The organism is uncultured Cytophaga sp., assembly GCF_937863595.1.
Taxonomy (GTDB): domain Bacteria; phylum Bacteroidota; class Bacteroidia; order Cytophagales; family Cytophagaceae; genus Cytophaga.
On record NZ_CALMGQ010000024.1, the window covers coordinates 1 to 54,493 of the forward strand.

Sequence of the window (54,493 nt, forward strand, 5' to 3'; positions counted from 1 at the left end):
TTGTCTAAATTATTCGCCTAAACCAGTTGCTCCCCAGAAAATGGATGTGACCCGAAGAATACTAGTTTTTTTAAACAGTCGAAAAATGATTTCTGTTCATTATAGCGTTGAATTAATTCGTATGAAAAATTTTATAGCCAAGCAATGAGATTATTGAAGGTGTGAGATTATTGAAATTTAATGCGTTTGTAAAAATGTAAAAGTACTCCCTCTATTTACACCCTAGCTCTCGAATTGTTATAATACCTAGGGCATTCATTGAAAAATAAACTAGAGCACGTATTTTAATTTTTCTCCTTAAAATAAAAAGAGCGAATCCAATCAAGGATTCACTCTTAGTAATGACGTAGTATTTTAATTTAAGGGAATTTCACACCATCATATTTTGTCGCGTCGATAAGAGGCAATGTTGATCCGTATGTTTTATTAATAGATTTTAGAAATTCGTTCGCTAACAAAGCATTTCCTATTGGCGTTAAGTGGACACCATCTAAAGAAAATGCACCTCCTGTTACAAACGTTGTACTTAAATTTATACCATTGTAAGCAACCCCTTTTTCAGCTCTAGATAAAAATTGATTTACATCTACAAACGCCAATCCATTTGCTGCTGCTAAACTTTTAATTTTGGTATTGTAATTTGAAATTGCTGTTTGAATACTTGTAATCTCCGTGCTTATTAAAACATATTCATTTGGAATGGGTTTAGCTGAACCCCATTGCTTGCATTTCAACGAATCCTGAGGAACAGACAATAGCACATATTCTGTTGAAGCTATTTGTCTCATTCCACCCGGAGCGGCTGCATCTTCAATGATAAATGGATTTTGCCCTAAATGAAATGTAATTCCTAATGGCGCATATACTGCATTCAAAGCTGAAACTTGTGCTTGACTTGTAAGAACCAATCCATTATACGGGACCGTTGTAAAATAGGGCAAAGAAGTAATCTCTGGAAGATTTGCGATTACTCCTTTTGCGCCATTTGAAATCAAGGTTGAAACAATCGCATCCATACTTGCATCAAAACCTACTCCTGGCCCACCTGCACTTGGTGTGATGGCATCGGATGTTCCACCAGATAAAGCATATAATAATACATCATTGCTTCCCAAAAATAAAGAAAAGAATGTTGGGTTTTGAGCCATTACATCTGAAAGAATAGATGCTGTTGCTGGATTAGAAGCCATACGTGTGAAAAACGGATTGTAATTGCCCGGACCATTTGCCGAATTTCCATAACCAGGATATACCGTCGTTGTCGCTTTAGCGCCTGGTACACCCATGTTATTAAACGGGCCTTTACTTGCAAATATGTTGCTTGCAAATATTGTAAAATCTCCTGCTGTCGCTATCGGTACTGGTGATAATGAAGTAGTACCCAAACAATCAGCATGTGGAGATAAAGCCAAACGTGCACCGAGAGAAGCACCAATACCTACGGAGTTTGGATCTATATCTGGTTGTTTAAAAGCACCAGATCCTATTTTAGAAAATTGTTGCGAAATTAAATTCGGATAAGATACTTGCTGGCCATCGTAATACAAGGCATTATCTGCATATCCCGCTGTAATGGAATTACCTACAGAAACATATTTACTTACATCCAAACTTCCTTTATCTACAGCTGGTTCGCTTATGCTTGGTTTACAGGCAACGATGCTTCCGCACAGTGCCAAAGAATATAAAATAGTTTTAGTATTTTTCATGGCTAGTTGAAGTTATACGTTAATGACAAACCAGGAACGAGAATACGTGTTTTATACGTTCCACTTAAATTCGTTTCAATATTTGTATCGGTACGTTTCATAAAATTGATGTAGCTAAAAGATGCATCAATCATAAAGCGCTCTATAGGCTTGTACCCGATACCACCCGTGAAATTCAATCGATCTGCATCGGGAACTTCAGGAGTTACATACCCATTTTTAATGGGCGATTTTTCGTAATTCATACCCGCACGCAGCAAGATTTTTTCACTCAATGTATATTGTCCACCTAAACGTATGGCATACGTATTTTTATAATTACGTGGCGACTCTGTATCTTTTAAAGAAGTAGTATTTTGCGCGTAATCAAATGAAAGTGATTTATAACTTCCCCAGCCGATGTAATTTACATCCGCAGTCACTACTAATTTTTCTGTCGCATTCACCGCAACGCCTAATGTTAATACTTGTGGCAAAGGAAGCGTGGCACTAAAACTTCCAGAAGGGAAATTTGTTTGCAAAGAATTGGGCACATTAAACGTTGCACTACCATTCTTTAATTTCATATTCACTTGCGAGCGGTACGATAAACCAATAGAAATTTTTTCAATTGGTTTATAATAAACCCCTAAGTTGTAACCCATACCACCTGCAGTGCCTGATAAGTTAGCTGTTGATTGTTGACCATTGGCATTTGCAATTGGTAAATCCTTACTTAAATCTATATGACCATAACCATATACAAAGCCCGCTCCAATACCCAACTTATCGTTTACTTTGTAACTAAGCGTTGGCTGAAAAAAGACAGATAGTAATTTCATTTGTGTAAGTGCATAACGGCCAGACCAGCCGTCTTCATATTTAATCGTACTTCCAAAAGGCGTATATACGCCCATACCAAATTTGAATTTGCTTTCCTTTGGACCCCAAACGCCATACCCTGTAAATGGAGTACTTATTGGAGAGTTCGTACGAAATTGTTGTTGGCTGTTTCCATCGCGAAACGCTGTACTCTCAGCCGTTAAACTCACACCAACACTGACGCTGTTTTCCTTTAAATGTGAAACTGATCCTGGATTATAAAACACACTTGCTCCATCTAAATTCGTGGCTACGCCTGCTCCACCCATAGCTTGCTGTTTTTGCCCTTGCAAGTTTACCTGGAAGCCTTGAGCAAACAATAAACTTGGCGATAGCATAGACAGCACAATAAATAATTTTTTCATAGCATGTATTTTACGGTTCTTATAAAAAAGTACTTGTTGTTTACATCGTTAACCTGTAAACATGTTTAATATACTAAACATAGTATTAAAAAGAATTATGCATGCATAGTTTATATAAAAATGTTTTTTTGAAAATTGTAGCATTCAAGTATTCAACCATTAAAAGAATTATTATAGGTGATGATTCAATATCATTTGGTTAAAGGGCATAGTTACTATTGTACCTACAGTTAAACGCCATTGAGTGGTTATAGATTTTTCGGTGTATGACCATCTGTAAGCATATCAAATTTTTCTGATTTAGAATAAACTTTAGTTTTTTTATTTTGCTCAATTATATCTAGATATTTCATTTCTACGAGTGCCAGTAAATCTGCACGAGCTGTTTGATTCGAAACATTAAATCGAACTTCAATTTCTTTCACACTAAATATACTATCAGGCTCATCATAAATCCATTTCAGTATTATTGCCTGACGCTCGTTAACACCTTTTAATTTTTGAAAATTGATGAGTTGCTTTTTTTCATTAATCTTTCTTTGTATATATTTTCTTAGATCCTGAAAAGCGAGATCCATTGTTTTTATTTTATAATCAATAAAGTATGTAATATCATTTCCATCGATTTCGCTATACAAATAAGCTTGAGCATATTGTGTTTTACTTTTTACAATCAACCGTGATATTGACAAATATTCTGTAAGCCAATATCCGTTTCGTAATAAATACCAATAAAAAAGAGCTCTTGCAGTTCTTCCATTACCATCAACAAACGGATGTATAAAACCAATCATAAAATGTATTACTGCTGCTTTTATAATTGGATGGATAAATGTGTCCTTTTCAGTAGTGTTAAAAAAATGAAATAGGTCTTTCATTAAATCAGGAAGTTTATCATGGACTGGAGGTGTATAAATAGTTTCTCCATCCATTACATCTACTACATTGACATCATTATTATCTCTATAGCAACCTTCATCAGTTATATCATCTAATGTATCTTTAGTAATTAATTTATGAATTTCAAATAATCGTCTTTCTGTGAGTGGTTCATTTTTTAAACTAACAATGTGTTTAATGGTTGTATAATTATTTACAATCATTTGCTCAGACTTTGTTTTTGGCTTAGCATTTTTTCTAAGCATTTCTTTTGCCTTTTTACGAGTTGTGACCGCCCCTTCAATCTGACTGGACGCAATTGCTTCCTCCATAATTGAACTCGTTAAATATCGTTTTTTGTCTTCTTCTGGTATAACTCCTTGCGTAACTAATGTTCCTCCAATATTCAAATCAAATTCATGTAATGCCTTTTGTATCTTATTACTGATATTATACTGAAATGTATACTCTCCAAATTTAATTTTTTTGGCATTTACTACTCTACTCAATTTTACAATTGTCCATAATAGCTCTGGTGAAATATCAAATTCGTTTTTTTGGTATTTTACTTTATCCCAATAGTAATATTCTTCATTTATCTTTTGGATGATATCATCTAATTTAAGCTCCTTTCTGAGTTTAATTGCTTCATAATAAAATTCATCGTTATACCAAGCTGGTGCTGACTCTAGTTTTTTCATATCACAATATGTCCAAATTTTTGAATAATTAGGACATTTTTATAAATCTAATCAAACATACAAATATTTCCAAATTTTGATAAAATTTGGAAATATTTGTATGTTTTTAAATTTTAAGTTTGATTGTCAAATAATTGCATCAAGACAAATAAAAAAGGCACTCCACTATAAGTAGAGCACCTTTTACATTAATCTTTTCGCTTTAAGCCTTATTCCGTTTCAGCCATGTTATGAAACACCGCCTGTACATCATCGTCGTCTTCAAATTTTTCCAACAACTTATAAAGTTCTTCTTGTTGTTCTGCAGTCAATGTAGTTGTAGTATTGGGAATACGTTCTGTTTCTGCATTGATAACAGTCATGCCTCTGTTTTCCAACTCCTTTTGCATGGCACCAAAATCAACAAAAGCAGTATAAATGAAAATTTCATTTTCATCTTTTACAATTTCTTCAGCACCAAAATCAATCAACTCTAACTCTAATTCTTCCGGATCTAAACCCGTGCCGTCAATCTTGATAACACCTTTGCGTTCAAATAAAAATTCCAGTGAGCCGGTTTTTCCTAATGCTCCCCCTGATCGTGTAAAATAGGAACGTACATTGGCAACCGTACGCGTATTGTTATCTGTAGCACATTCAACTAAAATTGCTATGCCATATGGACCATATCCTTCAAAAACTACCTCTTCATAATCCGATTCATCTTTACCAGATGCTCTTTTTATCGCCGCGTCGATCCGATCTTTCGGCATATTCAATCCTTTTGCATTGTTTACGGCTGTACGTAAACGTGCATTGGTATCTATGTTGGCACCACCTTGCTTGGCAGCCATCACAATTTCTTTTCCTAAACGCGTAAAGGCTTTCGCCATGCGATCAAAACGTTTTGCTCTTCTTCCTTTTCGAAGTTCGTATGCTCTTCCCATAATAGTTGTATTTGCAATCTTGCGCTAATTTACGCAGATTTCAAGAGGTTATATAGAGAAATGTTGATTTTTTAAATTCCAAACCTCCCTTTTAAGAGCTTCTTAGTATTTTCAATTCGTTGTCAAATTATGTATCCATCAAATTGAAAACTTTATTCGGTTTTATCTTTCACCTTCAAACTAGACCAATCAAACAAAAATTTAATTAGTATAAATGGAGCAATAGTAAACAATGTTGTATACTTTTCTAGTCCAAGTGGCATTTGAAAAAATTTATTTGAAGTTAAAAACCAAGCAAACATACCTAAAATGATAGATATATGAAGGGTAAGTGCTCCTTTAGGAAGTACTGTATCTGGTGTCAATTCGGTAGGATTTTTATGAATCACATAATTAAAAGCCTCTCTTCCAACAAAAGAAATGAGTGAAATGTTAAATATTGTATTTTTAAAAAAGAGTACTTGAATATTTTTAACAAATCCATCATTATTTATTCCTTCAAACATAAAACAAAAACAAACTATGATAAATACGAGATAAATCGCAAGCATAAAAATTCGAGCATATAAGACAACTTTATATTTATCTGCATCTTTAATCTGATTTGGATGGAAGTAATATCGAATCCAATCGAAAAGTGTTTTTATAACCTCATCCCACCAAAATATGTAAATAACAAAAAAAACAGTTATCTCCTTCATAATAATAGCCACAACGGTTAACGCTGTGAAAAACAATAACGAAACCAGATCAACCAACCAACTTTGCTTAGCTATATTCATTTGTACATATTTTCAAGATTAAAAAACACCAAAAAATTGAAAGCTTTCCTAAATTATTCATTTTGCCATTTAAGGTACTGTAAACTTCAATCCTGAACGGGTAAGAGAAAAAAAGGTTTTTAAGTTTTAAAATTTTAAAACCTCTTTGGGCAAGCCCTTTATTTCTACAAATAATAGATGGATGCATTGATTATCTATCTAATGATAGATTTTCTGCATTTTCCTTTTTATTTTTCAAACTAGACCAGTCAAATAAAAATTTGATTAATATAAAAGGCGCAATCGTAAATAAAGTGTTGTACTTTTCAGCACCTTCTGATAAATGAAAAACATTATTTGAGGACAGAAACCAAGCGAACATACCAAAAATGATTGATATGTGAAGCACAAGTGCGCCTTTAGGAAGTATTAAATTAGTTATTGATGCGGTAGGTTTTTTATGGTTTACATAATTAAAAGCTTCTCTAACAATAAACGATAGCAGCGTAATATTAAAGATTACATTTCTAAAAAAAATTACGTCAATATTTTTATCATACCCCACATTATTATGCTCCTCGACCATCACATTAAAACAAACTATAATAAACATCATGTACACGCAAAGCATAAAAAACCGTACGCACCAAATAATGGTAAAAATAGATGGATCCATAATTAAATTTCTGTTGAAGATAAAACGAATGCCATCGAAAAGTGTTTTTATAAGTTCATCCCACCAAAAGATATACATAACATAAAAAATAGTTATCTCTTTCAGTACAAGAGCTGCTACAGATAATATTGTAAAAAACAATAATGAGACGAGATCAATCAGCCAACTTTGCTTGGTTATATTCATTTGTACTTATTTTCAAGATGCCAAAATACAAAAATAATTTAATACCTTAGAAAATTGATTTGCACTAGCTCTGCTGAAATTAAACTAAAACAAACCATGAACATCAACCACGAAATAAAAAGCCTTTTAAACTCCCTTCAGCGAACACCTTTCCCGCGAGTTACTAGGAAAAAAGTATTGCTTGAAATGGTTGCTAATGGTGTTGCGGCTTTATGTGCTTTTATTGTTTATAAAACAGTGCAACATTTTGTAGTGGTTAAAAGTATAAAAAATCTTTGGGGACTTACTGCAAAAAAACAATCTAAAATGATTGTAAGCAAAGATACGTTTGAAACCATTAGTGGCGTATTTATTTTTATTATTGCCATTTTTGTTTTTACGTATGTTGAATCATTAATCGAAAATTATTTGAAGGATCGAGAAGAGAAAAAAATTGATTCTATTTGATTTCGTAATTGGGGTTTTCCCTTTACATAAAAAATGTCGTCTATTTTATAAACGACATTCTAATATTCCTTATATATTCAATCTTTATTTTTATAAAATCGATTTCATTACAAAGTCTACTAATCGATCACAGCGACTGTTCCCAAATTCCAAAATTGAGCTTAGTTGTGAATGATTAAATAATTCTTCTTTGATTAATTTTTTAGCTCTGTGTAAGCGAATTTTTACATTGCTTATGGTAATATCTAACGTTTCTGCAATTTCGGTTTGAGACATATCTTCCACTTCAGCCATAATAAAAACAATCCGATACATTTCTGGAATGCAATCAATACTTTTCGTGATTAGATTATTTAACTCACGGTTTATCATTCCAGTCTCAGGAGTTGTAACGTTTGTGACTAAACTATTCGTATCATGTAATTGTTTGATTGTATCATCTTCCATATGAACTACTCTTTTATTTTTCCGAATCCATTGCAAGGCTTCATTAATTCCAATGCGTATCAGCCAAGTGGAAAACTCAGAATCCAATCGAAAGCTGTCTAATTTATAAAACGCTTTTAAATACGTTTCTTGCATTACATCTAGAATTTCTTCCTCTCTATTTATATAGCCACGTATTATTCTATATAATTTTTGATTATGCCGACGCATCAAAATCTCAAATAATTCTTTCTCGCCAGCAATCACGCGTTTAGCTACTTCTTGATTTGTCAATTTTAACGTAATAGATGAATCAATCCTTGTTGCTCCCATAATTTCTTATTTATTACCTATTAGATGCATCAGATTTTAAAACGTTACAACTTGTAACCTTTTTTTATTTCTAGCATCTAACCTACACATTTTAAAATATACACATATGAACACTCAAAACTTTACAGAAGTTAAAAAATTACAAAACATCCTTAAAATTGTATTTATTGTTGTCCCAATAGTTGCAGGTTTGGATAAATTCACTAATATACTAACGGATTGGACAGGATATCTATCTCCAAGCTTTATCAGCATGTTACCAATCAGTGCATCAGCATGCATGATGATAATCGGTGTTATTGAAATCGCTGCAGGGTTAATTGTCTTATTTAAAACACGTTGGGGTGCTTATATCGTTGCAGCTTGGCTAGCAATCATTGCATTAAGTTTGTTACTTACTTGGCACCATGCAGATGTTGCAGTAAGAGACTTCGTTATGGCAATTACTGCATTTACATTAGCGAAACTGACAGAAATCACTTCGGAACAAAACTAAAACACTACGACTATGGGTACGGAATTATTAAAAACAAAAATCTTACAAAAAGATTGGCTTACTCATAATGTATTAAGACTTCGGTTAGAAAGACCTGCAAACTATATCTTCTCTGCAGGCCAAGCCGTTGAACTAGGTATGGATGGGCCCAAATGGAAAGATGTTACTGCTCCATTTACATTAACTGGCTTAACGAAAGAAAATTATTTAGAATTTATTCTCAAAGTCTATCCAGAACATAATGGTTTCACACAAGCATTATCTGAACTTACCGTTGATTCTGCACTATCCATTACACCTGCATGGGATTCATTTACTTACAAAGAACCCGGAGTATTTATTGCTGGAGGTACAGGTATTACCCCATTTATAGCTATTATCAGAGATCTTGCTCACAAAGGAATTCCTCTAAGCAATCATGGTCTGTTATGGGCAAATAAAACACACGACGATATCTTTTTAAAAGATGAATTCACACACAATTTAGGAGAGCGATTTGTTAACATCTTAAGTAAAGAAAATCATCCCGATTATAAAACAGGTAAACTAGATGCTGCATTTCTAGCCGGACAAAATATAGATATACATCAATATTTTTATATCTGCGGACCAGGAAGTTTTTCTGCTGATATTAAAAAAATATTGATAGGCTTAGGAGCTCTTGAAAAAAATATTATTACAGATTATTAAGACATTGAAAATGAAGTACGACGAGAACATGATAGCACCTGTTGTTGTTCAAAACAAAACAGAAAAGATAGATCTTGAAAAAATTGAAACCATTCGTTTTCATTTTTCTAAAATAATGGAAGCCTTAGGACTTGACCTTGAAAGAGAAAGTTTGAAAGAAACGCCTAATCGGGTTGCAAAAATGTATGTGAAGGAAATTTTCAGCGGACTGAATCCAAAAAATTTTCCAGCCATCACGTTATTTGATAATGAATTGGAATATGAAGAAATGTTACTTGAAAGAGACATCACTTTATACAGTTATTGCGAACATCACTTTGTTCCAATCATTGGCAAGGTACACATTGCATATTTCCCAAATGAAAAAATTATAGGTCTTTCAAAATTAAATCGGATTGTACAATTCTTTGCAAGTAAGCCACAGGTACAAGAGAATCTTACCATGGAAATAGCAAAATGTCTACAAAAGATTTTAATGACAAAAGATGTAGCTGTATATATTAAAGCAAGTCATCTCTGCGTTGCATCCAGAGGAATTAAAGACACCAACAGTTTAACGCATACTTCATTTTACGGTGGTAAGTTTAAAGTAGCAGATACAAAGAAAACATTCTTAGAAGGGATTCAATAAAGAACCTGTTACCTATACATATTTATGGCACTGGTCTTTGACTGGTGCTTTTTTTTGGATAGAATTAATATGCTACAATAATCTCATCCCTATGGGATTAGAAAAAGTTTAAATTATAAGTTGACGGCTATGGTGTCACTCAGACCACGGAGCAATGCTATTATTATATACGCACCTTTCCAATTGAACTTATCTCTTTAATATAGGGTAGTATACATATATCTTATTTACTGAAACCATACCAATGAACGACCTTCTAGCACAAATAAAGAACTGTACGTTATGTTTACCCTATCTCGAATTAGGAGTGAACCCAGTTGTGCAAGCAAGTTCAAAAAGTAAAATCATTATTATAGGTCAAGCTCCTGGTCGTATCGTGCACGAAACCGGCACGCCATGGAACGATAAAAGTGGTGATACGCTTCGGAAATGGCTGGGCGTATATAAAGAACTTTTTTACAACGATGAAGTTTTTGCCTCAATTCCAATGAGCTTTTGTTTTCCGGGTAAAGGCAAATCGGGCGACCTACCTCCACGAAAAGAATGTGCACCACTTTGGCATGAAAAATTACTAACGCATTTAAATGATGCTCAATTAATTTTGTTGATCGGGCAGTATGCACAAAACTATTATTTAAAAGATACAACTAAGCCTACCTTAACAGAAACCGTTCGCGCATTTGAAAATTACTTGCCGCGTTATTTTCCTTTACCCCATCCTTCCCCAAGAAATAACATTTGGCAATCAAAAAATCCATGGTTTCAAGAAGAAGTACTTCCTGTTTTAAAAACTACAGTAAGAGATTTAATATGATTGTTTTTAAAATAACATGAATCCCCCAATTGAAAATATAATTTTGATTGAATCATTTTTTTGACTGAAATCCCGATTTTAAACATTTTACCATTTTTAATTTCTCCTATATTTTAATATAGATTGTTTATTTTTACATTCTCAATAAACTAAACCTTATGTTTAAATCAACTCTACTTTTACTTTTATCTTGCATCGTTTGTTTGATTTTTTCTTCATCTGTTTCTGAAGTACCACCTGACCCAACCGTATATTCAAAAAAATTATTTGAGGTTCTGAAAAAAAACGATCAGGCCTTATACATAAGTTCATTTGAAATTACAGATGCAGATATAGATCTTCTAAATAAATTGGCTCTTGAAGATCCGTACATTTCTAAAAGTGAAATGAAGCGCTTTCAAGATGAACTATCTGACAAATCTTCGCTTAAAAAGAAATTAAACGAACGATTGAATAAAAACTATACAAAGGTTCAAGAATGGATCATAGCAAACGATATTCATATAAACACCATTGAATATCTAACCTTCTACTACACACTTCAAATAGAAAAAGGCTCTCCTTTCTATTCCATTAATTCTGGTGCATTATATATCAAACACGGAACAAAAAAATATTTAATAAAACTGGATAATGCTCTATACATTAATAACCAGTGGAAATATGGCGAAATTGATCAAATTGAAGAAGTAAATGAATATTTAAATTATGTTGATGCATATTCTGATTACGTTGACTATGCAAACGAAGACTCCATTTATGTTGAAACTTACGATGATTACGACACCGCTGTTTATGCCGTAGTCGATACAGCTTATATATCAGGTTCGGAATACAATCGTACATTTTCAGAAAAAGAAACAAAAAAAATATTTAAAATTCAAGAGAAGATTGACGCATTAAATAAAAAACTCGATAAAGTGTATAGAAACTAATGCTTTTGTGCGTTCAATTTAATTGGTAGTAACATTTAAATAAATGGCCTGTAATTTACCATAGCCGTCAACTTAAGTGATTTGCATTTCATACTCTAGTGGTTGGTAGTTTAAGTGTAATAATTATTAGTGGTTAAACATAGAGAACAAACATTTAAATTTACCGAACCACGGCTTATTTTCAGAAGACTCAAAACATGCCGTGGTTCGGTACGTTTACGCAGCAGTATTATAGATAATGCGAAATTGTTCTTTTGCGTAAACTACCAACCACCTGTCATCGGTGTCGACAATTTTCTTAAGTTGACGACTATGGTGATTCACAGGGCATTTTTATTGTAGTCAATATTAATTTTTCCGAAATACCCGTTGCCTTCTATTGATGCTTATAATTGGTTCTATAGCGACAAAAATTCAAATTTCAATCAAATAATTATCACTACTTTTATCGTATTATTTTGAAAATTGCAAACTCGTAATTTATAAGTGCTTAAGTAAATCATTGAAAATAAAGATACTAATAGCTCTAAAAAATGGAATTGTAACAGTATTAATCTTGCTATGCTTCACAATTTCAAAATTTTGCAAACACACTTAATTTTGTAGATTGGGAGAAAAATATTCAACTATGAAAAAATTATACATACTACTTTTGTGTGGAATATCCACACACTCATTCGGTCAACAATTAGCAAACAGTGATTTTGAAAACTGGACGAATCACCCGGGTAATATTGTTTATACATCCTACAAAGAAGTTAACAACTGGGCATCTGGCAATGCCGCGTTAGATGTTGCTCCTGGTGTAAAAGCTCCAACATCCCAGACAACAGATGCACAAAACGGTACCTATGCAGTAAAACTAACAACACAAACTATTTTCGGTCAACTTGCTTCAGGCAATCTTTTTACAGGAAAATTCAAATTAAACTTAACCGACCCAATAAAAAGTGCTCAAATAGGCACTCCCTATTCTTCAAGACCAACAGCATTTAATGTTTACTATAAATATGCTTCCGTTAAAGGTGATTCTTGCTCCATGTATGCTCTTTTAACAAAATACAATACTTCAACTCATAAGCGTGATACAATTGGACTAGGAAGTTTTGTTTCTTCAACCTCTGTTAATACATACACGTTATTAAATATGCCAATTACATATACATCTACAGAAGATCCTGATTCTATTTCAATGGTATTTTCTTCAAGCGCAGATGGTGGAAATTTCCGTGGTCAAGTTGGTAGCACTTTAACGATTGATAATTTCTCTTTAGATGGAGTACCATCATTAAGTACGACAGCTTCCTTGGCAAGTATTTCGGCTGTACTATATCCAAACCCGGCTCAATCTAGAGTAGTACTTTCAAATGCTCCTTCTGAATCTGGAACAGTATATTTTTATAACGTTTCTGGTTCATTGGTTCGTTCTCAAAAATGGATTGGTACACGTACCCCAGAATTTGAACTTGAAAATATGCCAGTAGGATTTTATACGTGTAAATTCATTACTTCTGATGAAACCGTTTTTGCAAGCAAACTATTAATTACTGAATAATTCTCATGCGTAACTATTTTGCATTATCACTTTGTTTACTCATTTCAACTTCTGCTTCCTATGCACAAAATTCTCATTGGAACATATATGCAAAAACAGGAATTCAAGTTGGCGGCCCTTTATACAAAAGTCCAAGCATTGTAAGCAAGTCAGGTTCCCCAGGCTTTAATCCAATTCTTGGAGCGGGCTTCTCTTATGCAATAACAAAAAAATTGTCCATTGCTGCAGAAGCTTTCTATAGTCGTAGAAAAATTAATTATTCGTCCGAAGTCAAAGATCAAAATTACATTGATCACAACACCTTGATTATAAATAATCAGTCCATTACGTTTGATGTTTCTACAACATTTACGGGTACTACAAAAGGAACCTTTGATTCACATTACATAGAAATGCCTATTTTGTTGCAGTATGCTTTTGGAAACAAATGGCAGATTCATGCAGGCATGTATTATGCATGGGCATTTAATAAAACGAATAAAGGAACAGCTACCGGTATTGTTGGAAGAACCGATATTCAAGATCCAAATACAGTAACCGATAAAGAATATAATTACAGCAAAGAAATGACCTCGAGATATTACGGTTTTGTTGCAGGCACACAATATCAACTTTCTTCTGCTTTTGCATTAGAAGTACGAGCTACCTATTCGCTTAAAAGTTTATATAAAGAGGAATGGGAAGGTATTCCATATACATTAAAAGATTTGTACGGTCAGTTAACGGTTAAATATTACTTTATACGACCAAAAGCGTAACTTTAATAACGGATAAGTATCAATCTCTTATCGGCTCTAAACAACTGCATTCTTTTATAAATGGAAACGGAATTTATAATCCGTTTCCATTTTTTTTGATTTAAGGTATGATTCCTATCAATAGGAATTTCCTATTTATGTACTAATTTTGGAGTATGGCAATTCAATTGTACAATCCCTTCGAAAGCATGCATTTTGGCATGCAAACCTGTTTTCTAACGGGTAAACCATTAGATGCGAACACGGAACCAATCCCAATTTTTCCTGAATGGGTTCTGGAGCGTTACAATCTGAGCGATCAAACATTTAAAATGTTGGACGAAAAAACGCGTGTTCCATATAAAAATCTGAAAGTACCCTTTTCAAAAGATGTCATTGAAAATGCCTTGGATCCTTTGGAAACCGAAATTGAAAAAGCGTTTTGTACAGGCTACGACGAAGTCGTAAAAATTCCAGAAGAACGGTTGTTTCAGTGGATGGCAAAATTGATGCTGGGTGTTTTGTTTGAAGACTTACGTATTGCCCAAACGAAACTAGCCGAACAAGATGATACGCTTCGCTTATCTGGATTTTTAAAAGCCCGTTTTCAAAAACTCCATTCCATGTTGCAGTCTTTGGTTGTGCCAATGGAATTTAACGGCTTAAAACCCTGGAGCATTCGTGTATTCAAGGTTAAGTATTCAACTGATTTGTTTAATTATAAAGACGAAACAAACAACCTCAATTTCTCTTTAAGCATGAATGATTTTGGCATTGTCGCTTGTCTGCAAGACAATGGCGAAGTCGGTAAAAAATTCGATGACCTCACAAACCGAATTGGCAATCAAACCTTGCACCCCATTCAGTTTGAAGAGTTGTGTGCAAAGTTTATTTATGCCAATTATTTACTGACCGACTATGCCTCGTATGCTGTTACTTTAGACGAAGACAAAGTAACAATTGAATCACAACCACTAGTCGCAAAACCAGGAACGGACTTGTTTGATTATTGGGACGACAACATGTACGGACAAGTGTTAGCGAACTACTGGAAGCCTTGGGCATTAACGATGAAGGAGATAATTCAATTCCCCAATCCACCAATCAGTTTTCTTGAAAGCGATTATAGTGATGAGATTATAGCGTTGGAAAAAATTAATCAACCGTATTGAAAATTTGTTACTTTTAAACATTCTTCTTAATTCATAAAGAAGGGTGTTTAAAAGTAACATTTATTCTTTATTTTCTATTGCATCTTATATTCCAATTTTAATCAATACTCGTTGCATATATATCAAGTACTTTTCTCCAAAATATTTTTTCTGAGAACGAATATCTCGAATACGAGCAATCTACCTATTTATATACTCCAGCTCCAGCTTTTTAATGCGTGAGCCAATTGCACCACGGGTGCGACCAAAATGTTTCGCCATGTCGCCTAAACTAATTCCGTCTAAATACATACGCGCCAACTCTTGATCCAAGGCATGCGTCCAAGGTTGGTAGCCTTCTTTATTTTTATCTCGTGCTTCATCAACCGAATAGGATTTCTCTTTTGGATAACCGTAACTTTTCGGTTGATTTTTATTTTTTCCTTTTGAACTTGCAGTTGATTGCGCAGCTTTACGCTCCTCTTCTTCTTCCAATACACGCAATACATTAATTTGTGCTGAAGGTGTTGCATTTTTCGGCATCAAGGTTTCGGGGATGTGTATCGTATTTTTTGTACGCGTTACCGCAACATACAGCAAATTGATTTCTTCATTCAATTTAGAAATATTTATTTCATCGTCGGTGCGCGTGCCTTTGGTTTGTTTTTCTATTTTATCCTGCGTGATAAAATCGTTTACAATTTGTATCGAATCGTATTCCATTCCCTTGCATCGGTGCACGGTCGAAAAAATCATTTCAGCTTTATGCTTTTCGTCGTTACCAACATGTTTCTCTTTTATCTGATTTAAAATTCCAGGAATGTCATTTCCGTATTCCTCTACAATTTCAATCATCATTTTAAGTTGTACGTCTTCTGTCTTTTCAACATATTCTTCCAATTCTTCTATGCTCTTCATTTGCGCAATCAACTTGTCCCGAATCAGCGCAGGTTTCCGATTGTACAAATTCAATACATCATACAACGACGTGCCTTCATCGGCATAGGTGTAGGAATGAATGTTGCCTTCAAAATAAATATGTTTGACGTTTTTCTTTTCAATAACAAACTCAATGGCTTTCAACAACAAACCCAAATTGGTGCGTGCAATAATTGCTTTAACTTTGTTTTCTTTGCCCGTGCCTTTTCCTTCGATGGAATAAACTTTTTCTTCGCTTACAAAATTTTTCCAGTTCAATACATCCACGGCAAGTTTTGCAATATCAGCGCTAAAGCGAAAACTCGACGATAAATTGAATGTCTTAAAATTTGCTTTCTCCAAGGAATTTACTGCAAAACGCCAGCCGTAAATTTGTTGATGGGTATCGCCCACAATCACTTTGGTTGCTGGTTGTTTAAAAAAAACATCCAACATGGCAGGCGATGCATCTTGACCTTCATCAAATAATATGTAATCGAAATACAAACGCGGCTGCGACAATTGAAATTTCTTTAAATAAAAATCGTGGGTGATTTCTATTTCACCTTTATCCATCTTTGCTAAAAACTGTCGCGTCTGCTTTTCTATGTATGCGTATGCTGCGGATACGAATGCTTTTGCTTCCTGATCAAAAACAACCTCTCGGTAATTGAGATCTTGAACTTTTAATTTATCGCTGTTGCAAAAATAGGCAACAAATTTATTGATGTGATTGGCTGCAATGTATTCGGCATGTTTGTCGCCCGTGTTTTGTAAACCCAAAATATCTACAATCTCGTGTGTCTTATATCCGTTTGCTTTTACGCGGTAATTGTGTCGATATACAACCTCGCGGTACGCGAGCGAATGTGCAGTTTCAACTTTTACATTGTGTAATCCTGCATCTGAAAATTTCTTTTGTGCCTCAATCTTTACCGATTTATTAAATGCCAAATACAATATTTTACTATTGGCCGGCCGCGCCTTCGCATATTCAATTACCGTAGTCGTTTTCCCCGAACCTGCAACGGCATTGATTTTAATATCTCCGGTGGAATTTATAATGGCGAGTTGCTCGTTGCTTAGTTGCATAGGTGGAAATTTAATCGCGTAGCGGAAATATTTTTGCTGGTCAATTTACGTATTAATTATTATTTATTCGTAAAGGGCGTATTGCATATACCCAATTATTGCCCACCCGTTTTTTGTAGGGGCATATCGCATACGCCCTGTTGGATAATGGGCGGCGGTTGGTTAAAGGGCGTATGCAATAAGCCCCTACCGGTTATCGGTATTTATCTGTATCCCATTTTGATGGATTGTTTATAATATAATTTGAAATGGGTTGATACGATTGTTCATCCCGAATAATATGTTCGTGAAAACTACGTTGCCAAATTGTTGAAGATTGTTTGTAATTACCCAAACACAACATATTCATTTGTTTTGTAACCGCCGATTTATATCCCCGAATAATTGCTCCTCTTGTATTCGACGGCGACCGTAGGGGCGTATTGCATACGCCCTGTTGGTTATTGCACAGCGGCTGCAAACCTTCAGCGGATTGGATAATGTGTATATCAATTTCTGGCATAATCAAACCATCCGGCAATTTCGCATCGGTTTCATACATTTTCAAATGTGGTATATTGACATAGGGCGTATGCAATACGCCCCTAGCGGTTATCGGTATTTATCTGTATCCCATTTTTCAGGATTGCTTACAATATAATTCGAAATGTTTTGATACGATTTCTCATCCCGAATAATGTGTTCGTGAAAACTACGTTGCCAAACCGTTGAAGATTGTTTGTAATTACCCAAACCCAACATATTCATTTGTTTTGTAACCGCCGATTTATATCCCCGAATAATTGCCCCAATGTTATTCGAAGGCGACCGTAGGGACGTATCAAAATTATGCGTTTGCAAATTGTTCAAACGTAGGGGCGTATTGCATACGCCCTGATTGATAATGAACGAATGTTCGATAATGGACGCATGCATTTCTGGAACAATCAAATCACCGTGTTTGTTTGTATCGGATGTATGCACAATGTTTGCATCGGTGCTGGACGTTTGCAAACCGTGCATATTTATACAGGGCGTATGCAATACGCCCCTACCAGTATCCATCATTTGGTTATTAATAATAACAATTCCATGGATATGATTTGGCATAATTACAAAAACATCCAATTCCACATTCGAACGAATTTCGGTTGTTTTCAACCATTCGTCGTAGGCACTATTTCCATTTGCATTCAATATCATTTCGTTGTTTATTATTTCACCGAATACATGTGCTTTATCCTTACAACAGATGGTAATAAAATAAGCACCTTCTTGTGAATAGTCGTAGTTCTTTAATCGCAACGACCTGCGATTGTGAATTTTGGGATTGTATTTCATGCATCAAAAAAATTAGCTGATGCACAAAGATCGGTTGTTTATTTTAAAAAATGAAAGTTGGATGAATTAGTTAACAATGGTTAATGAGGATGATAATTATTCTATCAGCCCATTTTTATATAATCACCTATAAAATCATTTATGCTTTCAGACTCTTCGTCGAATTTTAATACGATGCGAGAGGTCAATTTTGTGATCCATTTTTCAATTTCTTCAAATGTATCCATCGCTAACAAAAAACTCAATACTTTATTATCTATTTCAACCGAATCAAAATAATCTATGATGTCTGCTTTAAAACTATCCGCATAGTTTTCTTCTGCTTGATTTAAGAATTTTTCGAGGTGGGATATTTTTTCGGTGAGGGTTGGCATATAATTATTTAATTACTGCGTTCATTAATTCAGACAAGGTTACTGAAAAAGGTAATGCAGAGTTGTTACCATTTTTATATTTTTCAAGCTTCGTAATATCCCATTCTACGTTTAATAATTCCTTATCAGAAATCTCTTCAACTTTATAAACTAAATAATAATTTTGTGAAGGTTCACTTGGATACTTATTATCAATTAACTTTTGCTTAGAAAATACACGTGGACCCGTTTCTGTTATTTTTAACAACCTTCCAGTTTTAGTTTCGTTTTTTGAATGTAGTAGTAAATATTTAGCACCTGCTTCTCCAGGACCTAATCTTAAAGAACCACGTCTACTATCAGTCCTTGCATTATAAAGACCGGTTGAAATAATCCAATCTAGATTTTCTTTTCTACAATAGCCAACCAATACAAACGTATCATCCGGAATCAGATTTCTATTGGAACCATATGTTTCTGGAAGAATTTCATTTACTTCATCACCTTTCTCAGGTTTGCTCTTATAAACATCAAATGTTCTATACGCAATCTTTTCACGTTGAGAAGCTCTGTTAACAAAATGATTTATGACTTCAAGAATAAAAATTTTAAGTTCAGTTATTCCATCATCTGTTTTTGATGGACGAACTGGAAATGCTCCTAAACCTGGAATTATTTCATGAAAGCCTTTTTTGTTTATCGGAGTATTACCAGGATACAATACATATGCTCCACCTGTTCTGCGAATTGCATCTTTGTATGCATGCATTTTTAACAAGTCCGCATTTTTATAGATGCCTTTTCTATTTTCTATTTTTTCCTCGTCTAAATCATTTTGATTTTCAGAAGTAAGCATATCTGTTAGATTCGCTATTTTATACTTTGCATCAAAATGTATGTGAACCATGAGTTCCTGAACTTCTGCTTCTACATCTGTTATGCCATCAGGCCAAAATGACAACGTATAATCTGGCCGCATGGTTGTTGTCCAACTTCCAGAATTAGGATAATCATTTACCCCTCCCTTAAATGATCTGTTGTAATTAAAACGAATATTTAATTTACGTGTGCCCGTGTTGTAAATCCCTTTTAAAGCAGTATGTTCTCCTTGCTTAAGTTGAAGATTTAATCCATCATCAGACTCCTTTATTAAATCCGATATATCTTTGGGTTCAATCTCGAAAATAGATTTAAACAAATCGAGTAACTTAAAAAACAACCAATACTCATATAGTGTTGCTATATTTTTTTTGCCTGCCGAATAAACATCATCTCCACCTTTCCAAACTAATTTTGCAGCAAGATCAAACATCAACCAAACGCGTAATACTTCTCGGTATCCTTCTTTTCGCTGCAATACCGGACTATTCAGTCTTAAAGTTTCTGGTCGAGATATTTCTTTAAAAATTGAATGATGTAAATACGATTCTAATTCTTTTTCTATTAATTCAGATTCAATAAATAATCTAGATTCTTTCTTTGCTTTTTTATTTATATCAGAACAAAATTTTAAAAAGCTTTCAAGTGCAAATTTTACAAATCTATTTTCTGGAGTATCAACGGTATCAATTTTGCGAACGGTGGTAATTTTATTCGGAAGACTTTTCAAACCATATTGTTCTAAGTAATGACCTCCTGGCAATTGAGATCTATTACTTCCAGAAATCAATTCTTTTATATTAGAATTTTTAAAACGCTTTATTTTCCGAATATCATTTTGCTCGGTTGTTTCTTTCCATTTTGTTACTGGAGCAGAAACGATTCGGTGTACTGATTCTGCAAACTCGTCTGTCGAAATTATCGATTTAATAAAAACAAATTTCTGGTATAGCGTCTTATTATCTTTCTCAAAATCTGTTTCAAAATTATGCGATACCGGAGAGTTCGCTTGCATTAAAAGATCAGTGCATTTTTCAGTAATGAGTTCAAGCATGTCACGGTAATCTTCTCGATACCCCGATTTAATTGATTGAACCTCTAAAAGTACTACGCCTACAGGTGTGTCAGATTTTAATACTTGTAAGGATAATGTGCCAACATAGATATTGGGGGAAATAATGCCAAGATTATTTTTTCTCGAATGCGGCTGTACTATTTGGTCTTTTTTAAATGAAAAATTTTTATCACTAAATTCATAATCGTATGAAAACCCTTCAACCAATTGATATGCTGCTTCCCCATTTTCTAAGGCATCAGACGTTATAAACAAGGTGTCGTCAACCTTAGCATCAATGGTAAGTTTTAGACCTTCTTCTATATAGTCAAGATTAATTTTTACAAATGGTTCGTGTGCCAACATGATTAAGCTTCAGCGTAACTAGCAAATCCATTTTCAATGGCACCTCTATACATACGAGTAATTTTCTCAAGTGATATTGGATACTTAACATCTTCACTTTCAAAATTAAAGTCTTCTTTAGTGAAAACGTCCTTTTCTATGTTTACGATTTTATCATTCTTTACACAAAAACTACCTATCGTAATTAATATGGGACACAGTTTGCGTCGAGAGCCATGTAATTTTGGTAAAAGTTTTTGCATAATAGCAATATCAAGTTTGGCATCAATACTAATATCAGAATCGATTACGGATAATTGATTCATCAAACGTATTATTTCTGAAGCACTGCGATAACCAAATTCTGCACCTGCTTTTTTCAGTTGTTCAAAAAAGTTCACAAGAGTTTTATTTATTTCATCAGTTTCTTGAACCGCAAAACTTTTATTCTCTGCTAAACTTAAAAAACTTTGTGCCATGGATGCACCTTTCGTTTTAAGTTGACTCATATCAACTTCTTTTTGATTTGTAAAGAAGTTTTCAATTTCACTTTTTGTAACTCTAAATTCTATAGCATTTGCTCTGTCCAATACTTTAGGACTAAACATATAGGTTGTTTCATCAATATTTACCGTACCGATTATAAATAAATTAGATGGTAATTGAAGTTTATCTGGAACACCATTATTTACAGTACCTTCAGAATAAAGGGAAATCTTACCTTTAGATTCCATAACACTTAAAAAGTCTGCAAAGTAGCGCTCTACATGGCTTAAGTTCATTTCATCTAAAATTAAAAAATAAGGAAGCTCTGGATGATTGATTGCTTCGATTATCGTAACCAATGCGTCATTTTCTGGTTTTATGTATTCGTCTGGTTTCAACGCATTCAAATATCCCAATAATGGTTCGCGGTTTGTCCAATCTGCACCAACAGGTACTATACAATATTGTGTTTCATCTTGGCAAATCCATTGCGCAAATGCCTGAGCTAATTTGGTTTTTCCAGAACCTGATAAGCCGGAAAGTATTACAAAAGGTTTGGTAATTAGAGAGGCAATGAAACGTTGAATAAGTTGTGGTGAAAATATTAGGCCTGCTTCATCAGCAATTAATTTAAACGAATTAAAATCAAGATTTTCAACATATGATGTACTATGAATAATATTATCTTTCAAGTCCTGATTATCTTGTGCAAGAACAACTTCGTGATTTTTGCCATTTAAAATATTTTTATAAATACTATAATATGCTTCCGTTTGAGGTATAAACTCAAATTCATATAGCATTAAATTAATTGCTCTAAATACAATTATATCTTCAATTTTAGCATTTAAATCATCTCTTAGGAACTGTTTAAGTTGGCCGTCAATACGAGCTTCACTTCCGGCAGAATAAATTCTTGTATTAATGATTTTATCGTTAATAGGATAATTATTCGAATGATCATCATTTTCCTTAAATTTAAAGCTTATTGCCCTATCAGGGTCACTGAAGCTAAATTTGAAAAAGATGTTTGATGGCTCCGTCGGGAAAGCAATCTGTTTCCCATCTCTAAGATCTTGAGTAAAAATTTTTCTTATATATATCATATGATTATAAATTAGACCATTGAGTAGCCATTGCATCTGCAAAACCCTGAAAAGTTTTACTTCTAAGTGTACGCCTTTGTTCTGTTGAAATTGATGTATGAAATGAATCTGAATACCATTTAGGTAAAGATCTACCACTTGATAAAACTACTCGCTCTCCTTTACCTACCATTTTTGTCGGTATTAATTGTGGAAGGTTTTTTAACCACAAACATGTTGTTTTTGTTGCTTCATCACCAAACATATAGGGCTGTATAATTTGGTCTGGTTTCCGCCAAAGTTTACTCATAATTCCAATAGGGTTCTCTATAGCAATTCTCTTAATGTCTACTTTAGCAAGTTTCGTAAAAAATTTCACGGCTTCAGCTTTATCCTTTGCTCTATTTGGAAAGTTTGGATGAGGTCGACGACTTTCTATAGGTAAATGACCATCTTCAGGATGATAATACCATCTTGCACCACTTACAGATAGATATGTACATGGTGGATGAGCAATCATCAAATCCCAAACACCTTTTATATTATAAGTTCTTCCATTCTGTAAAATACCTCCCTTATTTTTTATGACCTTAAACACATCAGTCATAAAATGCCACTCCGGGTGATCTCCACTGCATGGCAAGATATCACAACTGAAAGCGTTATAACCTAAATCCCTAAAAGCCTTACACACTGTTTGACTCTCTTCGCAAGCTATTAATATATTCATTTAATTTGTTTATTTTTCCTAGACATCACTTCATAAATAGAATCTCCAATTGATTTTGCAAAATTAACAGGAACTGCATTACCTATCATTTTATAGCAATAAGCATTTGATCCAATAAATTTGTAATCAACAGGGAAAGTCATTAATAAAGCAGCTTCTCGTATAGTAATACTTCGCGCTTGCTCAGGGTCTGGATGAATAAACATTAATCCATCTTTTTGCAAGTGAGCTACAATTGTATGAGCTTGCCTATTCCATTCAAGATTTCTATACTTACTATACAAAGTTTGTTTTTTTGTCATTTCATAATAAAAATCCACTTTCTCTTTATGAGGTAGATAATTCATTCCTTCTTCAATCCATTTTTTAAATATTTTAACATCTCTGCTATTATTATGTCTTGGTGTATGCTGCAAAATATTTGTATCTTCTGAATAGTGAGATATATTTTTACCCTTTACCTTTATAACTTTTTTTAAAGGTAAAATTCGAGGTAAAAAACCTATAGCATCCCTCACCGTTTTTTTATTTTTTTTATCTTGATTTTTAAGAATACTCTGATAAAAATCATCTAGACAATATTTAGATTCTTTCTTTATCCCTATAATTAATACTCTTTTTCTTTTTTGAGGAACATTAAAATCAGAAGCATCAAATACTACATTACTCAATTCACTAGGTTCAGGGATTATATAACCAATTTTACAAAATGCTTCATAAATTCGTTCCGTAATTTTTACTCCACCAGGCTTTGCACTTAGAATTCCCGGAACATTCTCAAATACAAAAACTTCAGGTCTAACTTTATCTACAATTTTCACAAAACTTTCAAATAAATAATTTCGATAATCATTTTGCATTGAACCGCGATCAGTTGCTCTTCCATGTATTGAATATGCCTGACATGGTGGACCTCCTATAATAACGTCTATTTTTTTATTATTTATTAAACCATTTAAACCATTTTTTATGATTTTATTATCATTAAAAACATTATATAAATGTTGAGAATTTTCACTCCAATTTCCTTCTAGTAATTCTTCTGTATTTTGTATATCGAAATGAATAACTCTTTTTTTTGCTTCTTCATCTGTATGTCCCCAATGACTTACTAATCTATCTCTTAATGTATTAACCATTGGCAATTCCCATTCTATATGAGCTATTGCATTAAATTTCTTTGTTTGAAGAAACCCTTCACTTAAACCCCCACAACCAGCAAATAAATCAATAAATGTTAATTTTTTTTCTTTCTTCATTCCTTCTCTCTCATTTGATTTTGAGCAATGGCAATCGCTTTATGCAAGCGGTCTAATAAAATTTCTTTCGATGGCAATATCGTAAAATAATCGGCCACTTTAATGTTGGTTTTGTGTAATTGTGACAATTCTATATGTTCAGGAGTTTTGCCGGTGCATAAAACAAAACCAATAGGTGGGTTTTCTCCTTCAACCGTTTCGTGTTTTTCTAGGTAGGCCAACCTTTTCAATGTCAATTTTGGTTAAATTTCTTTAAATGTCTTTGCACAGCCCGTTCTACTTGATCAAAATCTGGAAGGTTTTTAATTTGCTCTTTCATAGAGTTTTGCCACCGTGCTTTGTATTGAGGTAATCGTTCAGCTAATTTTTTAGCAAAATCCGTAGGGTCAATTCCTTTATTTTTACATTTCGTTTCAAATTCATTTTGATAGAAATGTGGTTTCATTTCATGTACTTCAAGCAAATACCATATATCATAAAAATCGCGTGCTTGCATACGTTGCATTACTGTACGTAATTTTTCTACCAATACTTCTTCTAAGGGGTAACACAACAATTGATGGGCTTGCAAATCGGTATAGTCAATAATAACATCTTTCATTTGAGGTTCAAAAGCCAACAATTCGCTTCGTGAAATATCAACTTTTACTTTTTTATTATTGCCTTGGCCACCTAAGGGTCCTATATAATTAATGTAAAAATTAATGCCTCCATCCTCATGTTGGTTATCTTCTCTAATTTCAAGTGCTATGTTCGCTTCTTCGCTTATATATTTAAAAATATCATTAAACCATTCAAAAATTTGTTCGTTGATTATTTCATTTTTCAATAATGTATAATCCAAATCTTCCGAATATCGATAGTCGTGAAAGTATATTTTTTTTAACACTGTACCACCTTTGAATACAACTACCTTAGAAAGAAATTCATGTTGTGAGATTCCTTTTAATATCCATGAAAGTATGTAATCTTTTTCAATCTGTTGCTCACGCACACCTACAAGCCTTGCCTTCTGCTGTATTTCTTTGGGTTGTATCATGTATATATAGCAGATGTAATTGTTTCGGTTTCTAAATTTTGTTGAATATACCAACGAGTATTTCGTTTGCCTATTTTAGGCAATTCGGTATCAAGCAATATATATGAAGATGTTTTTATTTTTTGCAATTCATCTATTATATTCGTTTCAATACTTAATATTTCTAGAAGAAAACCTAAACGTTTTATAACGGCTTGAGAATCGAATTTTATAGCATATTCAAGTAGTAATTCAAAATTGATGTTGGCTTTTGAAATATGCATTGCCCGTGCAACTTCAACGATTCCTCCAGCATAATTAGGTTTGAACAAACAATCAATAATTGTTTTTTCTACGTCCGAACAGAGTACTTTATTGTATTTATCAATCCAAATTTTCTTTGCTCCAAAAAAATGTTTTTCATTGTGATATATAAATTGAAATGGAATATTTTTAATTACAATTTGAGACGGACGGATTTGCTTATCAACAACAATTTGTTCTTTTAATGATGGCTGCGTTATCAGATTATTAATATGCAAAGCAGAATAATAACCAATATAATAATTCGCTGTATTTACTATATACTCAGCAATTAAATGCCAATCAGGCATAAATGTTTCGGCATTTTCTTCATAAGGAATGATATAATAAATACCCTCTTTTAATCTCATCAACAAACCTCTTTTTGTCATGTCGCTAAGTAATTCTCTTATTGCGCTCGGTTTAGAATCGGGAAGTGCGCTTGTTGCCAATATATAATCAAAACATACCCTGTTCTGCCCATTGAAATAGGAAAGAAGTTGGTTTGATTGCGTAGATATATATTTATGTTTCATAGTTAAATTGTCAGGTTAAACCTGACATAATCGATACAAAATATAATTAAAAACTTATCATTCAAAATAAATATGTTTTATAGTACACATGTCAGGTTTATCCTGATATATGTACTATAAAACATTAAAAAACGCAATTGTCTCCGCAGTGCGTAGACAATGTAAGTAGCGCATTTTCATCCCAAACAAAACAATTATTTCTACAACTTGTAAACACAGTCTGTATACAATCAACCCTTGTTAACGACCGATGTCTTCGTTTAAATCGAAGGCCTCTCGGTAGTTTTAATAATCACTCCTCCCCCAAGTCCCGTTTCAAACCTTCCACATCCAAGCCATTCAGCAAGATAATAATATTGGGAAACCAAAAATGATGATAGCCATACTGCGGATGAATACATTCTGCAATAGCTTGTTCTTTCGTATACTTATTATACACCATTCGGTAAGCGGCTATCATACAACCCGTGCGGTCTGAGCCGTGCCAGCAATGTATTAAGATTGGCTTTTTTGAGTGTTTAATACGTTGCAAGGTTTGTACAATATCGGTATAGGTAATTTTTTTAGTGTTGAGGGCAATGCGTTCAAAAATCAAAGATGTATGTTCAACTTCGTCTTTATCGTTGTGGTGATTTCTAAAATTTAAAACCGTTTTTATACCTAGGGTTTCAAGCTCCTTCATCCCTCTTGCACTGGGCTGCTCGGAGCGGTACAAACTGTCGTCTATTTTATAGAGATTTTTAAACGATGCTAAGGATATTTTTTCTGCAACTGCTTTCTCCTTGTTTTGTGTGGGTGCTTTTATAACACAGCCGTGCGAAAGCAAACACACAGATAGTAACATCGTAACGAACTTAATTTTTTTCATAATCCGTTTGTTACACAATCTATTTGTGCAACTCTGTGTTGTTTTCTGTATTCCAATTCATTTTTCGTTTTTCTGATAAATCCCACCAATCAAAAATAAACTTGATGATGAAAAACGGAATAATTGAAACAATGTAACTGTAGCTTGAAAACGATTCGGGCATAAACGAGCCGATTTTATTGGTAGACAAACCCCACAACAACATCCCAAAAATGATGGATAGGTGTAATGTCAATCCACCTTTCGTAAATACATTTGCCACGTTAACTTTTGAATGAAACGTATTTGCATATACATATACCTCCCGACCGATAAAGGTTAACAAGGAAAGATTAAAATAGATGTTTCGAAATATAAATACATCTATATTTTTTGACACGTTATCTTTTATATTCCAATCGATCAAGAATCCAAAACAGATTAGTATAAATACGACATATATAAACAACATAAAAAAGCGTACATACAACTGTATTTTAAATGCAGCTACATCTTCAATTTGATTGCCCTGAAAAGACAATTTTATCGTTTCAAAAATAGCTTTTATAAGTTCGTCCCACCAAAAAACATAGATCACATAAAAAATAGTGATTTCTTTTGTTACAATTGCCGCTATGGTTAATCCACCAAAGAATAAAACCGATACAATGCCGAACCAAAAAGATGCAAATGCTTTGTTCATATAATTTTAGGTATTAACATGTGTGCATAAAATATGTGGATATCGCGGGGCATTTCAAAATTGGAAAGCTGAATTAAATTTACAAATTCGACAAGCGATTTCTATGTTCATCCCTAAAATACATCTTCAATACAAGCCTATCCACTCGCCATTTCCTCTACACAACTATCCCCATTTGTGCATAAAATATGTGGATATCGCGGGGCATTTCAAAATTGGAAATCTGAATTAAATTTACAAATCGATAATCATTTTCTATTTCCATCCCTAAGGTATACCATCAATACAAGCCTATTCATACTTCATTTCCCTTAAATACCTATCCCCATTTGTTGAAAAACTTTGTGGATATCGCGGGAGATTTTCAATTATTATAATTTATTCAAACGGCTTCTAGCATTAGGCTTTAAACTTTCCCCTACAGCCTATATCTTATCTCCGCGCAACAATCTAAATTGTTTTCGTGCTTCCACTACATATACGCTATTGGTATATTTAATTAAAAACTCTTTATACAATTCCATTGCCTTTTCAGGATTTTTTAAATCGTATTCATATATCTGCGCTGAAGTATACAAGGCATCGTCGCCCAATAAATCTTCGGCGTAGCCGGCCGAGATTTTTTGCAACATTTCTAGTGCTTCATTCGGTTTACCTGTCTCTCTTAAAATTGTTGCTTGCATCCAATATACATCGTCGGTTAATTCGTGCTTTGGATACGTCTTTAATAATTGTGTGCAAGCTACTAATGCTTCTGTGTATTGACGCTGAAACAATAATAATTCAATGCTGCTATAATCTCTTAATGCATCGGTTGTTGAATCCAAACCCGAATTTTCTGTAATAAAGACACTCATTTTAATGGCATCGTTGGAAATCTCGCGCGTTGTCGCCAACTTCAATACATCCAACTGTTCTTGCGCCAACACAAATTCTCCTTTATAATAATACAATTTTGCATTGCGTAATTTTGCTTGGTGCCCGAGCGGATCTTCTTTAAAATCTTTTTCAACCTGACTGTATAACAAGGTCGATTCCCATGGTTCGCCCGTTAACAAATAAATATCGCCCAGGTCCATTTTTGCTTTACCGCGTAAGCGGTTTTCTGTATAGGGATTTTCAATAAGCGATGTTAAAATAACAATAGCTGTATCCTTTTTGTCTAAATAAAATGCCTGAAGTAAAGCCATATTACGCAAGCTCTCTAAGGTATATGCGGTGCGACCACTTTCTTTCAACAATTGTTTGTAATCGTTGATAAGTCCAACAATTTTTTGTTTATCAACCGGAAAGGTATTCTTAATTTGTTCTTCGCGGGTTTGTATCACCATCCGTTTTGCGATGCTCGAAAAATAACTTTCCTTATAGGTATCTACTACATATTGAAAACACGTTGCCGCTGCATCGTAATCTTTATTTTCTAAAGCGATATTTCCAACATCCATCACCTGAGAACCAGATTCGCGATTTCGTTTATCAATTGCTTTTGCTTGAATAAATGCTTTTGAAAAATTTTTCCGCTGAATATTCAACCACAACAATAGCTGATTGTAAATAATTTGAGAAGGATCTTTATTGATGCGTTCATAAACCTTTGTTTCAAAAGCAGAAAACTGTTCGTCTGTTTCTAATTCATTTTGAAAGGTATTTTGTATTTGTTCTAATTCCTCAGGACGTTGTTGCAAATAGTTGAGCAATTCGTCTAACATATTATCTGTTTGGCCGAGTCTATTATAAATAGTAGAAAGTTGGAAACAATACGCGTAGCGGTCGAAATTTTTTCTGCTCTGTACATATAATTGTTTCGCCCAGCCGTAAGCACCTAATTGCATAAGATATGCACCAACAATATCCACAGATGTTGAATTCTTTTGTATATCGGATACCAATGAAGAAAATTCTTTATCTGCCTTATCTGGTAAATTTTGTTGCGTGTAAAAAAACGCATAATCAACTCGGTAAATATAATTATCAGGAGCAGACATTTTAATCATCTTCTTTATGATCTTTTCTACTTCCGAATAATTTTTTAATTTATATAAAGTCGACAAATAATTGTCGTACACTTTTGGCAGGTTATCTTCTTTTTTAATTACTTCCGCATAGGTTGCTGCAGCTTTTTCGTAATCCCCATTATTAAAATATTCGCGCCCCAATTTAAAATAATCTGTTTGCGAAAAACTGTTAAATGAAAAAGCAAATATCATTAAAAGGACAAATATTTTATATTTCATTTCTTCTATTATTATTTTTATAAAACAAAATTTTTAAATTTTTATTCTTTATTATTAAGGCTGTGGATTCGTTTATAAGTTTTATAATTCACACTTGATTTATATCAGTTCACATTTATTAATATGCATGTACATATTAATAACAGTTTATCCATATAATAAGTATCATTAAACTAGAACTTTATAATTTAAATAACAACTATAAAAAGTATTTAATTACATATATACAGGGATATCAACATAGAACTACTTGTTCATTTTGTATGTAGATATGCACAGGTATTAACATTGATTTTTAGTTTTAATTCTTATGCACCTTTCTAAATATTGATACACCTGCTAATACCATTCATTGTTATTAATTATAGTCTTATTAACAGCCTATATATGGATAATTTATTTTATAAATTGTAGCTTATATGCTTATCTACAGTTTGTTAATAAACCATGTTTAAAATATCATTTGTATATCTTCTAAATCCCAGTTTGCTCGTATCTGTATGGGTTCTTTAAAATAATATACAGGTTCAGCAGGTATATTGTTTATTGGATCATACGCATCCCAATATCCATTATTGTTCGTATCTACTATTACATATAACTTATATATTCCTGCGTCTAGATTTTTTATTTTGTTAATAGACTTATTACTGGATGAATAAACTATATTTTTAGAATTATCTTCTAAATATGATGCATAATTTTTTAGATCGGTTTTTATTTCAAACTGTAGATTACCATAATTTATTTGTTCATCTACTACCAGCTGTTGCGTATATTTTTGGTTGAATTCTCCATACAATGATAAAATGGTTTTATATGGAAGCGTGAATTCAATACTATCTTTTTCTTTTTGACCTTTAAATATTATTGTAAATGAATTGTTGTAATTTTTAATTTCATAGCTTACATATTCGGGTGCTTTTAATGTAAGCTGAATTGTATCTATTAATCTATCTACAGAATATTGTATAGAATCTAGTTTTGGTTTTAATTTGTATTTTTTGTTGGTATTACTAATGTTGATAGTTGTGTCTTTAAATCGTTGTAAATCAATATTTTTAAATATTATATTTTTACTAAATGCACCTTTTATCCCCATTGAATCCACATACTCTATTTGTATTTTAGTACTATCTTCCAGTTTATATTGATTTTCTATCGTATATTTTCTAGAATTTATTTTCGTTGGTATATATGTTCCATATGAATCACTTATTTTAATTTCCTGTAAACCTTTATTAGTCAGTATATTTATTGTTTTTAGTTTATTGTTAATTGAAACTATTTTAGTTGTATCTAAGGTTGTAAATTGTAACTGATACGATTCATTTACTATATTTTTTATAGTTATATTTTTTACATCAACTGCTTCATTTATATCCCATTTATTATTTTTATTTAAGTCAATAACTGCTATCGATGTATAAGAATTTTCTTTTATATATTTAATTTTTACTTTTCCAGAATCTGAAGCATGCCCAATATACTCAGGCTTTATTTTTAATAATTTTAATATGGTATCTGTTTTTGGATATAGAAATAATTTTAAATTATTACTTGCCATTTGTCCTGGTACGTTATTAATTTTTGCTTCTATTTTGTTTGAATCAATATCGTTTCCTGTTGAAAATGTTACGCTATAATTATTTATTGTATTTGATTCGGTATTATCTTTTATACCATCGGCGAAATTAAATGTATACGTTGTATTTTCTTTCAGTGTATCAGACCAACTTAATTTTACCGTATTTTTTTTTATTCTTACTATATAACTTCCTTCAATGGTTGGACTAACTATCAACTTTGAGCTTAATTGATTATCGACTATTGGTTCATCAAATGTTAAAGAAATATATTTTTCTTTATAATTAGTAGCACCGTTTTTAGGGAATTCTGATACTAATTTTGGTGGTATCATATCTCTTGGACCGCCAGTTGGTGGTACAATGTTCGCACAACGTACAAAAAGAACACTTGAAAATAGTAGTATGAGAATTCGAATCATTATTTTCTTTCTATGATATATATAAGACTTGAGGTGTTGTATTTTCCAGCTTTGAAATTAGAAATAAAACCATTCATAAATGCTTTTATAATATTTCCTCCTTTATATTTTTCACTTAGCATGGATATATAATAGCTGTCAAATTTCATTGGTAGAATATCAATCACTTTCAGATCATGTCTGTTTGCAATTTGTTTGATAACTGATTTTTTATAATGGTAAATATGCCTTGGTACATCGTATGCAGCCCAGTATTCTTTATACATGTTAGCATCCGGTGATTCGGGGTTTGGTACTGCAATAATTAATACCCCATCTTTTTCTAACAAAGTATTTAAGGTTTTCACTGTTTTATTAATATCATGGACGTGCTCAAATACATGCCACATGGTTATTAATTTATATTTTCCTTTTACTTGATTTAATGAATGGAATACTTCATTACCCAATCTTTTTGCAGCAATTTTATTCGTATCAGTATCTGGTTCCATTCCAGAAACAGTATACCCTTTGGCTTGCATGTGTTCTGCAAAATACCCTGTACCACAACCAATATCTAACAAAGTAGTTTTTTTGTGGTATTTTGATAAAATGGATAATTTTCTATTTAAAGTTTGTTTGCGTGCAAGGTGATATAGATTATTAATTAAACCCTTTTTCGTGTCTGTATGAGAAACGTAATCTTCCGATTGATAGTACTTCCCTATTTCATTTTCTTGAGGCTGTGGATTTGTATGTATCAAGCCACAACAAAAGCATTCTAGTAGTTCAAACTTTTCTTTTGTAATACTTAAATCATCAACTTTCAAGATGCTTTTTAAGTCATCGCAATCGCAATAGTTGCATGTTGTTATTTCCTTTGCCATTCTTATCTTCCCATGTAAATCATTAATATTGAAATATCCGAAGGATTCACACCACTTATTCTGGATGCTTGTCCTAGCGTAGCTGGTTTTAGTTTACTTAGCTTCTCCCTAGCTTCAATAGATAATGCTTGTATTTTTTTATAATCAAAGTCTGGATTAAGAGGCATATTTTCTAGCTGTGTCATCTTTTGAGCCATGATTTCTTCCTTCTCAATATAGTCTCTGTACTTCACTTCAATGATTGCTTGTTCTACTTCTTCTTGTGTGTAGGGTTCAATTAAAGTAGCAATCTCTGGTAGTTTGTCTGCAAATAGATTGATTTCTATGTTTGGTCTTTTTAATAGATTATAAAGTATTACCTTTTCTCGGATTGCAGCAGAGCCGTTTTCTTCAAGTATTGGATTCGCTACTTCTGGTTTAATCTTTGTATTCTTAATTTTTTCTACCAATTTCTCACTTTGTTCTTTCTTAACCAACATGTCTTGGTAGCGTTCTTTACTTGCTAAGCCTATTTTATGGCCAATTGGAGTTAACCTCAAATCAGCATTATCTTGTCTTAAAAGTATTCTGTATTCGGCTCTTGAAGTAAACATTCTATAAGGTTCTTCTGTACCCTTATTTACTAAGTCATCTATCAGAACACCAATATAAGCTTCCGATCTTTTGAGGATAAGGGCTTCTTCTTCTTTCGCAGCTTTGTGCGCATTGATACCTGCCATTAATCCTTGGCAAGCTGCTTCTTCGTATCCTGTAGTACCATTTATTTGTCCAGCAAAGAAGAGATTTTTGACCAATCTAGTTTCTAAACTTAACTGCAATTGTGTAGGTGGGAAGAAATCGTATTCGATTGCATACCCTGGTCTAAACATCTTTGCATTTTCAAAACCAGCTATTTTACGTAACGCTTTGTATTGAACTTCTTCAGGTAAAGAAGTAGAAAACCCGTTTACATATACTTCTACTGTATTCCATCCTTCAGGCTCTACAAAGATTTGATGTCTTTCCTTTTCAGCAAAACGATTGATCTTATCTTCTACGGAAGGACAATACCTCGGTCCTAAGCCTTGGATTCGTCCTGTAAACATGGGTGAACGATCAAAGCCTTCCTTCAATGTTTCATGTACAGCTAAGTTGGTATAGGTTATATGGCAAGAACGTTGTTTAACTAAAGGAACCGTTTGTTTAGAATAAGAGAATTTAGAAGGATTTACATCTCCTTCTTGTTCTTCCATTATGCCATAGTTTAATGTTCTTCCGTCTACTCTAGGTGGTGTACCTGTTTTCATTCTACCACTTTCAAAACCTAGTTCAACCAATTGTTCGGTTATACCTGTTGCAGCTTTCTCCCCTGTTCTACCTCCACCCAATCTCTTTTCACCAATATGTATGATACCGTTTAAGAAGGTTCCATTTGTTAGGACTACTGTTTTACCTGGTATCTCTATACCTAATCCTGTACGTACGCCACATACTCTACCATCTTTAACCAATAGACCAGATACCATTTCTTGCCACATATCTACGTTTGGTAATGCTTCTAACTGCATGCGCCATTCCCAAGCAAACATATGTCTATCGTTTTGTGATCTCGGACTCCACATAGCAGGTCCTTTAGAACGATTGAGCATTCTAAACTGTATCATTGACTTATCAGAAACAATGCCTGACAATCCGCCTAATGCATCAATCTCACGTACTATTTGTCCTTTTGCTACTCCACCCATGGCGGGATTACAACTCATCTGTGCTATTGTTTGCATATTCATTGTTGCAAGCAATACTTTTGAGCCCATATTGGCAGCAGCGGCAGCAGCTTCGCAGCCAGCATGTCCAGCACCAACAACAATTACATCATATTCAGGAAACATATATCCTTGTTATTTATTCGTTCTATGTATGTTCCACGTGAAACAAATCTTTTTCTATTGAATCATCTTTTGTTTCTCGAGGATCTCTTTTATTTACGTGTATATATGTTCCACGTGAAACATAATACAATTCCTTTGCTCTATTTATGAATTTAGGAAATCCATTTTAATACTAATCTCCTTCTTCTTGGAAGGATTCTTTTCTATTGAGTCTTTTTATTATAATATGTTCCACGTGAAACATGGTTCCTTTCTTTATTGCAGATTATTCTTTTGACACCTTTTAATGATTCCCTTGAACCATTAAAAGGTGTCACTTCTATTCTTGTTATATTAAGAGCTTTCCCTTATACTAAACCAATCCCTATTTTCTTAATTATAGCCTAATCCTTATTTTAATTGGTTCGTATGTTCCACGTGAAACATCTTGATTCATTTATTCTCTATCTTTCATCACTAAGAATGTCTAAATATCTTTCTACTGTTGCTATTGTATAAAGATATCTCTTAATTTGTCCTTATAGATAATATCTGATGCAAATCTTTATTATTACTATTATACATCTAGTTATTTATATGTTCCATGTGAACATTACAGATGATTTTTTCCTGTGATATCATATTTATATCTGTTTCATTCCATTCACATGTTCCACGTGAAACATTCGTAAGAATCATTTAGTCTCATTATGCATTACGTTCTCTCTTATACCAAACTCTTTCTGCTATACTATAAACAGATTCTTTTATTGAATGAACTATATTTCCTTCATCAGGTTTTTATATTCTATTGACTTGTATATTCCACGTGAAACATAATGCTTTTCTTCTTTCATCAAGAACTTATATAATGAAATATATCAATTAACCACATACCTCATATCAAGTTCAATTATGGTTTCTTTTGAGCTATTCATCTTTAATGGTTAAAAAGGAATAGAATAATACACAAGCAATATTGCTATTGTACTTTCATATTGTCTTTCTTATATATTTTAATTAAAGTGCTTATGTGATGTATTCCTTTAATTTACTCGATTATAGTAGGTCTATTTTTGTTTAAGTTTATTCTTTATTCGTCAGGTATTATGTTTTGATTTATATCAACTCTATCTATTAAACATGTTCCACGTGAAACATATCCTATTATTCTTTTAAAACGATTTAAATCTATTCTCTTTAGGTTGCTCCTTATGAAACATCTGTTGACTCTTTATCCTAAATCTAATTGTAAAAGGAACACATATAAACTGGTTTGATAAATCAAATCTAGGCTTTTTGATTAGCGCTTATATGGGTTTCATTTTAATCTGGTATGTTTTTTGGGAGGATCATTTTTATCCGAATACATTCTAGCATCATGGATGAAATAGAGATACGTGTAAGCAACGATGTCTCCTCTTTGCATTGATATCAATTTTAGAAAGTACGTAAGGCTAAGGAAGTATCTTCTTTTGTTCTCATGAGCGTACTCTCAACTTTGGTTTTGTCTTTATATCCGGTAAGATGTAGCAAGCCATGTGCGAGCACTCGATGTAGTTCATCTTTAAGTGTGGTTTGCTGTAGCTTGGCATTATCCCGAACACGATCTATACTGATGAAAATATCTCCTTCTATCTCTCCCTTAAACTCACTGTTGTCGAAGGTAATTACATCGGTATAGTAATCGTGATTTAAAAAATCTTTATTCATTTGAAGAAGATATTCATCTGAACAAAAAATATAGTTTAGTTCTAAGATGGAATATTTTTCTTTTTTGGCAATCGTATTCAACCAAGACCGTATTTCAGTACGTTGTCTTAATTGATAGGTAATATCTTCGGTAAAGAAATGAATCAATGCTTCAGGCAAAATTAATTATTAAAGAATGTTAATTCTACTTTACGGCCATCGTTTGAAAACTTAACTTCATCCGCTAAATGTTTCATCAAAAAGATTCCTCTTCCTCCTACTTTTTCAAGGTTCTCAGGTGCAGTTGGATCAGGTAATGTATCTGGATTAAATCCTGGACCTTCATCCTCTACAGTAAAAACCAAAACGTTCTCAGTACAAGATGCCGTTAGAGTAACATTCTTTTTCTTATCCTCTTTGTTGCCATGACGGATAGCATTGTTTACCGATTCGGTAATTGCAACCATAATGTTACCATAGATGTCGTCATCTATTTCAAATGTTTCCTTTACGTTGTCAATAAAACTTTCTACAATACGAATGTTTTCTACTAAGGATGGGATTTGTATGCGCAAGGATTCCATGTTTTTTTATAATTTATGCAAGTTATTTCATTGATAATTAATAACAAAATAAGTCTAGGTTCAATTAACTAAGAATGAACAATAAGCTGCATTTGTTTACTATTTTTTATTCTAATACCTTAAAATATTCATCTATTTCTTCTTTATAATAGGGAGTATAGGAAGGTGGTATGGTCTTTATTAATTCTAATTGCTTTTCTTTCGTCTTTAGATATTTCTCCAATGAAGGTGGTACGGTGTTCGGTTTTTGAACACCGGCTTTAGATTCTCTTGTATTGTCCCACTCCCGCTCCCGAATCGATTTCTCTGCTTCAAGTAAACGGGTTTGAATTTCTCTTTGGCGCATAATGGTCTCGTTGGTAATGTTTTTATTTACCAGATCTCGCTCCGTTTGCTCCATCATTTCATTCAACTTCTTCAAATCGTTTCCAGGTTTACCACCTTGTTCCTTCATGAGATTTTCCATCTCCTGTAGACCTTTACGAATACGTTCTTGTTCAGCTGCAAGTTTTGCTAATTCTTCTGAATAGCCTTTTCCACTTCCACCATTCTTTTTCAATTGCTCAATGCGTTCGCTTAATTGCTTTTGCATGTCACCCATTTTTCCAGATTTAGGCTTGCCTGAGGAACCGGGTTTGGGTTTGTTGCATTGTGCACCACTCATTTTCGGCTGACTAGCTGCCATCTGTTGTTGCATTTGCTTCAATACTTCATCCAACATCAAGGCCAAATTATTCATGGATGTCATCGCATATTGTTGATCTGCTGCCGCTAAATCTGGGCGACGTTCCTTTATATGTTGTACGGCTGCATCCATGTATTGGTTCATGGCAACTACCTCTTTTGTAACAAATGCTTCTATTTGAGGAACGCGTTTGGCAAGGGCATACAAGCTGTCTTTGATTACTTTGCTGTCATCCTTTAATTTCAATTGCTGTTGACCTAAACTGATGTAACGCGGATCTGACTGACGAACTTTTTTAAATTCATTCATCAATGCTTCTTCATCAAACGAAACGTGCAACAAATTATCCAATATCTGACGCAAGTTTTTCATATTCTCTGTTGCTTCCGCCTCTTGCATTTCTTGTTGCATTTCCTGCATCTTGCTCGATAATTTTTTCATCTTATCTGCAGCACTTTTTTGCGAAGCTCCCGCTTTTTTACTTTGGTTGTTTTGTAGTTCATCACTACTTTTTTCCATGTCTTGGTCGATCTCCTCTCCTTCTTGTTTCAGGTCTTCCAGCGGTTTTTTGTCTTCTAATTCTTTATTTAATTCTTCAAGATTTTTCATTTCTTCTTGAAGTTTATCAAACTCTTTATTTAATTGCTCTTGCTCTTTTTGAAGTGCATCTTTTGGTGCTTTTTGATCAAGTGTTTTCTCTGCTAAATCTTCTTGTTTCTTAGCTAATTCATCTAATTTCTGGATGTTATTTTCTAATGCACGATCAAATTGCATCTGTTTGAAAATCTCTAAATTACGCTCAATTTCCTTTTCTAAGAACTTATCTTTATCCGTTAGATTCTTTAATGCTTTATCTAATTCTTCTTTATTTGCATTTTCTTTAAGCAGCTTTTCCATTTCTGCCATCATTTTCTTTGTTTCCTCGTCGAGTAATTCATTCATTAATTTTTCGAGTTGCTTCATTTTTTCAGCTAATGCTTGAGAAGCTGGGTCAAATTTATTTTGTTTTTCTTGAAGTTTCTTGAAATTTTCTTTCAATTGTTCCAGCTCCTTTTCAAGTGCTTGGTTCTTTTTAACCATGTCTTCCATGGCTTTTTTATCTTGCCAGGTAAGTTGCTTCTTCGTTTTTAGACGCTCTTCCAACTGCTGCATTTCTTTTTGCAATTGTTGTGCTTGCTTCGCAACGTCTTGAAATTGATTGGAAGCTGAACTTGATGCAGATTTCAATTCTTGATTCAGCTCTTCTTCTGTTGGAATTTTCCACGTGAAAACAGCTGACTTTGTACTTTTAGATCCGTTTATACCATCATTATCAAATACTTCTAGATAATATTCCAACTCTTGACCAGACTCAATTTTGATAGAGTCTAAGTGCCACGTGAAATAGAATGTTTGATTCGATTTATTTGATTCTATACCAACTGGTTTTAATCCTTTTTTAACAATATTTTTATCTTTACTTTTTATGGAATACTGTAATTGTAATTTTTTTATACCATAATCATCTGATAATGAACCACCAAAAGTAATTTCTTCCATTAAGGTAGAATCACGAAACTCCTCAACACGAATCAATGGATATTGGTCTTTAATTACCGTTAACGAATACTGTATAGGATCAACTGTTGCTGATTTGGTTGCATTTAATTGCAAGGAATATTGATCGTCTTGTAGTATGGTTTTTTTGAAACTAAATCTGCTTCCATCTTTTGATCCTTTAATAGGAATATTTTTATCTTTTTTAAAAGATAATTCTAGGCTCTCAGCATAGACCGTTTCAATGTTCCACGTTATTGTTGTCCCTTCTGGAATACTTAAATTCCCTCCATTTTTTATGGATTCTGACTCTTTGTGAATATAGGCAGGATATTGTAAAATCATATCTACCCCACGAATATCTGGCTTTACATCTACTTCAAGTTCATATTGCTGTGACAAAAAACCAGCCGCTTCAAAAGAGAAATTTTCAATTCGCTGCACGTTTTTGAATTCGTAACTAAACTTCCCATCTCCTTGATGTTTTAATTTATAGCGTTGCTTGCGTACGATGATATAACATTGATCGGGAATTTCATTTCCCGCTAACTCTAGGTTAATTTCTAGGTCTTGATTTTTGTAAGCTGACAGTTTTTTATTCAATAAGTTGAATTGAAATGGTGCTGGCACTAAAAATTGGTTGTTGTATTTGATTATACGGTTTGCACTCTCTGTTAATAAACCTGGTATAATAAATAATAAAATGATTATTAGAAATATAGGTGGTAATACAAAGCGTGCATACTTACGGTTTTCAGATAATTTAATTCCCCCTGCAAATTCAAAGGTATTTAGCTCATTTGACTTTTGCTGAATGCTCGCTAGTATAAGTGCATTGGTTTGAGTATCAGGTTGTGCCTGTAATTGAAGCGTATTGACTAATTTGTCTTTAATTTCTGGGAAGAGTGATCCTATTTGTTTTGCGGCTTCTTCATTGCTAAGTGCTTTATCTAATTGAAATAGCTTTATAATAGGTATTAAAACCCAGCTGCTTAATGTATAGGCTACACTGCCCAGCAAGAAAATCAAGAATGCGAGTCGTACGAAGCTGTTAAATCGACCAAAATGTTCGCTCAAGGCAAGTACCAAAAATATAGAGGATATCAATCCGATTGAAATCAAAGATCCACGTACCAATCTATTGAGATAATACTTCTTCTTGTATTGTCTCAGATTGATTAGCAGTTCTTCATATGTTGCACCGAATATCATTAGGCTTATTCAATAATAGAATTGATTAAAACATCTGTATATCTGTATGAGAAAAAACCCGTAATAATTTCTGTTAGAAATATTACGGGTTTTAATGATTGTAATTCCTCTACACAAAGAAGAAGATTTCGAATGAATTATTTAGAATCTCCTTTTGCTGGAGTTAAATAAACAGATGTGAAATCTCTGTATTGCATTGCATTATTTGGGAAATTTTTAACAGTAGGTTGCATTAATCTGTAAGCTTCATCGTACCATAATACTACGATTGGAGCATCAGCCATTGCTACTTTTTCTGCTTCTAAGAAATATTTATAAGCTTCTTCATTCGATTGAGCTTTTAATCCTTTTTCGTATAGATTATCGAAATTGCTGTTTTTATAACGAGCCATGTTTGGATACGAAGATGAAGATGAAGTAGCAGGAACATTTTTACCGTATAAATACCATAGGAAATTTTCTGGACTTGGATAATCTGCAATCCAACCAACTCTGAATAAATCTGCTTTACCACCAATCATATTATCAATTAACGTTGCAGTTGTAACTACATTCGTTTCGATTGTGATATTTAAGTTATTTTTTAATTGAGTTCTAACTTCGTTTGCAACTGCTTCGTTTCTTCCACCGTCAGAGTTTAATTCCAATACAATTTTAGGAACATCAGCACCTGATTTGAAACCAGCTTTTTTAAGATAATAGGTAGCAGAATCTAAGTTTAATGTATAACCTGTGATTGATTTTGCATCGTATTCAGGGAAAACATTTACTGGAGTAATACCCCAGAAGCCTGGTGCATCGCCTTCGCCGTCCAATACTTTATCTAAAATCATTTTACGGTCAATACCGAAAGAAATTGCTTTGCGAAGGTTTACGTTATTGAACATTTTACCTTGGTTTGCAAAAGAAAGGAAATGTACTGCCATTTCTGGATTCTTTTGTAATTCATACATTCCGTATTCACCTGTTTTCTTAACAGATTGCTCTTCAATATCAATAATGAAATCTGTTGGAAGGCGATACATCATATCAAAATTACCCTTCTTAAATTCAATCAATTCAATCTTACGATCTTTTAAGAATTTAACAGCAATACCATTTAAGTATGGTAATTGATTGCCATCTTGATCTTTCAAGTAGTAATTTGGATTTTTTAATAAGTTAACTGAAGTACCTTCATCAATGCTAGAAATTACAAATGGACCTGTACCAACTGCTTTTACACGCATTTCTTGTCCGTATTTTTCATATGCTTCTTTAGCAAATACAAAAGTAAATGGACGAGCTAAATTGTATAAGAAAATTGAATTTGGTTCAATAAGCGTAAATTCAATAGTTAATGGATCGATAACTTTTATACCAGAAACTTCAAACTCAGGTTTTTTACCACCTACTGTAGCTTCGTAATATTCATCTGCTCCCTTTAAAATACCTTGGAACATGCTAAATCCTTGGTTTTGCTGAGGATTAGATGTACATAATAAACTGAAGCAATATTTAAGATCGTCTGCAGTTAGTTCGCGACCTTTTCCATCAGGGAAACATGCATTGTCGTGGAACATAACTCCTTTACGAAGTTTGAATGTATACACAGTTTTTGATTCATCAATCGTATAGCTTTCAGCCAAACCGTTTGTTAAGTGTAATGAATCTTGAGTGAATTTCATTAGACCTTCATACACTTGAGAAGCAATTCTGTAAGAAGTTGCATCTGTAATGTTGTGAGGGAATAAATTTTTAAGAAATTCCGCTTCGTTGTATTTAAAAATTCCACCGGAATATTTGCCGCCTTTGGCTTCTACTAATGCTTCTGCATTTTCAGATCTTCCATCTTTGCTATCGGAACAAGATCCCATAACAAGTACTGCAAGTAATAGTGGGAATAACGATTTTTTCATTGTATCGTGGGAAATTATAATATGTACTCAGTTAATATTTTTTTTCTAGTTATACATAGCAGAATTATACGCTGTATAACTAGAGTTTGATTTTAATATAGCAATATACCAAATTATGTATACAAACAAATTTATTTATGCGATAATTTCAAGTAAAACTGGACAATGATCGGAATGTATAGCATCTGGTAGAATCACTGATCGTTTTAAACGAGATTCCATGTTTTTAGTTATGATGTGATAATCGATGCGCCAACCCAAATTTTTCCCTCTGGAACCCGCTCTATAACTCCACCAAGTATAATTATGAGGCTCTTTATTAAAATGTCTAAACCCGTCAATAAATCCAGAATCAAATAATTTTGTCATCCAAGCACGTTCTTCTGGAAGGAAGCCTGATGTATTGGCATTTGACTTAGGATTATGAATATCAATGGCTTGGTGACATATATTAAAATCACCACAAACTATTAAATTGGGAATGCTTTTCTGCAGTTTAGTTACATATATAAGAAAATCGTCCATCCACCCGTATTTGAAAATTTGCCGTTCTTCTCCGCTGGAACCTGAGGGCATATATACATTCATTACAGAAAAATCTGAATAGTCGGCTCGAATTACTCTACCTTCAAAATCATATTTTTCTATGCCACAACCATATTCAACATGTTTGGGAATTTCTTTTGTGAAAATCGCTACTCCACTATATCCTTTTTTTTGTGCCGGGAAAGCATACGTGGTATAGCCTAATTCTTTAAAAGCAGCTTGATCAATTTGATCTGAACTTGCTTTAATTTCTTGGAGACAAACAACTTCTGCATTGGTTGATTGGACCCAGGTTAACAATCCTTTTGTTATAGCAGAGCGTATGCCATTTACGTTATAGGTTATTATTTTCATTCTAAATGTAGCTTCAATTTTATTCGGAGTCGGTTTGCGAATCTGTGTTTGTTTCTCTGGGCTTCATAATGGGTTTAAGCTTACTTATATTTTTTGACGTTTTTTCTCGTTCGCGTTCTTCTAAAATATGTTCTTCAAAATACTCAATCATTTGCAATTTGAGAAAGTCTTCTTGTTCTTCTAAATTTAATTTAGGTATGGCTTTTAATGCTTTATAATGTGGCCAACCATCAGAATCTAAACCTTCCCATTCATAAAATCCAGATTGACTCAACAATTTACACGTAGCAATGTGCATTAAATCTTGTTTTTCTTCTTTAGAAAACGCTTTTTTCCCCTTTCCTAATTCGTTTACGCCAATTAGAAACAACAAGGTATTTGTGGTTGGTTTTTTACCCGTGGTGCGAATGAAGAAGTACATCAATCGCTTCCAATCATTCTTTAAATCGAGATCTTCAAATTCCATGTGGTTTTTATAAAAGGAAATACTAATTTACACACCAATTAGCTAAGGAATCTATTTTATGAATAATTTTTTTAAACGCATCGGAAATATTTCCGCATGTATCGTGGATGTATTGTATCCTCCCCATTGTATTGTCTGCGATAGCGGTTTATATCAATCAGAGGTTGATGTATGTTCAACATGCTTGAGCACCTTGCCAACTGTTCAAGAAGATTATTCACCTGAATCGCTATATATCCGTCTGTCTATTGAATTACGACCATCGTTTGTATGGGCGTATTTACTTTTTGATTCGAAAAACAAAACGCAGAAAATTTTACATGCGATAAAATACGGTGATTCACCAGATATAGCCATTCGTTTGGCAGCCATATGGGCAGACCGAATAAAAGCATCGTTGATAGAAGCAAACATTGACATGATTATTCCAATTCCTCTACATAAATCTAGAATGCGTAAACGGGGTTACAATCAAGCTACTAAAATTGCAGAAGGAATTCAACGGGTTGTTGATACAGAGATTGAAGAAAATGTGTTGTATCGGAAACGGAATTTATTTGTACAAGCTCAAAGTAAACGCGTAAAGCGTTTTGAAAATGTAAAATTGGTTTATGCTATTCGAAACATAGATAAAATTAAGGGCAAGCATATTTTGTTGGTTGATGATGTCTTGACGACAGGGGCTACTATAGAAATTTGTGGAATGTTATTGAAAAATGCAGGAGCTGAAAAAGTGAGTGTCGCCTTGCTGGCTATGGTTGCAGACTAAAATGGATACTATATAAAACAAAAAACCCGTCGCGATAGTTATCGCTACGGGTTTTTTTATGAATGAAATCTATCTATTAATAGTTTGTTCCTGCTTGAATCATTGCGCAACGGAAACCAATTGTTGCAGTACAAGAATCTTCAGCTAAATATCTTCTAGTTCCTGGAGACATCCAGTAAGCAACATCTTTCCAAGAACCACCTTTGTATACACGAACGTGATCATCAATTAAAGATTGGAAACCAGCTTTATCATAACCTTTTTCTTCATCTAAGAAACCGTTACGACGTAATGGGTTCAAGTCATCAAATGTTTGGAATGATAATGGACGGTATACATCGTAAACCCATTCGTTCACGTTACCAGCCATACAATAAAGACCAAAATCATTTGGTGGGAATTCGTAAATATAAGTAGTGATCATTGCACCATCGTTCAACTTACCAGCAATACCAGCGTAGTCACCACGACCTCTTTTAAAGTTTGCAAGGAACATACCCATTTGTTTTCCATAAGGATTACGTAATGCGTGACCGTCCCAAGGATATAAACGTTTGTGTGTTTGATTTTCATCTAACCATTGGTTCCCGATAAGTGCTTGAGCAGCATATTCCCATTCAGCTTCAGATGGTAAACGATAGTTTGGTAATACAACACCAGATTCCAAAGGAATACGACCACCACCTTCAGGAACATCAAAACCAGCATTTTGTGCTAATTGATTGTTCACAACTGTTGTACGCCATACACAGAAATCGTTTGCTTGAATCCAGTTAACCCCAACAACTGGGAAATAACGGAAACCAGGATAACGGAAATAGTGATCTACGTAAGGATCGTTGTATGCTAGTTCAGATGCCCAAACAGTTGAGTCAGGCAATGCTGACTCATAAAATTCTTGAGATGAGTCACGTTGAACATAAAATAAATATTCTAACCAGTGGATGTTTGCAATTTCAGTTTCATCCATATAAAAAGATGCTACAGTAACCGTTCTTTCAACGTTGTCACCGTTTTTCATCAAATCTTCTTCAAACGAACCTAATACGGTACGACCACCTTCAATGTATACCAAGTTAGGACCTTCTGGCTGACCAGCATAATCACTTACTTGAAATCCATTTTCTTCGTTGAATGCCATACCAGTTGTGGTACTTGCTTTCCCCGGATCCATGCTAGTAGGGTTCCCTTTTGTACACGAAAAAAGTAGTGATACACCCGCTACTAAAACAACCGCATGTTTGAGAACACGATTCATTTTCTTCATAACCTTTTAATTAATAGATAGTCTTTTCCAATTCAGTTTGCTAATTTATCCACATTATATCTAAAATCCAACTATTCAAAGGAAATTTGATACTTGAATTTAGACACAGTTTATAAACAGCGGTATTCAACTAGATCACTTTTAATAATAAAACGCTGATTAAGCGAGATTTGTACAAAAAGGACTCTTTGAATATTAATTTATAAATATTCCCAATTATAAATTTAATTCCAATAAACGCATCAATTCTTCTTCTTTCACTTCTTTTAGGGCTATCAATAAGCTCGAATTTCCAATTCTCGTTTTTTGAATACCATAATAAAGATGCTGATCTGATTTTTGAATCGATATGCAGGTAACAATTTCACCTAGGGGTAATAACGGACATATCCATTGTCCAGATTCATCCATTTGTAATGGAAGTACACACATCAACGAGTCAAACACAATATAGTTTTGTATTTCGGTACATTTTTTTTCATAAGTAGGTAATATAAAGCGTGCTAATAAGTCAACTTTTTCTCTAATGTCATCATAAAAGCGGTCACAATTTATCCAACCGAACTTTTTAGTACGGAAAAAATATTTTTGTAGCGGACTTCTTTCACTACCACCTTCTTCGAAAAAAGTGTCATCAGTATCCAAATCAAAATCTTCAGCAATAGTTACAATGGAATCGCTTACGTTCCAATTCATATTTCCAGAGGAATTTCTGGAACCATTAAAATAAATCATGTTTGGTTTTACATCTCGAGGAATTTGGATTTGAATTCCTTCATCACACGTAATAATTAATTGATCACCCGTTTCTGTTTTTGCATTTATGTACAATGCTCCATCGCTCTCTAACATACTTCCATTTGAAATAGTATATGCGCGCTCTTTAAGTAAGGCTTTCTTTGTAAATAACTCTTTGAGTTCAAGATGAACCATACCATTGTAAGGAGTAGCAATTTGTGTCTGTAAGCATAATGGATGGAAATAAATAGTTGTTCCATTTGTACCATATAATATTGTATCTGCATTGGAATGAATGCGAAATTCCTGTGCTGGCTCTTGAAGAAGTAAGTCTATATTTGGCAACATTTTATTTTTAACAATATCAAACTTAGGTGAAGTGTATACTTTTCTTATCCCGATGCTTGTGTTTATTGGTTTGCAGCTAACACAAACAATAATAAAAAGGATTATATACATACGGTGGTATTTCATATTCTTTCGGTTTTATAAGAACATAATGAATCTATTGGTTTTCGTTACATGAATTTTTATTAATTAATACCAATAAAAATATTTTTTCAAATGCTGTATCTTTTTAATGCATCCTCATTATTCATACAAAGCAAAAAAAGATTTTGCTGCATACACGAAACAGATATGAATTATGGCTACAGGAAAAGAAACACCCAGACAACGCATGATTGGTATGATGTACCTTGTGCTAACGGCTTTGCTTGCATTACAAGTAAGTTCGGCTGTGATAGAAAAGTTTTATGCATTGAATAAAAGCATAGAAAAAAATGTTGCGAACTCGGCTCAATACAATGCAGATAAAGTACAAACGATACAAGCTGCAGTTAAAGAACGTGGAAATAGAAAAAATGAAATGCAAGTTGCCCAACAAGCGAAGGAATTAAATATTAAATCGCAGGAGCTTCGCGCCTTTATGGAAACTTTGAAAACAGAAATGATTGAAAAGACGGGTGGCTATGATGAAGATGGAAGTTTGAAAGGTGCAAAGGAAGAAACCGATGTTGAAGTGTACATGCTAGGTACTAATAAATCGAATGGAAAAGCATATGAATTACAAAACCGTTTGAATGAATACGTGGCCTTTATCAATAAACGATCTGGTACATCTATGCCGCCCATTGCTTTGGATGCGAAGGACGATGTGTTGTTTCAAAAAAATTCCGATCAAAGAAATAAAGATTTTGCACAACTAAATTTTTCTCAAACGCCCTTAGTTGCTGCAATGGCGGTGATAAGTGACTTGGAAACAAAGGTTACTACCATGGAAAGTAGCTTAATGAACAGTTATGCAGCGAAAGTGGGCGAAGGTGATTATAAGGTAAATAGTTTGAAACCTATTGTACGTGCAAAAAGTAAATATGTGCCTGCAGGTACAAAGTATGAAGCAGAAGTTATGATGGCTGCTACTTCAACTTCCCAATTACCTACAATGAATGTTGGAAATCAAGCATTAAAAGTTGATGGAAGTGGTATTGGTTCGTATGATTTTTTAGCGGGTGGTGGTGCATATTCTGCAGATGGTTTGCTTAAGAAAATCTGGACCGCTCAAATAAAAATGAGACAGCCAAATGGTCAAGATACGGTCTATTCGGTAAGTGAAGAATATTATGTGGTAAAACCGGTGATACAAATGCAGTCTGCAGCAATGAAAGCGTTGTATTTTAATTGCGGAAACAAAGTTGATATTTTGGTGCCTGCATTGGGTGCACAATATAATCCGGAGTTTAAATCAACAGGCGCAACCATAAAACCTGGTGGAACAAAAAGTCGGGTGTACATAATACCGAATGCACCAACTGCTAAAATTGCAGTCTATAACAACGGCCAATTTATTGGAGAAGAAAACTTTAAAGTCATTCCAATTCCCAAACCTACAGTGGAGGTACGTGTAAACGGAAAATTAATTAATTCAAAAGTGGGTGTTACGTCATCGGGTTTAAAATCAATTTCAATTAAAGCCATTCCAACTCCTGAATTTGCTGCCAGTCAGCCTGATGATTGTACCTATAAAGTGGTGGAATGGGAAGTATATTTTGGAAGAGGTAGAAGAGCCGCAAGTGGTTTGTCCCCGCAAAACCCTCCGCAAGAATATATAAATATGGGAAGTATTGCAAATAGTTTGCAAGACAAGGATATGATTTTTGTAACAGCTAAAAAGGTGATGCGCAAAACATATTTAGGCACTTGGGAAGAGGTGAAAGTATCATCGACGCCAATTATGATTCCGGTATATAATTAATAGTAAGGACTTAAATACTTGGGATAATATCTCAAGTGTCAAATGGAAGGCTTTCCTTATTAATGGCAGATGTATAATTTTGTACTATAACGTTTAAGATATCTGACGAAAAAACCCTTGGTTTACCAAGGGTTTTTTATTTGTTCTAAATTTATTGTAAACTGTAGTGCAGTAAAATAAATGTATTGAGTTTATGTTAAAGACGATTCCATTTTTTACGTTACGTTTTCAAAACAAAGACATTGAAAAAGAAATTTTTTCTTTTTACAAGGAACTACATGCCGACGCGTGGTATGTGTTGGGAAAACGCGTATCACAATTTGAAAAAGAATACGCAGCGTACCATTCTGTAAAAGAGTGCATCGGAGTGGGTAATGGATTGGATGCATTGATCCTTACATTACGTGCTTTACATATTGGAAAAGACGATGAAGTAATTGTACCTGCCAATAGTTTTATAGCAACAGTTTTGGCTGTGAGTCAGGTTGGTGCTACACCGATTTTGGTTGAACCAGATCCAAAAAGCTTCAACATTACTGCAGAAGGAATCCAGCGAAAGATTACTTCCAAAACCAAAGCAATTATTCCGGTACATTTATATGGCTTGTCCTGCGAAATGGATGGAATTATTTCAGTCGCAAAAAAAGCCAATTTATTTATTATTGAAGATAATGCACAAGCACACGGTGCAACCTATAAAAATAAAAAAACCGGAAGTTTTGGAATTGTGAATGCAACCAGTTTTTACCCGGTGAAGCCACTTGGTGCCTATGGCGACGGCGGTGCGATTACAACAAACGATGATGCATTAGCAAAGCAGATTCGTTTACTCGGAAATTATGGATCAGCAGAAAAATATTACTACGAAACCATTGGAGTAAATTCTCGATTGGATGAAATTCAAGCGGGTATATTGTCGATCAAATTAAACTATCTTGATCGCTGGAATGCCGAACGGATTGAATTAGCAGCGTTGTATTCCAACGTGTTAAAAAATATAGATGGAATTCAAACGCCCATTATTTCTGCTGATTGTACACATGTATTTCATCAATATGTGATTCAAACAGAAAAGCGAAATAGCTTACAAGATCACTTGTTGAAAGCAGGTATTCAGACAGCTATTCATTATCCGGTGCCACCGCATTTACAAAAGGCCTATGATTTTTTAAACTTGAAAAAGGGAAGTTTGCCCATTGCAGAAAAATTAGCAGAAACGATTTTAAGTTTGCCGATTTATACGGGAATGAAAAGAGAAGAGGTGGAGTATGTGTGTGAGGTGATTCGTACGTTTTATGCATAAGTAAACATAAAACGCGTTCTTATTTTTATAATTAGAGAACGGAAAATTGGAAGGATTATTTTTTTATAATTTCCAAGGCATCAAGAATATTGAATGTTATGGCTTTGCGGGCAACACCTATATAGCGATCGTCTAATCCTCTTGTTTGAATACATGTAGCGAAATAAAATACATTGTTGTCTTTTTCGACATAACCGACATACCAACCCACATGACGATTGCTTTCATCGCTCCAACCGGTTTTTGCACGTAATACATAAGTATCCTTTTTCTCTGCAACCATAATATCTGTTACAATATCCATGGTACGTTTCGAAAAGGGTAATTTGTGATCGTGCAAGCGTCTTAAGAAATCGATTTGCTGTTTGGGTGTAACACGTAGTCCTCCTGTAAGCCAAAATAGATCAATGCCGCCGCTCGTATCTGCATTTCCATAATTGGACTTTTTCAGCCAATGATTCATTTGATTCTCACCAACTCTACGTGCAAGTTCTTGATAATACCAAACGGTAGAATTTTGAAATGCCATGCGAAAGGTTTGATCTTGATTCCAAACGGGATAGCTTCTGGTTACGCTATCCCAAGGGATTACAAAATCAGCATCTTTAATGACTCCAGTTTCTATTCCGATTAAAGAATTACAGATTTTAAATGTGGAGGCCGGACTAAATGATTCTGTGTATTGTGGTTTATTATAAAATGTATACGAATGCGCATTTTGATTGTATAACACAAAAGAGCCATCCACTTGGAATGAATCATAATAGGTTTTAAAATCATTCCGAATAATTATTGGCTCTTTTTGAATAAATGAAAGAATGGTCAATAAGAATAAGAACGTTATGCTGAATTGTTTCATCTACAATGCAATTATTATCCTTTACTGACTACCATATCTTTCAAACAGGCTACCCAAGTAGCATTGGTATTTAAACTTTCTACCAACTGCCAATCTTTACCACCATGTTCTTCAAATAACAATTTATATTCTTCGCCGCCTTCAACTGTTGTTTCTAAACAATCTGCAATGAATGATGGAGAGAAAAATAATATGCTTTTCTTTCCTGCTTTTGCTAATTCTTCAATATTATGATCGGTGTAGGGCTTAATCCAAGGTGTTTTTCCCAAACGCGATTGAAACGAAACAGAGTAAGTATCTTCTGCTAAACCCATTTCTTTTACCAATAAACGGGTCGTTTCATAACATTGTGCTCGGTAACAATACTCGTTTCGAGAGCCGTAAACCTGGCAACAGGTTCCCAATTTGCATTGGTCGCCAATAGAGGCTTTAACGATTTGTCTTTCAGGAATGCCGTGATAGGAGAAAATAATGTGATCCCAGCTTTGTTTAGCTAAGTACGCATTTCCTTTTTCAGCAAATGCTTTGATAAATAAGGGATGATCAAAGAATTTTGAAATCACTTCAATATGTGGCGTGATTTCCCATTTCCCTAATACTCTTAATGCTTCTTCAACGGCAGAGCCTGTAGATGCAGATGCATATTGTGGGAATAATGGAATAACGATAACTTTATTATATCCTTTGGCTTCTAGTTCTTTGGCTGCAGATTCAATAGATGGGTTTTGATAGCGCATGCCCAAAACCACTTTATAGCTATCGCCTAAGGTTTCTTGTAGTAATTCTTTTATGGCAACGCCATGAAACATCAACGGCGAACCTTTTTCGGTCCATAATTTCTTGTATTCATGTGCGGATTTGGGCGATCTAAAAGGAGCTATAATCATGTTAATCAGTAGCCAACGATTAAACCAAGGAATGTCAATGACCCTTCTGTCCATTAAAAATTCGCGCAGGTATTTACGTACATCGGGTGTATTTGGACTATCTGGTGTGCCGAGATTGATTAGAAAGACGGCAGTTTTAGATTTTTTATTAGGCAATGACATAGAAAGATATTTAATTTGCAAACTTAACAAATAACTAAATGATATGTTGTGATTTTAATCAGTCGCTACAAAGTTTTGGTTAAAGTTAAGGGAATTAAACTAAATACGTAAGTACGGTACGTTCAATTTAAGATATGGAAAATAAAGTAGTTGCCCCAGCAGAAAATGTTCTGATGAAAAAAATCGTTTCTCATGCAAAAGAATACGGATTTGTTTTTCAGTCGTCAGAAATTTATGATGGCTTGCAAGCGGTATACGATTATGGACAAATGGGTGTTGAATTGAAAAACAACATTAAAACGGTTTGGTATAAATCAATGACGCAACTCAATGATAATATCGTTGGGTTGGACGCATCTATTTTTATGCATCCCTTAACATGGAAAGCTTCTGGCCACATCGATGGTTTTAGTGACCCAATGATTGACAACAAAGATTCTAAAAAAAGATATCGTGCAGATGTTCTAGTTGAAGACCGTGCTGCTGCATTAGAAGCTGCTGGTAAAAAAGAAGAAGGCGATGCATTGGTAAAAAAATTAGCACGCTTGCTTGAAGCCGATGATTTATCTGGTGTTCAAGATTTAATTACGACTGAAAAAATTGTTTGTCCGGTAAGTGGCACATCCAACTGGACAGAAGTACGTCAGTTTAATTTGATGTTCTCTACGCAAGTGGGTTCTGTTGCAGAAGATTCAAGCACGATATATTTAAGACCAGAAACGGCACAAGGAATTTTTGTAAACTTCTTGAACGTACAAAAATCGGGTCGTATGAAAATACCCTTTGGTATTGCGCAGATAGGTAAAGCGTTTCGTAACGAAATTGTTGCGCGTCAGTTTACCTTCCGTATGCGTGAGTTTGAACAAATGGAAATGCAATTCTTTATTCGTCCGGGGACAGAAATGGAATGGTACGCGAAGTGGAAAGAATCACGTATGAATTGGCATAAGGCAATTGGTATACCTGCAGAGAAATTAAAATTTCACGATCACGAAAAATTAGCGCATTACGCAAATGCTGCGGTAGATATTGAATTTGAATTCCCATTTGGTTTCAAAGAAATGGAAGGCATACACTCACGTACCGATTTTGATTTGTCGAGCCATGAGAAAATGTCTAGAAAGAAGCAGCAATATTTCGACAACGATGTAGATCCTGCAACAGGAAAACCATTTGGGAATTATATTCCATATGTGGTTGAAACTTCGGTTGGTGCAGACAGATGTTTCCTTGCGGTAATGTGTAATGCATACACCGAAGAAACAACGGTTGAAACAAATGAAGCAGGCGAAGAAAAAACAAAAGAACGTGTGTACTTAAAATTGCACCCTACCTTGGCGCCGATCAAAGCAGCGATTCTTCCAATCATGAAGAAAGACGGTTTGTCTGAAAAGGCAATGGAAATTTATAATGAATTGAAATACGATATTAAGGTAACGTACGAAGATAAAGATTCAATCGGTAAGCGTTATACACGCAACGATTTAATTGGTACGCCTTTCTGTATTGCAGTAGATCACCAAACATTAGAAGACAATACGGTAACGGTTCGTCACCGTGATACAATGATTCAAGAACGTGTTGCGATTAGCGAATTGCGGTTGAAGATTCGAAAAGAAACAAGCTGGAGAACGATCTTGGAGAAGGTATAGTTTTTCAGTTTAATTATTTTGAAAAGGAAGGCTTGTCGAGGGACAGGCCTTTTTTAGTTAATAGTACAAATATTTCCTTGTGTAAAAACCAAATTAGTCGTTAATGAGCCTTTAAACCTATGTTGGCGTCAACAGCCTCTTACCCAACCACAACTCTAACCGTTGTTGTGCCAGCGGCCAACAACCAAGCAGTCTGTGATGCTAAAAGTTTTTGATGAAAAGAGCATGCACACTATCCTTTTAAACCCATGTTGGCGTCGACAGCCTCTTACCCAACCACAACTCAACCCGTTGTGTCATTCGGCCAACAATCAATAAAGACATATTTTGATATTCAATTACTCATTAAAAAGAAGAAGCTTCACCCATGTTGGCGTCAAGAGCCTCTTACCCAACTACAACTCAAACCGTTGATTTCTATGGTTTATGCAAGCGGACTTGTATAAATATATTCATATTTTCTATTA

Annotated in this window: 48 protein-coding genes; 14 read left to right on the forward strand and 34 right to left on the reverse strand. The window is 33.9% G+C overall.

Annotated features, from left to right (window positions below; translation table 11 throughout):
* Positions 1-359 precede the first annotated feature (359 nt).
* The 6 genes from Q0543_RS01845 to Q0543_RS01870 form a co-directional block, all read right to left on the reverse strand.
* Positions 360-1,709 carry a hypothetical protein gene (locus Q0543_RS01845; protein ID WP_299248251.1) on the reverse strand — a complete coding sequence of 450 codons (1,350 nt, stop codon included), beginning with the start codon at positions 1,707-1,709 and terminating at the stop codon, positions 360-362.
* 2 nt (positions 1,710-1,711) lie between these two features.
* Positions 1,712-2,935 carry an outer membrane protein transport protein gene (locus tag Q0543_RS01850; protein ID WP_299248253.1) on the reverse strand — a complete coding sequence of 408 codons (1,224 nt, stop codon included), beginning with the start codon at positions 2,933-2,935 and terminating at the stop codon, positions 1,712-1,714.
* Positions 2,936-3,183: 248 nt separating this feature from the next.
* Positions 3,184-4,515 (reverse strand): Fic family protein, encoded by a 1,332-nt coding sequence (locus Q0543_RS01855; protein ID WP_299248256.1) that lies wholly within the window; start codon positions 4,513-4,515, stop codon positions 3,184-3,186.
* Between the two features lie 209 nt (positions 4,516-4,724).
* Positions 4,725-5,441 carry a YebC/PmpR family DNA-binding transcriptional regulator gene (locus Q0543_RS01860; protein ID WP_299248259.1) on the reverse strand — a complete coding sequence of 239 codons (717 nt, stop codon included), beginning with the start codon at positions 5,439-5,441 and terminating at the stop codon, positions 4,725-4,727.
* A 152-nt stretch (positions 5,442-5,593) separates the two neighbouring features.
* On the reverse strand, positions 5,594-6,223 hold the full coding sequence (locus Q0543_RS01865) for a hypothetical protein (protein WP_299248262.1): 630 nt from the start codon (positions 6,221-6,223) through the stop codon (positions 5,594-5,596).
* 190 nt (positions 6,224-6,413) lie between these two features.
* Positions 6,414-7,064 (reverse strand): DUF6498-containing protein, encoded by a 651-nt coding sequence (locus Q0543_RS01870; RefSeq protein ID WP_299248264.1) that lies wholly within the window; start codon positions 7,062-7,064, stop codon positions 6,414-6,416.
* 96 nt (positions 7,065-7,160) lie between these two features.
* Here Q0543_RS01870 and Q0543_RS01875 point away from each other — a divergent pair, with 96 nt between their 5' ends.
* Entirely contained in the window at positions 7,161-7,511 is a 351-nt protein-coding gene (locus Q0543_RS01875) for a hypothetical protein (protein ID WP_299248266.1), read from the forward strand.
* 90 nt (positions 7,512-7,601) lie between these two features.
* On the opposite strand, the gene Q0543_RS01880 is transcribed toward Q0543_RS01875, so the two are convergent.
* Positions 7,602-8,270, reverse strand: coding sequence for an RNA polymerase sigma factor (locus Q0543_RS01880; protein WP_299248269.1), 669 nt, complete (start codon positions 8,268-8,270; stop codon positions 7,602-7,604).
* A 106-nt stretch (positions 8,271-8,376) separates the two neighbouring features.
* On the opposite strand from Q0543_RS01880, the gene Q0543_RS01885 reads away from it, so the two are divergent.
* The 8 genes from Q0543_RS01885 to Q0543_RS01920 all read left to right on the forward strand — a co-directional run bounded on the left by Q0543_RS01885 (position 8,377) and on the right by Q0543_RS01920 (position 15,300).
* A complete protein-coding gene (locus Q0543_RS01885) occupies positions 8,377-8,766 on the forward strand; it encodes a hypothetical protein (RefSeq protein WP_299248271.1) in 390 nt (129 codons plus the stop codon).
* 12 nt (positions 8,767-8,778) lie between these two features.
* Positions 8,779-9,456 carry an FAD-binding oxidoreductase gene (locus Q0543_RS01890; protein WP_299248274.1) on the forward strand — a complete coding sequence of 226 codons (678 nt, stop codon included), beginning with the start codon at positions 8,779-8,781 and terminating at the stop codon, positions 9,454-9,456.
* Positions 9,457-9,466: 10 nt separating this feature from the next.
* The gene (folE, locus tag Q0543_RS01895; protein WP_299248277.1) at positions 9,467-10,087 is read left to right on the forward strand and encodes a GTP cyclohydrolase I FolE; all 621 of its coding nucleotides are present in this window, start codon (positions 9,467-9,469) and stop codon (positions 10,085-10,087) included.
* Positions 10,088-10,331: 244 nt separating this feature from the next.
* Positions 10,332-10,901, forward strand: a complete 570-nt coding sequence (locus tag Q0543_RS01900) for a uracil-DNA glycosylase family protein (protein ID WP_299248280.1) — start codon at positions 10,332-10,334, stop codon at positions 10,899-10,901.
* 158 nt (positions 10,902-11,059) lie between these two features.
* On the forward strand, positions 11,060-11,836 hold the full coding sequence (locus Q0543_RS01905) for a hypothetical protein (RefSeq protein ID WP_299248283.1): 777 nt from the start codon (positions 11,060-11,062) through the stop codon (positions 11,834-11,836).
* A 628-nt stretch (positions 11,837-12,464) separates the two neighbouring features.
* The gene (locus Q0543_RS01910; protein WP_299248286.1) at positions 12,465-13,391 is read left to right on the forward strand and encodes a PCMD domain-containing protein; all 927 of its coding nucleotides are present in this window, start codon (positions 12,465-12,467) and stop codon (positions 13,389-13,391) included.
* Positions 13,392-13,396: 5 nt separating this feature from the next.
* The gene (locus Q0543_RS01915) at positions 13,397-14,149 is read left to right on the forward strand and encodes an outer membrane beta-barrel protein (protein WP_299248289.1); all 753 of its coding nucleotides are present in this window, start codon (positions 13,397-13,399) and stop codon (positions 14,147-14,149) included.
* 155 nt (positions 14,150-14,304) lie between these two features.
* Positions 14,305-15,300: a hypothetical protein gene (locus Q0543_RS01920; protein WP_299248292.1), complete on the forward strand. Its 996-nt coding sequence runs from the start codon at positions 14,305-14,307 to the stop codon at positions 15,298-15,300.
* A gap of 180 nt (positions 15,301-15,480) precedes the next feature.
* On the opposite strand, the gene Q0543_RS01925 is transcribed toward Q0543_RS01920, so the two are convergent.
* From Q0543_RS01925 to Q0543_RS02035, 23 genes are all read right to left on the reverse strand, one after another.
* Positions 15,481-17,289, reverse strand: a complete 1,809-nt coding sequence (locus tag Q0543_RS01925) for a UvrD-helicase domain-containing protein (protein ID WP_299248295.1) — start codon at positions 17,287-17,289, stop codon at positions 15,481-15,483.
* 193 nt (positions 17,290-17,482) lie between these two features.
* Positions 17,483-17,830 (reverse strand): transposase, encoded by a 348-nt coding sequence (locus Q0543_RS01930; protein WP_299248298.1) that lies wholly within the window; start codon positions 17,828-17,830, stop codon positions 17,483-17,485.
* Between the two features lie 50 nt (positions 17,831-17,880).
* A complete protein-coding gene (locus Q0543_RS01935; protein ID WP_299248301.1) occupies positions 17,881-18,609 on the reverse strand; it encodes a transposase in 729 nt (242 codons plus the stop codon).
* Between the two features lie 104 nt (positions 18,610-18,713).
* Positions 18,714-18,983, reverse strand: a complete 270-nt coding sequence (locus Q0543_RS01940; protein ID WP_299248304.1) for a hypothetical protein — start codon at positions 18,981-18,983, stop codon at positions 18,714-18,716.
* Between the two features lie 4 nt (positions 18,984-18,987).
* Positions 18,988-21,261, reverse strand: coding sequence for a DUF2357 domain-containing protein (locus tag Q0543_RS01945; RefSeq protein ID WP_299248307.1), 2,274 nt, complete (start codon positions 21,259-21,261; stop codon positions 18,988-18,990).
* 2 nt (positions 21,262-21,263) lie between these two features.
* The gene (locus Q0543_RS01950) at positions 21,264-22,832 is read right to left on the reverse strand and encodes an AAA family ATPase (protein ID WP_299248310.1); all 1,569 of its coding nucleotides are present in this window, start codon (positions 22,830-22,832) and stop codon (positions 21,264-21,266) included.
* A gap of 4 nt (positions 22,833-22,836) precedes the next feature.
* Complete coding sequence (locus Q0543_RS01955) at positions 22,837-23,541, reverse strand: hypothetical protein (protein WP_299248312.1); 705 nt, start codon at positions 23,539-23,541, stop codon at positions 22,837-22,839.
* Positions 23,538-24,800 (reverse strand): DNA cytosine methyltransferase, encoded by a 1,263-nt coding sequence (locus Q0543_RS01960; protein WP_299248314.1) that lies wholly within the window; start codon positions 24,798-24,800, stop codon positions 23,538-23,540. Before Q0543_RS01960 ends, Q0543_RS01955 begins: the two co-directional genes overlap by 4 nt.
* Positions 24,797-25,036, reverse strand: coding sequence for a hypothetical protein (locus Q0543_RS01965; protein ID WP_299248317.1), 240 nt, complete (start codon positions 25,034-25,036; stop codon positions 24,797-24,799). The genes Q0543_RS01960 and Q0543_RS01965 overlap by 4 nt, the downstream gene beginning before the upstream one ends.
* The gene (locus Q0543_RS01970; protein WP_299248319.1) at positions 25,033-25,839 is read right to left on the reverse strand and encodes a nucleotidyl transferase AbiEii/AbiGii toxin family protein; all 807 of its coding nucleotides are present in this window, start codon (positions 25,837-25,839) and stop codon (positions 25,033-25,035) included. Before Q0543_RS01970 ends, Q0543_RS01965 begins: the two co-directional genes overlap by 4 nt.
* A complete protein-coding gene (locus Q0543_RS01975; protein WP_299248321.1) occupies positions 25,836-26,657 on the reverse strand; it encodes a transcriptional regulator in 822 nt (273 codons plus the stop codon). Before Q0543_RS01975 ends, Q0543_RS01970 begins: the two co-directional genes overlap by 4 nt.
* 292 nt (positions 26,658-26,949) lie before the next feature.
* Positions 26,950-27,525, reverse strand: coding sequence for a dual specificity protein phosphatase family protein (locus tag Q0543_RS01980; RefSeq protein ID WP_299248324.1), 576 nt, complete (start codon positions 27,523-27,525; stop codon positions 26,950-26,952).
* A gap of 19 nt (positions 27,526-27,544) precedes the next feature.
* The gene (locus Q0543_RS01985) at positions 27,545-28,207 is read right to left on the reverse strand and encodes a hypothetical protein (protein WP_299248326.1); all 663 of its coding nucleotides are present in this window, start codon (positions 28,205-28,207) and stop codon (positions 27,545-27,547) included.
* A 425-nt stretch (positions 28,208-28,632) separates the two neighbouring features.
* Positions 28,633-30,441, reverse strand: coding sequence for a tetratricopeptide repeat protein (locus Q0543_RS01990; RefSeq protein WP_299248329.1), 1,809 nt, complete (start codon positions 30,439-30,441; stop codon positions 28,633-28,635).
* A 451-nt stretch (positions 30,442-30,892) separates the two neighbouring features.
* A complete protein-coding gene (locus tag Q0543_RS01995) occupies positions 30,893-32,449 on the reverse strand; it encodes an Ig-like domain-containing protein (RefSeq protein WP_299248332.1) in 1,557 nt (518 codons plus the stop codon).
* Positions 32,449-33,315, reverse strand: coding sequence for a class I SAM-dependent methyltransferase (locus tag Q0543_RS02000; protein WP_299248335.1), 867 nt, complete (start codon positions 33,313-33,315; stop codon positions 32,449-32,451). The genes Q0543_RS01995 and Q0543_RS02000 overlap by 1 nt, the downstream gene beginning before the upstream one ends.
* 2 nt (positions 33,316-33,317) lie before the next feature.
* A complete protein-coding gene (gene mnmG, locus Q0543_RS02005) occupies positions 33,318-35,183 on the reverse strand; it encodes a tRNA uridine-5-carboxymethylaminomethyl(34) synthesis enzyme MnmG (RefSeq protein ID WP_299248338.1) in 1,866 nt (621 codons plus the stop codon).
* Between the two features lie 1,419 nt (positions 35,184-36,602).
* Entirely contained in the window at positions 36,603-37,034 is a 432-nt protein-coding gene (gene ybeY, locus Q0543_RS02010; RefSeq protein ID WP_299248341.1) for an rRNA maturation RNase YbeY, read from the reverse strand.
* Positions 37,035-37,036: 2 nt separating this feature from the next.
* Positions 37,037-37,438 (reverse strand): ATP-binding protein, encoded by a 402-nt coding sequence (locus Q0543_RS02015; RefSeq protein ID WP_299248344.1) that lies wholly within the window; start codon positions 37,436-37,438, stop codon positions 37,037-37,039.
* Between the two features lie 106 nt (positions 37,439-37,544).
* Positions 37,545-40,871 carry a DUF4175 family protein gene (locus Q0543_RS02020; protein WP_299248347.1) on the reverse strand — a complete coding sequence of 1,109 codons (3,327 nt, stop codon included), beginning with the start codon at positions 40,869-40,871 and terminating at the stop codon, positions 37,545-37,547.
* Between the two features lie 137 nt (positions 40,872-41,008).
* Entirely contained in the window at positions 41,009-42,769 is a 1,761-nt protein-coding gene (locus tag Q0543_RS02025; protein ID WP_299248350.1) for an ABC transporter substrate-binding protein, read from the reverse strand.
* A 135-nt stretch (positions 42,770-42,904) separates the two neighbouring features.
* Positions 42,905-43,669: an exodeoxyribonuclease III gene (locus Q0543_RS02030; protein ID WP_299248353.1), complete on the reverse strand. Its 765-nt coding sequence runs from the start codon at positions 43,667-43,669 to the stop codon at positions 42,905-42,907.
* A 19-nt stretch (positions 43,670-43,688) separates the two neighbouring features.
* Positions 43,689-44,135 carry a hypothetical protein gene (locus Q0543_RS02035; protein WP_366799940.1) on the reverse strand — a complete coding sequence of 149 codons (447 nt, stop codon included), beginning with the start codon at positions 44,133-44,135 and terminating at the stop codon, positions 43,689-43,691.
* Between the two features lie 58 nt (positions 44,136-44,193).
* On the opposite strand from Q0543_RS02035, the gene Q0543_RS02040 reads away from it, so the two are divergent.
* The gene (locus Q0543_RS02040) at positions 44,194-44,904 is read left to right on the forward strand and encodes a phosphoribosyltransferase family protein (protein WP_299248355.1); all 711 of its coding nucleotides are present in this window, start codon (positions 44,194-44,196) and stop codon (positions 44,902-44,904) included.
* A 76-nt stretch (positions 44,905-44,980) separates the two neighbouring features.
* Here the strand turns inward: Q0543_RS02040 and gldJ are convergent, their stop codons facing one another.
* Entirely contained in the window at positions 44,981-46,171 is a 1,191-nt protein-coding gene (gene gldJ, locus Q0543_RS02045) for a gliding motility lipoprotein GldJ (protein WP_299248359.1), read from the reverse strand.
* Positions 46,172-46,387: 216 nt separating this feature from the next.
* The gene (locus Q0543_RS02050) at positions 46,388-47,368 is read right to left on the reverse strand and encodes a hypothetical protein (RefSeq protein WP_299248362.1); all 981 of its coding nucleotides are present in this window, start codon (positions 47,366-47,368) and stop codon (positions 46,388-46,390) included.
* Between the two features lie 187 nt (positions 47,369-47,555).
* Here Q0543_RS02050 and gldM point away from each other — a divergent pair, with 187 nt between their 5' ends.
* On the forward strand, positions 47,556-49,163 hold the full coding sequence (gene gldM / locus Q0543_RS02055; protein WP_299248365.1) for a gliding motility protein GldM: 1,608 nt from the start codon (positions 47,556-47,558) through the stop codon (positions 49,161-49,163).
* 193 nt (positions 49,164-49,356) lie between these two features.
* The gene (locus Q0543_RS02060) at positions 49,357-50,466 is read left to right on the forward strand and encodes a DegT/DnrJ/EryC1/StrS family aminotransferase (RefSeq protein WP_299248368.1); all 1,110 of its coding nucleotides are present in this window, start codon (positions 49,357-49,359) and stop codon (positions 50,464-50,466) included.
* Between the two features lie 55 nt (positions 50,467-50,521).
* Here Q0543_RS02060 and blaOXA read toward each other — a convergent pair whose 3' ends face one another.
* The gene (gene blaOXA / locus Q0543_RS02065; RefSeq protein WP_299248371.1) at positions 50,522-51,325 is read right to left on the reverse strand and encodes a class D beta-lactamase; all 804 of its coding nucleotides are present in this window, start codon (positions 51,323-51,325) and stop codon (positions 50,522-50,524) included.
* A gap of 14 nt (positions 51,326-51,339) precedes the next feature.
* Positions 51,340-52,374 (reverse strand): ferrochelatase, encoded by a 1,035-nt coding sequence (gene hemH / locus Q0543_RS02070; protein WP_299248374.1) that lies wholly within the window; start codon positions 52,372-52,374, stop codon positions 51,340-51,342.
* A 134-nt stretch (positions 52,375-52,508) separates the two neighbouring features.
* Between hemH and Q0543_RS02075 the strand changes: the two genes are divergently transcribed.
* A complete protein-coding gene (locus tag Q0543_RS02075) occupies positions 52,509-54,026 on the forward strand; it encodes a glycine--tRNA ligase (protein WP_299248377.1) in 1,518 nt (505 codons plus the stop codon).
* A 248-nt stretch (positions 54,027-54,274) separates the two neighbouring features.
* The gene (locus tag Q0543_RS02080) at positions 54,275-54,472 is read left to right on the forward strand and encodes a hypothetical protein (protein ID WP_299248380.1); all 198 of its coding nucleotides are present in this window, start codon (positions 54,275-54,277) and stop codon (positions 54,470-54,472) included.
* Positions 54,473-54,493: the final 21 nt, after the last annotated feature.

What these genes read in the sequence shown, in the direction of transcription:
- Q0543_RS01845 (WP_299248251.1), bottom strand. Translation starts at nt 1,709, where the DNA reads ATGAAAAATACTAAAACTATTTTATATTCTTTGGCACTGTGCGGAAGC.
- Q0543_RS01850 (WP_299248253.1), bottom strand. Translation starts at nt 2,935, where the DNA reads ATGAAAAAATTATTTATTGTGCTGTCTATGCTATCGCCAAGTTTATTG.
- Q0543_RS01855 (WP_299248256.1), bottom strand. Translation starts at nt 4,515, where the DNA reads ATGAAAAAACTAGAGTCAGCACCAGCTTGGTATAACGATGAATTTTAT.
- Q0543_RS01860 (WP_299248259.1), bottom strand. Translation starts at nt 5,441, where the DNA reads ATGGGAAGAGCATACGAACTTCGAAAAGGAAGAAGAGCAAAACGTTTT.
- Q0543_RS01865 (WP_299248262.1), bottom strand. Translation starts at nt 6,223, where the DNA reads ATGAATATAGCTAAGCAAAGTTGGTTGGTTGATCTGGTTTCGTTATTG.
- Q0543_RS01870 (WP_299248264.1), bottom strand. Translation starts at nt 7,064, where the DNA reads ATGAATATAACCAAGCAAAGTTGGCTGATTGATCTCGTCTCATTATTG.
- Q0543_RS01875 (WP_299248266.1), top strand. Translation starts at nt 7,161, where the DNA reads ATGAACATCAACCACGAAATAAAAAGCCTTTTAAACTCCCTTCAGCGA.
- Q0543_RS01880 (WP_299248269.1), bottom strand. Translation starts at nt 8,270, where the DNA reads ATGGGAGCAACAAGGATTGATTCATCTATTACGTTAAAATTGACAAAT.
- Q0543_RS01885 (WP_299248271.1), top strand. Translation starts at nt 8,377, where the DNA reads ATGAACACTCAAAACTTTACAGAAGTTAAAAAATTACAAAACATCCTT.
- Q0543_RS01890 (WP_299248274.1), top strand. Translation starts at nt 8,779, where the DNA reads ATGGGTACGGAATTATTAAAAACAAAAATCTTACAAAAAGATTGGCTT.
- folE (WP_299248277.1), top strand. Translation starts at nt 9,467, where the DNA reads ATGAAGTACGACGAGAACATGATAGCACCTGTTGTTGTTCAAAACAAA.
- Q0543_RS01900 (WP_299248280.1), top strand. Translation starts at nt 10,332, where the DNA reads ATGAACGACCTTCTAGCACAAATAAAGAACTGTACGTTATGTTTACCC.
- Q0543_RS01905 (WP_299248283.1), top strand. Translation starts at nt 11,060, where the DNA reads ATGTTTAAATCAACTCTACTTTTACTTTTATCTTGCATCGTTTGTTTG.
- Q0543_RS01910 (WP_299248286.1), top strand. Translation starts at nt 12,465, where the DNA reads ATGAAAAAATTATACATACTACTTTTGTGTGGAATATCCACACACTCA.
- Q0543_RS01915 (WP_299248289.1), top strand. Translation starts at nt 13,397, where the DNA reads ATGCGTAACTATTTTGCATTATCACTTTGTTTACTCATTTCAACTTCT.
- Q0543_RS01920 (WP_299248292.1), top strand. Translation starts at nt 14,305, where the DNA reads ATGGCAATTCAATTGTACAATCCCTTCGAAAGCATGCATTTTGGCATG.
- Q0543_RS01925 (WP_299248295.1), bottom strand. Translation starts at nt 17,289, where the DNA reads ATGCAACTAAGCAACGAGCAACTCGCCATTATAAATTCCACCGGAGAT.
- Q0543_RS01930 (WP_299248298.1), bottom strand. Translation starts at nt 17,830, where the DNA reads ATGTATGAAACCGATGCGAAATTGCCGGATGGTTTGATTATGCCAGAA.
- Q0543_RS01935 (WP_299248301.1), bottom strand. Translation starts at nt 18,609, where the DNA reads ATGAAATACAATCCCAAAATTCACAATCGCAGGTCGTTGCGATTAAAG.
- Q0543_RS01940 (WP_299248304.1), bottom strand. Translation starts at nt 18,983, where the DNA reads ATGCCAACCCTCACCGAAAAAATATCCCACCTCGAAAAATTCTTAAAT.
- Q0543_RS01945 (WP_299248307.1), bottom strand. Translation starts at nt 21,261, where the DNA reads ATGTTGGCACACGAACCATTTGTAAAAATTAATCTTGACTATATAGAA.
- Q0543_RS01950 (WP_299248310.1), bottom strand. Translation starts at nt 22,832, where the DNA reads ATGATATATATAAGAAAAATTTTTACTCAAGATCTTAGAGATGGGAAA.
- Q0543_RS01955 (WP_299248312.1), bottom strand. Translation starts at nt 23,541, where the DNA reads ATGAATATATTAATAGCTTGCGAAGAGAGTCAAACAGTGTGTAAGGCT.
- Q0543_RS01960 (WP_299248314.1), bottom strand. Translation starts at nt 24,800, where the DNA reads ATGAAGAAAGAAAAAAAATTAACATTTATTGATTTATTTGCTGGTTGT.
- Q0543_RS01970 (WP_299248319.1), bottom strand. Translation starts at nt 25,839, where the DNA reads ATGATACAACCCAAAGAAATACAGCAGAAGGCAAGGCTTGTAGGTGTG.
- Q0543_RS01975 (WP_299248321.1), bottom strand. Translation starts at nt 26,657, where the DNA reads ATGAAACATAAATATATATCTACGCAATCAAACCAACTTCTTTCCTAT.
- Q0543_RS01980 (WP_299248324.1), bottom strand. Translation starts at nt 27,525, where the DNA reads ATGAAAAAAATTAAGTTCGTTACGATGTTACTATCTGTGTGTTTGCTT.
- Q0543_RS01985 (WP_299248326.1), bottom strand. Translation starts at nt 28,207, where the DNA reads ATGAACAAAGCATTTGCATCTTTTTGGTTCGGCATTGTATCGGTTTTA.
- Q0543_RS01990 (WP_299248329.1), bottom strand. Translation starts at nt 30,441, where the DNA reads ATGAAATATAAAATATTTGTCCTTTTAATGATATTTGCTTTTTCATTT.
- Q0543_RS01995 (WP_299248332.1), bottom strand. Translation starts at nt 32,449, where the DNA reads ATGATTCGAATTCTCATACTACTATTTTCAAGTGTTCTTTTTGTACGT.
- Q0543_RS02000 (WP_299248335.1), bottom strand. Translation starts at nt 33,315, where the DNA reads ATGGCAAAGGAAATAACAACATGCAACTATTGCGATTGCGATGACTTA.
- mnmG (WP_299248338.1), bottom strand. Translation starts at nt 35,183, where the DNA reads ATGTTTCCTGAATATGATGTAATTGTTGTTGGTGCTGGACATGCTGGC.
- Q0543_RS02015 (WP_299248344.1), bottom strand. Translation starts at nt 37,438, where the DNA reads ATGGAATCCTTGCGCATACAAATCCCATCCTTAGTAGAAAACATTCGT.
- Q0543_RS02020 (WP_299248347.1), bottom strand. Translation starts at nt 40,871, where the DNA reads ATGATATTCGGTGCAACATATGAAGAACTGCTAATCAATCTGAGACAA.
- Q0543_RS02025 (WP_299248350.1), bottom strand. Translation starts at nt 42,769, where the DNA reads ATGAAAAAATCGTTATTCCCACTATTACTTGCAGTACTTGTTATGGGA.
- Q0543_RS02030 (WP_299248353.1), bottom strand. Translation starts at nt 43,669, where the DNA reads ATGAAAATAATAACCTATAACGTAAATGGCATACGCTCTGCTATAACA.
- Q0543_RS02035 (WP_366799940.1), bottom strand. Translation starts at nt 44,135, where the DNA reads ATGGAATTTGAAGATCTCGATTTAAAGAATGATTGGAAGCGATTGATG.
- Q0543_RS02040 (WP_299248355.1), top strand. Translation starts at nt 44,194, where the DNA reads ATGAATAATTTTTTTAAACGCATCGGAAATATTTCCGCATGTATCGTG.
- gldJ (WP_299248359.1), bottom strand. Translation starts at nt 46,171, where the DNA reads ATGAAGAAAATGAATCGTGTTCTCAAACATGCGGTTGTTTTAGTAGCG.
- Q0543_RS02050 (WP_299248362.1), bottom strand. Translation starts at nt 47,368, where the DNA reads ATGTATATAATCCTTTTTATTATTGTTTGTGTTAGCTGCAAACCAATA.
- gldM (WP_299248365.1), top strand. Translation starts at nt 47,556, where the DNA reads ATGGCTACAGGAAAAGAAACACCCAGACAACGCATGATTGGTATGATG.
- Q0543_RS02060 (WP_299248368.1), top strand. Translation starts at nt 49,357, where the DNA reads ATGTTAAAGACGATTCCATTTTTTACGTTACGTTTTCAAAACAAAGAC.
- blaOXA (WP_299248371.1), bottom strand. Translation starts at nt 51,325, where the DNA reads ATGAAACAATTCAGCATAACGTTCTTATTCTTATTGACCATTCTTTCA.
- hemH (WP_299248374.1), bottom strand. Translation starts at nt 52,374, where the DNA reads ATGTCATTGCCTAATAAAAAATCTAAAACTGCCGTCTTTCTAATCAAT.
- Q0543_RS02075 (WP_299248377.1), top strand. Translation starts at nt 52,509, where the DNA reads ATGGAAAATAAAGTAGTTGCCCCAGCAGAAAATGTTCTGATGAAAAAA.
- Q0543_RS02080 (WP_299248380.1), top strand. Translation starts at nt 54,275, where the DNA reads ATGTTGGCGTCGACAGCCTCTTACCCAACCACAACTCAACCCGTTGTG.